This is a genomic window from Streptomyces sp. NPDC054783, from assembly GCF_053611725.1.
This window is the reverse complement of sequence record NZ_JBSHAY010000031.1, coordinates 53,993-108,213: the sequence shown is the minus strand read 5'-3', so window position 1 is coordinate 108,213 and position 54,221 is coordinate 53,993. Positions and strand designations below refer to the sequence as shown.

At 70.1% G+C, this 54,221-nt stretch carries 45 protein-coding genes and 11 pseudogenes; 25 read left to right on the top strand and 31 right to left on the bottom strand.

Annotated features, from left to right (window positions below; all coding sequences use genetic code 11):
- Window positions 1-18 precede the first annotated feature (18 nt).
- From ACWGJ5_RS37130 to ACWGJ5_RS37105, 6 genes and pseudogenes are all read right to left on the bottom strand, one after another.
- Complete coding sequence (locus ACWGJ5_RS37130) at window positions 19-384, bottom strand: hypothetical protein (protein ID WP_453314028.1); 366 nt, start codon at window positions 382-384, stop codon at window positions 19-21.
- Window positions 375-575, bottom strand: a pseudogene (locus ACWGJ5_RS37125) (IS110 family transposase); the annotation flags it as partial. The gene ACWGJ5_RS37130 and the pseudogene ACWGJ5_RS37125, both read right to left, overlap by 10 nt.
- A gap of 251 nt (window positions 576-826) precedes the next feature.
- Window positions 827-1,420, bottom strand: coding sequence for a hypothetical protein (locus ACWGJ5_RS37120; RefSeq protein WP_453314027.1), 594 nt, complete (start codon window positions 1,418-1,420; stop codon window positions 827-829).
- 89 nt (window positions 1,421-1,509) lie between these two features.
- A pseudogene (locus tag ACWGJ5_RS37115) lies at window positions 1,510-2,621 on the bottom strand (transposase).
- Window positions 2,622-2,715: 94 nt separating this feature from the next.
- A pseudogene (locus ACWGJ5_RS37110) lies at window positions 2,716-3,103 on the bottom strand (IS110 family transposase); the annotation flags it as partial.
- A 151-nt stretch (window positions 3,104-3,254) separates the two neighbouring features.
- On the bottom strand, window positions 3,255-3,560 hold the full coding sequence (locus tag ACWGJ5_RS37105) for a hypothetical protein (RefSeq protein WP_453314026.1): 306 nt from the start codon (window positions 3,558-3,560) through the stop codon (window positions 3,255-3,257).
- A gap of 512 nt (window positions 3,561-4,072) precedes the next feature.
- Here ACWGJ5_RS37105 and ACWGJ5_RS37100 point away from each other — a divergent pair.
- Complete coding sequence (locus tag ACWGJ5_RS37100) at window positions 4,073-4,195, top strand: hypothetical protein (RefSeq protein WP_453314025.1); 123 nt, start codon at window positions 4,073-4,075, stop codon at window positions 4,193-4,195.
- Between the two features lie 528 nt (window positions 4,196-4,723).
- Window positions 4,724-5,119 (top strand): hypothetical protein, encoded by a 396-nt coding sequence (locus ACWGJ5_RS37095; RefSeq protein WP_453314024.1) that lies wholly within the window; start codon window positions 4,724-4,726, stop codon window positions 5,117-5,119.
- Between the two features lie 225 nt (window positions 5,120-5,344).
- Here the strand turns inward: ACWGJ5_RS37095 and ACWGJ5_RS37090 are convergent, their stop codons facing one another.
- The gene (locus tag ACWGJ5_RS37090; protein WP_453314023.1) at window positions 5,345-6,427 is read right to left on the bottom strand and encodes a PP2C family protein-serine/threonine phosphatase; all 1,083 of its coding nucleotides are present in this window, start codon (window positions 6,425-6,427) and stop codon (window positions 5,345-5,347) included.
- Window positions 6,428-7,760: 1,333 nt separating this feature from the next.
- On the opposite strand from ACWGJ5_RS37090, the gene ACWGJ5_RS37085 reads away from it, so the two are divergent.
- The 5 genes and pseudogenes from ACWGJ5_RS37085 to ACWGJ5_RS37065 all read left to right on the top strand — a co-directional run.
- A complete protein-coding gene (locus tag ACWGJ5_RS37085; protein WP_453314022.1) occupies window positions 7,761-8,558 on the top strand; it encodes a GNAT family N-acetyltransferase in 798 nt (265 codons plus the stop codon).
- Window positions 8,559-8,649: 91 nt separating this feature from the next.
- Window positions 8,650-8,847 (top strand): translation initiation factor IF-1, encoded by a 198-nt coding sequence (gene infA / locus ACWGJ5_RS37080; protein WP_453314033.1) that lies wholly within the window; start codon window positions 8,650-8,652, stop codon window positions 8,845-8,847.
- A 325-nt stretch (window positions 8,848-9,172) separates the two neighbouring features.
- A complete protein-coding gene (locus tag ACWGJ5_RS37075) occupies window positions 9,173-9,352 on the top strand; it encodes a hypothetical protein (RefSeq protein ID WP_453314021.1) in 180 nt (59 codons plus the stop codon).
- A gap of 194 nt (window positions 9,353-9,546) precedes the next feature.
- Window positions 9,547-9,975, top strand: a complete 429-nt coding sequence (locus ACWGJ5_RS37070) for a hypothetical protein (protein ID WP_453314020.1) — start codon at window positions 9,547-9,549, stop codon at window positions 9,973-9,975.
- 365 nt (window positions 9,976-10,340) lie between these two features.
- A pseudogene (locus ACWGJ5_RS37065) lies at window positions 10,341-10,595 on the top strand (NUDIX domain-containing protein); the annotation flags it as partial.
- Between the two features lie 65 nt (window positions 10,596-10,660).
- Here ACWGJ5_RS37065 and ACWGJ5_RS37060 read toward each other — a convergent pair.
- Complete coding sequence (locus ACWGJ5_RS37060; protein ID WP_453314019.1) at window positions 10,661-11,926, bottom strand: SpoIIE family protein phosphatase; 1,266 nt, start codon at window positions 11,924-11,926, stop codon at window positions 10,661-10,663.
- Window positions 11,927-12,326: 400 nt separating this feature from the next.
- Between ACWGJ5_RS37060 and ACWGJ5_RS37055 the strand changes: the two are divergent.
- A pseudogene (locus ACWGJ5_RS37055) lies at window positions 12,327-12,814 on the top strand (carbonic anhydrase).
- A gap of 101 nt (window positions 12,815-12,915) precedes the next feature.
- On the opposite strand, the gene ACWGJ5_RS37050 reads toward ACWGJ5_RS37055, so the two are convergent.
- Together ACWGJ5_RS37050 and ACWGJ5_RS37045 are read right to left on the bottom strand one after the other, a co-directional pair.
- Window positions 12,916-13,056 (bottom strand): hypothetical protein, encoded by a 141-nt coding sequence (locus tag ACWGJ5_RS37050; RefSeq protein WP_453314018.1) that lies wholly within the window; start codon window positions 13,054-13,056, stop codon window positions 12,916-12,918.
- 77 nt (window positions 13,057-13,133) lie between these two features.
- Window positions 13,134-14,180 (bottom strand): GlxA family transcriptional regulator, encoded by a 1,047-nt coding sequence (locus ACWGJ5_RS37045; protein WP_453314017.1) that lies wholly within the window; start codon window positions 14,178-14,180, stop codon window positions 13,134-13,136.
- A 139-nt stretch (window positions 14,181-14,319) separates the two neighbouring features.
- Here ACWGJ5_RS37045 and ACWGJ5_RS37040 point away from each other — a divergent pair, with 139 nt between their 5' ends.
- Entirely contained in the window at window positions 14,320-15,153 is an 834-nt protein-coding gene (locus tag ACWGJ5_RS37040) for a dienelactone hydrolase family protein (RefSeq protein ID WP_453314016.1), read from the top strand.
- Between the two features lie 14 nt (window positions 15,154-15,167).
- On the opposite strand, the pseudogene ACWGJ5_RS37035 reads toward ACWGJ5_RS37040, so the two are convergent.
- The 3 genes and pseudogenes from ACWGJ5_RS37035 to ACWGJ5_RS37025 all read right to left on the bottom strand — a co-directional run.
- Window positions 15,168-15,394, bottom strand: a pseudogene (locus ACWGJ5_RS37035) (TipAS antibiotic-recognition domain-containing protein); the annotation flags it as partial.
- Complete coding sequence (locus ACWGJ5_RS37030) at window positions 15,381-15,719, bottom strand: hypothetical protein (protein ID WP_453314015.1); 339 nt, start codon at window positions 15,717-15,719, stop codon at window positions 15,381-15,383. The gene ACWGJ5_RS37030 and the pseudogene ACWGJ5_RS37035, both read right to left, overlap by 14 nt.
- Before the next feature lie 389 nt (window positions 15,720-16,108).
- Window positions 16,109-16,468: a hypothetical protein gene (locus ACWGJ5_RS37025; RefSeq protein WP_453314014.1), complete on the bottom strand. Its 360-nt coding sequence runs from the start codon at window positions 16,466-16,468 to the stop codon at window positions 16,109-16,111.
- A 670-nt stretch (window positions 16,469-17,138) separates the two neighbouring features.
- On the opposite strand from ACWGJ5_RS37025, the gene ACWGJ5_RS37020 reads away from it, so the two are divergent.
- Window positions 17,139-17,717, top strand: coding sequence for a Type-2Aa cytolytic delta-endotoxin (locus ACWGJ5_RS37020; RefSeq protein ID WP_453314013.1), 579 nt, complete (start codon window positions 17,139-17,141; stop codon window positions 17,715-17,717).
- A gap of 710 nt (window positions 17,718-18,427) precedes the next feature.
- Here ACWGJ5_RS37020 and ACWGJ5_RS37015 read toward each other — a convergent pair.
- A complete protein-coding gene (locus ACWGJ5_RS37015; protein ID WP_453314012.1) occupies window positions 18,428-19,084 on the bottom strand; it encodes a TetR/AcrR family transcriptional regulator in 657 nt (218 codons plus the stop codon).
- A gap of 140 nt (window positions 19,085-19,224) precedes the next feature.
- Here ACWGJ5_RS37015 and ACWGJ5_RS37010 point away from each other — a divergent pair, with 140 nt between their 5' ends.
- From ACWGJ5_RS37010 to ACWGJ5_RS37000, 3 genes and pseudogenes are all read left to right on the top strand, one after another.
- The gene (locus ACWGJ5_RS37010) at window positions 19,225-20,064 is read left to right on the top strand and encodes a patatin-like phospholipase family protein (RefSeq protein ID WP_453314011.1); all 840 of its coding nucleotides are present in this window, start codon (window positions 19,225-19,227) and stop codon (window positions 20,062-20,064) included.
- Window positions 20,065-20,214: 150 nt separating this feature from the next.
- Window positions 20,215-20,665, top strand: a pseudogene (locus tag ACWGJ5_RS37005) (transposase family protein); the annotation flags it as partial.
- A gap of 194 nt (window positions 20,666-20,859) precedes the next feature.
- Window positions 20,860-21,786, top strand: coding sequence for an MBL fold metallo-hydrolase (locus ACWGJ5_RS37000; protein ID WP_453314010.1), 927 nt, complete (start codon window positions 20,860-20,862; stop codon window positions 21,784-21,786).
- Window positions 21,787-22,213: 427 nt separating this feature from the next.
- Here the strand turns inward: ACWGJ5_RS37000 and ACWGJ5_RS36995 are convergent, their stop codons facing one another.
- Window positions 22,214-22,852: a TetR/AcrR family transcriptional regulator gene (locus tag ACWGJ5_RS36995; protein ID WP_453314009.1), complete on the bottom strand. Its 639-nt coding sequence runs from the start codon at window positions 22,850-22,852 to the stop codon at window positions 22,214-22,216.
- Between the two features lie 67 nt (window positions 22,853-22,919).
- Here ACWGJ5_RS36995 and ACWGJ5_RS36990 point away from each other — a divergent pair, with 67 nt between their 5' ends.
- Complete coding sequence (locus ACWGJ5_RS36990) at window positions 22,920-24,524, top strand: FAD-binding oxidoreductase (protein WP_453314008.1); 1,605 nt, start codon at window positions 22,920-22,922, stop codon at window positions 24,522-24,524.
- 112 nt (window positions 24,525-24,636) lie between these two features.
- On the opposite strand, the gene ACWGJ5_RS36985 is transcribed toward ACWGJ5_RS36990, so the two are convergent.
- The 3 genes and pseudogenes from ACWGJ5_RS36985 to ACWGJ5_RS36975 all read right to left on the bottom strand — a co-directional run.
- Window positions 24,637-24,915 (bottom strand): DUF6233 domain-containing protein, encoded by a 279-nt coding sequence (locus ACWGJ5_RS36985; protein ID WP_453314007.1) that lies wholly within the window; start codon window positions 24,913-24,915, stop codon window positions 24,637-24,639.
- A gap of 189 nt (window positions 24,916-25,104) precedes the next feature.
- Entirely contained in the window at window positions 25,105-25,248 is a 144-nt protein-coding gene (locus ACWGJ5_RS36980; RefSeq protein WP_453314006.1) for a hypothetical protein, read from the bottom strand.
- 127 nt (window positions 25,249-25,375) lie between these two features.
- Window positions 25,376-26,032, bottom strand: a pseudogene (locus ACWGJ5_RS36975) (transposase family protein); the annotation flags it as partial.
- Between the two features lie 90 nt (window positions 26,033-26,122).
- Here ACWGJ5_RS36975 and ACWGJ5_RS36970 point away from each other — a divergent pair.
- Together ACWGJ5_RS36970 and ACWGJ5_RS36965 are read left to right on the top strand one after the other, a co-directional pair.
- Window positions 26,123-27,085: a LysR family transcriptional regulator gene (locus ACWGJ5_RS36970; RefSeq protein ID WP_453314005.1), complete on the top strand. Its 963-nt coding sequence runs from the start codon at window positions 26,123-26,125 to the stop codon at window positions 27,083-27,085.
- Between the two features lie 308 nt (window positions 27,086-27,393).
- Window positions 27,394-28,491 carry a MerR family transcriptional regulator gene (locus tag ACWGJ5_RS36965; protein WP_453314032.1) on the top strand — a complete coding sequence of 366 codons (1,098 nt, stop codon included), beginning with the start codon at window positions 27,394-27,396 and terminating at the stop codon, window positions 28,489-28,491.
- 60 nt (window positions 28,492-28,551) lie between these two features.
- Here the strand turns inward: ACWGJ5_RS36965 and istA are convergent, their stop codons facing one another.
- The 8 genes from istA to ACWGJ5_RS36925 form a co-directional block, all read right to left on the bottom strand.
- A complete protein-coding gene (istA, locus tag ACWGJ5_RS36960) occupies window positions 28,552-29,400 on the bottom strand; it encodes an IS21 family transposase (protein WP_453314004.1) in 849 nt (282 codons plus the stop codon).
- Between the two features lie 128 nt (window positions 29,401-29,528).
- Window positions 29,529-30,749 (bottom strand): M6 family metalloprotease domain-containing protein, encoded by a 1,221-nt coding sequence (locus ACWGJ5_RS36955; protein ID WP_453314003.1) that lies wholly within the window; start codon window positions 30,747-30,749, stop codon window positions 29,529-29,531.
- A gap of 36 nt (window positions 30,750-30,785) precedes the next feature.
- A complete protein-coding gene (locus tag ACWGJ5_RS36950; RefSeq protein ID WP_453314002.1) occupies window positions 30,786-32,066 on the bottom strand; it encodes an alpha/beta fold hydrolase in 1,281 nt (426 codons plus the stop codon).
- Window positions 32,063-33,103: an ABC transporter ATP-binding protein gene (locus ACWGJ5_RS36945; RefSeq protein ID WP_453314001.1), complete on the bottom strand. Its 1,041-nt coding sequence runs from the start codon at window positions 33,101-33,103 to the stop codon at window positions 32,063-32,065. Before ACWGJ5_RS36945 ends, ACWGJ5_RS36950 begins: the two co-directional genes overlap by 4 nt.
- The gene (locus tag ACWGJ5_RS36940; protein ID WP_453314000.1) at window positions 33,100-33,921 is read right to left on the bottom strand and encodes an ABC transporter ATP-binding protein; all 822 of its coding nucleotides are present in this window, start codon (window positions 33,919-33,921) and stop codon (window positions 33,100-33,102) included. Before ACWGJ5_RS36940 ends, ACWGJ5_RS36945 begins: the two co-directional genes overlap by 4 nt.
- The gene (locus ACWGJ5_RS36935) at window positions 33,918-34,910 is read right to left on the bottom strand and encodes an ABC transporter permease (RefSeq protein WP_453313999.1); all 993 of its coding nucleotides are present in this window, start codon (window positions 34,908-34,910) and stop codon (window positions 33,918-33,920) included. The genes ACWGJ5_RS36940 and ACWGJ5_RS36935 overlap by 4 nt, the downstream gene beginning before the upstream one ends.
- On the bottom strand, window positions 34,907-35,851 hold the full coding sequence (locus tag ACWGJ5_RS36930; protein WP_453313998.1) for an ABC transporter permease: 945 nt from the start codon (window positions 35,849-35,851) through the stop codon (window positions 34,907-34,909). Before ACWGJ5_RS36930 ends, ACWGJ5_RS36935 begins: the two co-directional genes overlap by 4 nt.
- Window positions 35,848-37,530: an ABC transporter substrate-binding protein gene (locus tag ACWGJ5_RS36925; RefSeq protein ID WP_453313997.1), complete on the bottom strand. Its 1,683-nt coding sequence runs from the start codon at window positions 37,528-37,530 to the stop codon at window positions 35,848-35,850. Before ACWGJ5_RS36925 ends, ACWGJ5_RS36930 begins: the two co-directional genes overlap by 4 nt.
- Before the next feature lie 726 nt (window positions 37,531-38,256).
- On the opposite strand from ACWGJ5_RS36925, the gene ACWGJ5_RS36920 reads away from it, so the two are divergent.
- On the top strand, window positions 38,257-39,636 hold the full coding sequence (locus ACWGJ5_RS36920) for a family 2B encapsulin nanocompartment shell protein (protein WP_453313996.1): 1,380 nt from the start codon (window positions 38,257-38,259) through the stop codon (window positions 39,634-39,636).
- Entirely contained in the window at window positions 39,623-41,014 is a 1,392-nt protein-coding gene (locus ACWGJ5_RS36915; RefSeq protein ID WP_453313995.1) for a SufS family cysteine desulfurase, read from the top strand. Before ACWGJ5_RS36920 ends, ACWGJ5_RS36915 begins: the two co-directional genes overlap by 14 nt.
- 253 nt (window positions 41,015-41,267) lie before the next feature.
- Here the strand turns inward: ACWGJ5_RS36915 and ACWGJ5_RS36910 are convergent, their stop codons facing one another.
- Window positions 41,268-42,446 (bottom strand): amidase domain-containing protein, encoded by a 1,179-nt coding sequence (locus tag ACWGJ5_RS36910; RefSeq protein WP_453313994.1) that lies wholly within the window; start codon window positions 42,444-42,446, stop codon window positions 41,268-41,270.
- A gap of 848 nt (window positions 42,447-43,294) precedes the next feature.
- On the opposite strand from ACWGJ5_RS36910, the pseudogene ACWGJ5_RS36905 reads away from it, so the two are divergent.
- Window positions 43,295-43,447: pseudogene (locus ACWGJ5_RS36905) on the top strand (DNA-binding response regulator); the annotation flags it as partial.
- 55 nt (window positions 43,448-43,502) lie between these two features.
- Here ACWGJ5_RS36905 and ACWGJ5_RS36900 read toward each other — a convergent pair.
- Complete coding sequence (locus ACWGJ5_RS36900) at window positions 43,503-46,388, bottom strand: helix-turn-helix transcriptional regulator (protein ID WP_453313993.1); 2,886 nt, start codon at window positions 46,386-46,388, stop codon at window positions 43,503-43,505.
- 122 nt (window positions 46,389-46,510) lie between these two features.
- Here ACWGJ5_RS36900 and ACWGJ5_RS36895 point away from each other — a divergent pair, with 122 nt between their 5' ends.
- Window positions 46,511-47,710 carry an epoxide hydrolase family protein gene (locus ACWGJ5_RS36895; RefSeq protein ID WP_453313992.1) on the top strand — a complete coding sequence of 400 codons (1,200 nt, stop codon included), beginning with the start codon at window positions 46,511-46,513 and terminating at the stop codon, window positions 47,708-47,710.
- Window positions 47,711-47,876: 166 nt separating this feature from the next.
- On the opposite strand, the gene ACWGJ5_RS36890 is transcribed toward ACWGJ5_RS36895, so the two are convergent.
- From ACWGJ5_RS36890 to ACWGJ5_RS36880, 3 genes are read right to left on the bottom strand one after another with little or no spacing between them, the layout of a single operon-like run.
- Window positions 47,877-48,359: a hypothetical protein gene (locus ACWGJ5_RS36890; RefSeq protein WP_453313991.1), complete on the bottom strand. Its 483-nt coding sequence runs from the start codon at window positions 48,357-48,359 to the stop codon at window positions 47,877-47,879.
- Window positions 48,356-50,188, bottom strand: a complete 1,833-nt coding sequence (locus ACWGJ5_RS36885) for a glycoside hydrolase family 15 protein (RefSeq protein ID WP_453313990.1) — start codon at window positions 50,186-50,188, stop codon at window positions 48,356-48,358. Before ACWGJ5_RS36885 ends, ACWGJ5_RS36890 begins: the two co-directional genes overlap by 4 nt.
- A 29-nt stretch (window positions 50,189-50,217) precedes the next feature.
- The gene (locus ACWGJ5_RS36880) at window positions 50,218-51,096 is read right to left on the bottom strand and encodes a patatin-like phospholipase family protein (protein WP_453313989.1); all 879 of its coding nucleotides are present in this window, start codon (window positions 51,094-51,096) and stop codon (window positions 50,218-50,220) included.
- A 900-nt stretch (window positions 51,097-51,996) separates the two neighbouring features.
- On the opposite strand from ACWGJ5_RS36880, the gene ACWGJ5_RS36875 reads away from it, so the two are divergent.
- From ACWGJ5_RS36875 to ACWGJ5_RS36855, 5 genes and pseudogenes are all read left to right on the top strand, one after another.
- The gene (locus ACWGJ5_RS36875) at window positions 51,997-52,218 is read left to right on the top strand and encodes a hypothetical protein (protein WP_453313988.1); all 222 of its coding nucleotides are present in this window, start codon (window positions 51,997-51,999) and stop codon (window positions 52,216-52,218) included.
- Window positions 52,164-52,493 (top strand): annotated as a pseudogene (locus tag ACWGJ5_RS36870) (alpha/beta hydrolase); the annotation flags it as partial. The gene ACWGJ5_RS36875 and the pseudogene ACWGJ5_RS36870, both read left to right, overlap by 55 nt.
- 7 nt (window positions 52,494-52,500) lie before the next feature.
- Window positions 52,501-52,821 (top strand): annotated as a pseudogene (locus tag ACWGJ5_RS36865) (PP2C family protein-serine/threonine phosphatase); the annotation flags it as partial.
- Between the two features lie 212 nt (window positions 52,822-53,033).
- Window positions 53,034-53,621: a dihydrofolate reductase family protein gene (locus ACWGJ5_RS36860; protein ID WP_453313987.1), complete on the top strand. Its 588-nt coding sequence runs from the start codon at window positions 53,034-53,036 to the stop codon at window positions 53,619-53,621.
- 75 nt (window positions 53,622-53,696) lie between these two features.
- Window positions 53,697-54,044 carry an antibiotic biosynthesis monooxygenase family protein gene (locus ACWGJ5_RS36855; RefSeq protein ID WP_453313986.1) on the top strand — a complete coding sequence of 116 codons (348 nt, stop codon included), beginning with the start codon at window positions 53,697-53,699 and terminating at the stop codon, window positions 54,042-54,044.
- Window positions 54,045-54,221 lie beyond the last annotated feature (177 nt).

The window sequence follows — 54,221 nt, the reverse complement described above, 5'->3', positions numbered from 1 at the left end:
TGAATGTCTTGTGGGCTCTCATCCGTGACGGACAGTGCTACCAAGCCAACCTCCCCGTCGCCGCGATGGCTTGACAACATCATTAGGAGGTGAGTGGCTGCGAAACCGGGTCTCGATCGCCTTGTCGAGCCCGGCGACCTGCTGGTTGAGGCCCATCACCTCCTTCGCCGGCGTGCGCACCAGCTCGGAGGCCAGATCCTCCCCAGGCAGGCTGGTGTGTTGTCGCTCGGCGGCCTGTACGGCGGTCTCCGCAAGCCGGTCCGGGCGGACGACGTGCCGGTTGCACAGCCATGTCTCGAGCCGCTGGGTGGGGATCCGGCGGATGGCCGCCGGGGTCCGGTAGCCGACCAGCAGAGTGAGCGGAAGGATGTTGGTCAGGTCCACCGCCCTTTCCAGGCCGGGAAGATGCCGGTGAGCTGGGCTCGCAGGCGGTGGACCCCGCGGGGGCGATCGGCGACCAGGTCCATGGGCCGCCCCGTGAGGAGCTTGAGGTTGGTGATCGTGCCGTCGTCGACGCGCAAGGGGCGCAGGTCGCGCCGGACGCGGACCTGGTCGGCGATGACGGCGATGTCCTTGGTGTCGGTCTTGCCTCGCCGCGGTGGCTCTCGGAGGCGCGGTGGATGGCCCGGCCGGAGATGTAGTGCTCCGGCTGGGCCTGGTTGAGGAGGATCGCGATGGCCAGGACGGCTCCGCCGCCAGCCAGGTCGAGCCCCAGGTCAAGTGGTCGCTCAGAGAAGGACTTCGGCAAGGAGTGCGAGCAGTTCGGGCTCGTGTCGGCGACGCGACGCGACAGCAGCCGGCGTTTGACTGGCGGGGGCGGCTGGGGTCAGTGGCCGCCTGCCGGTGGCTCGCAGCCGGTGCCATCGGGGTAGCCGCCGAAGGCATCCGCCTTGGTGGCGTCACTGCGCATCGTGCCCTCGACACACCAGGGAGAGGCGCCGATGTCGATGAGGAAGCCGACCCCGGTGGGGCCGTCGGGGTACGCCTGCACCTTCCCTGCGGAATAGCCGAGGTTGACGAGCGCGCTGCGGACGCTGTCCGGGGCGAAATCGCCGCGCCGGCGTAGCGGTTCGAGTGCGTTCTTGACACGTCGGACCGCCGCGAGTCCGTCGCAGCGGCTCTGGCCGTGGAGCGGCAAGGGCACTCTGAAGCCGTGGTTTTCGGCGTAGTGGTCGGTGGGCGGCACGGTTGAGCTGGGGGTGGTGGCGGCCGTGGGCGCCGCCGCTTTGGGGCTCTCGCCGGGGCAGGGGAAGTCTGCTGGTGTACTCGGCGTCGATATGCCGGTCGGCGTTGGATGGGAACGCCGGTACGCGTCGGCCGTATCCCCTGCCCGCTGCGTTCCGCACCCCGCCGCCAGCAGGACCATCACCGCCAACGGCAGCATCCCGAGCCGGGTCCTCGTCTTCCTCAGCGTCGTCATCCCTTGATCCTCCCCCGCACCTCGGTGGGTGTCATGAGTACTTTTACTCATCGGGACACACCCCCCGGTCGGCCTTCGGCGGCAAACCATCAAGCTTCGGTCGCACAGGTCAGCCGGCACGAGCACACCGCTGAACCGGTTGTGTGATTCGTGGCTTGTCTGCGGCAGTGGCCGGCTTGGGGCTCGGGCCTGGTGGCGGCGTCGCTGGTCGGACCAGCGGAGCCGGTACGCCACATCGTGAGTGGGCGGGACGACCAGCGTCGTGAATATTCGCTGGGTCTCGTTGCAGGTGAGTGGGATCAGCCCGTCCGGGGCGGGATGGCGGGCGTGTTCGCCGGCGCGGACGAAGGCGTGGGCGTGGGCGAGCCTGCCCGGGTGACCCAGCGGACCCAGGAAGTGGAGCGGCGGACGTGGTGTTCGTCCAGTCCCTTTCCGGTTTGAAAGGTCTCCTCCACCCGCCATCTGGACCCGGCGACGCGGACCAGCGTGGCCAGGGGCACCGGGGCAGGCGACCAACAGCGACAGTAGGCGAGTTCACCAGTGGTGCGGGCTACGGCGGGTCAGCAGTTGGTGTGCGCCGGGCCGGGGTTCGGCCAGGCTGATGATGGCCCGGCCGTAGAACCGGTGGCCCCAGGCGCCGGCCCCTGCCGACAGCTTCTGCCAGGCCCGCTTCGGCGCCTTCGCGGTCGGGCCGTCCGCGCGGAACTTCCCCGCGGCGGTGGTGACTTCAGCTTGGTTGCGAAGGCGGTGCTTTCGCCCAGGCCCGCTGCCCGGCAGCGGTCCGGGGCGCACGTCGACGAACGCGGCACGTACAACTCGCGGTCCACCGCCGTGTGTCCGCGTGGACGAGGTAGACGGCGACCTGCGCGTTTTCGATCTGCCCGGCGGTGTCGGTGCAGTGGCACTGGACCCCGATCCTAGAGGTTCCCTTCTTCAGGTCGCCGGCCTCGTCGACCACCAGGACCGCCTCGTCGTTGTGGAGGTTTTCCACGACGTAATCGCGAACGCCGTCCCGGACGGCGCAGGCGTCCCAGGAGGCACGGCGCAGCATGTGCTGCATGCCGTACGGGCCGGCCCCTCCGGCCCACTCGGCGATCGTCCAGCAGTTCTTGTGCGGCAGATCTGACAGGAGTCCGAGCACCAGCCGTGCCGCCGGTCGACGCGGTTCGACTCGTGCGAACCGGTCCGCCAAGTGCCCCATCAGACCGTCGAAACGGGGAGGCAGCCACCGTCAAGGTCCGTCACCAACCAGCGTCGGAATCAGGGTTCGCGCGCCTGCCGATGAGAAGGGAGTTACGGCTCGATCTCCAGCTGACGGCGGGATGGTCCAGGCGGGGTCTGAGGACGCCTGCCAGGCTGGGGTGGAACTGGGTGAGTAGGTGCGTGTCCGGTTGGAGGTGCGGGTGGCTTCGAGGGCGAGGTCCTGGTCGAAGCCACCCACGCGGTCACTTCTGGGCTGATCTCGCCGGTCAGCTCGAGCGAGCGTAGGGTGTGCGGCATTGTCCGGGCGGCGTGCGCGATCACTGCGGTGTCCTTCGCGTCTGTCCTTGCCTCGCCCGGATAGAGGCCAGCGATCCGCCGCATGCACTGGCCGGGCAGGTGGGCGACCTTGCACCCGGCATCGCGGGCGACGGTCAGAGGGAGGACGCCGATGGAGGCGGGCCGCAACTTGGGCTCGCCGTTGCAGGCCACCCCCATCCGGTCCCTCCGTCGTCGCGGACACCGGCACATCAGGTACATCAGGCGCTTCGTCATATGGATCCGGGTGCCCGATGGGATCGAGCACCCGGATCCACCCTTTGTTGTCAGGGGTTGCGATCAGTTCTGCTGACACTCAGCCGCCCCAGCCCCAGCCGTGGCCGTGTCCTCCACCCCAGCCCCAGCCGTGGTGGTCGCCCCAGCCCCAGCCCCAGCCGTGGTGGTGTCCTCCGCCCCAGCCCCAGCCGTGGTGGTCGCCCCAGCCCCAGCCGTGGTGGTGTCCTCCGCCCCAGCCCCAGCCGTCGTCCTGGTGGAACGCGACGACGTGCTCGGGCGCGGCGGTGGCGGCTGCATGGGCGGCGCCAGCTCCGGCGGCGATGGCCAGGATCGGTGCCGCCGCAACCGCGACAGCCACTCTCTTGATACGTGTGCGCGCCCGCATAGTCAGCCTCCTTTCCGAAGGCGTGCTTGATTTTCTGGCGGCCTCGAGGGGCCGTCCCCTGCGCTTCAGAGCCTGCGGGTGGCTCTGTGCGTTGCTCGCCGCCCGCGAAGCGCGTCAGGCGGCGGACCATCATCTCCGACATCGACCATGAAGGTTTCCGAAACTTCTCGGTTCATGTTGTCGTGGAGATGGTTTTGCTTCCTGTGAATTCATACGGAAATGACGTTCGTCGGGATTGCTCCGCCGTCGAACTCACCATGCGACGGTTTCTGATTACGCCGAGCAGCCCGCGGGGCGGAGGGGGCGAGCGGGGTCGTGGGCCCGAAGGGGACTCATTCCTACCGCCAGCGGTGGGGCATCCGCATGGACGACCAGGTGCTCGGGCAGGTCCGCCGGGCTCCGGGGCGCACTCGACGCGGTGGTCGTGGCCCTGGACGTGGCAGGCGGTGACGCGGGCCTGGGCGGAGTGTCGGCCTGGTGCGTCGGTCATCCGAAGCTGGTGGGGACGGAGCATGTCGACACCGGCTTGCTCGGTGCCGGTGGTGAGGGCGCTGCACCCCTCCAGCACCAGCGCCGACAGCGACACCTCGTCGCCCGCACGGGCGGACCGGCGCGCGGACCGCAGGACGACATGAGGCACGGGACCTCCGAAGTGGCACACACACGGGCCGCCGATGCCGCCCCCACAGCACGCGTCCGCCTGCTCCTCCGCCTTGATGGGGATTCTCGGAAACGGCTCTGTCCGCAGTTCCGTGAACCACGGCTCCTGGTGCGCGAGCAGAGACAGAGGCGCCGATCGCCCGTCTCCGGACCGTAGGGCATGCTGTTGCGGTGAGTGATCCTCGACCAGCATGGCAGGGATGGCTGAACAGCCTGGACGTGTCTCCCAGGTCCGCATGATCCACGAGGTGATCTTGCGAGGGCTCGGAATGTCGGCCCGGACCGGTTCGACGGCGCCCGCGCGGAGGGCGGCGAGGTGTTTGCGCACGACCTGGTGGCTGCCGCGGTAGCCGCGGGCCTGGATCTCCAGGAACAGTCGGGTGCTGCTGACCTGGCCTTGGGCCTCGGTGAAGCGGGCGTTGACGTATGCCTCGAACGGTTCCAGGACGCGACCACGAAGTAGCCGCAGAACGCCGATCTGGATGCGGCCATAGGGTGGCCCGATGTTCGATCGGCTGGAGATCACGGTGCTGCGACCGGGACCGCGTTCCCCCACCCAGCTGCGCTTCTGGGTCAACGGCGAGGACGTGGTGGAGCAGGCCGTGGGCCCTGGGGGCCGCGGGCCACGGGCAGCGGAAGCGTTGCCCGTAGGGCTGCCCAGCCCGCTGCGGGCGACGGCTGAGCCGCGCCGTGTGCAGTTGGGCGAGCCGGAGTGCACCGGGGGGTGCTGCGGCTTCCTCTCCGCGGTCGTGCAGCGCATGGGGAATGTCGTGCAGTGGTCGGGCTGGCAGCTTCCCCGTCTGGGGGGCCGACTGCTGGAATTCGATTTCGACGCGGGCGAGTACGACGCAGAGGTGGCCCGCGCCGAGGCAGATTCCGGGTGGCGGTTCTTGGCATGACTTGGTCGGCCGACCCCCGGAAGTCGCGGCGCGAGTGTTCCCCTGCCGACGATCGGAGCGTCGGTCTGCTCACGGTTCGGTACGGCTGCAACGCCGAGCTCGTCTGCCCGGCCTGCCGCGCCAAGGAGCAGTCGGCCACCTGGCCGAGCCGGACGTTCCCACGCCGCGGGTGGTCAGTGTCGATGAGTGGGCCACCCGCAAAGGGCTGCCACTACGGCACCGTCCTCAGAGGGTGCGAGGGCCGTGCAGCCTGCTCTCGCCTCCTTCGTTGAGCCGTTCGACGAGGAGCAGCGCCGCATCGTCGGCCAGGTAGCCGTGGGTGTGCCGGATCAATTCCTGGTGCAGCTGCTCCAGGAACTCTGACGGGCTACAGGGGTGCACCGATTCTGTGGTCTTGGGCAGGGGAAAGAAATCGCCGTCGGGGCTGCGGGCCTCGATCACGCCGTCGGTGTGCAGCAGGAGACGGTCACCGGGGGTGAAGGGGTAGGTCTCCACTGTGGCAGGCGGAACGGTGATGAAGTCTTCCAGGCCCAGGGGCGGCAGTGGGCAGGCGGGGAGGAGGGCCTTGACCTTGCCCTGGCGGAGCACCAGCGGGGGCGGATGCCCGCGATTGACGACCTGGACCTCGAAGGCGTCTGACACCTGAGCCACGAGCGCGGTGACGAAATCCTCGGTCAGATCGTCTTCCTCGGCCTGATCAACCGCGCTGAGCGCCGCCCGCTCGCGTACCAGCGCTGCCGAGCAGTGATTCACCACCTCCACCAGATCCTCGTCATAGTGCGCGGCCTCCCGGAACGCACCCAGCACGGCTGCGGCCAGGCGCACGGCGGGCAGCCCCTTGCCGCGGACGTCTCCCACGATCATCCGGACGCCGTACCGGGTGTGCACGGCCTCGTACAGATCGCCGCCGATCTGCGCGCCCGTCTCTGCCGCGAGGTACTTGCTGGCCATCTGGACGGGACCGAGCCGGGGCGGCACAGGCCGCAGCAGAACCCGTTGTGCTGCCTCGGCGACCCGGCGAACCTGGTTGAGCTCGCGCTGTCTGCGCGTGCGCACTGCACTACTCATGGTGACGCTGGCTGCCGACACTACGAGGAGGGAGATGAGGTTGCTGTAGACCTGGCCTCCCCAGCTGCCGTGGAGGGTGGCCGTGATCACGGTGACGGCGAAGGCTCCGGCCGCTGCTGAAAGAGTGCCTTTGGGGCCCATCGTCAGCGAGGCCAACGCCGGCATGGCGGCGAGGAGAGGACCGGTGATCAGCGCGTGTGCAGGGGAAAGCTCGATCCCCAGCGCGAGCAGTATGATCATGAATGGCACACACTGCGCGAGTCTGAAGAGGACCCGGCTGTGGCCGCCCGCGGCTGATGGACTGGACGGGCGGATGAGCGACCGCATGACTACAGCCTGCCTCCCCGATGTGGGGTGTTCCACCCGGCGCCGTTGTGAGCGCTCGGGAACGCCGTGCGGCCGCTGATGCCGGCCATGTCGTCGGCTCGAGTCCTTTTCCCGTGCAAGCGATCTGCGGTGTGATGCCGCGGCCGTCCGGATGGCCGTCGCACGGAGCCTGGCGCCGCAGTACCACGCTCCGTTCTGCCCAGCCCACCCTGGCCTGCCGGCCCACGGCTGGGTGGGCCGGCGATGGACGCCGACGGGGATCGGGACGCGATTCGTCCGCTCTTCCGTGTCTCCTGCGCCGTCAAGGGCACCTGTCGGCTGCTGTAGCGGCACGGCTGGGGCCGGCAGCAACCCGTCCGGCGGGCCACCGGGCGCAACGACAACGCGGTCGGGGTGCCCACTGGGGCGCGCGGGCTTCGGCCGGGCGGCTGGTCGAGGAGCGAGCGGGGCGTACCGCAGGATCCCGCTGTGAAGTCCACGGGGGCCTGCCGGTCCGGAAGCGGGCATGGCAGAGCTGTCCACGCCGGTGCGGGTGTACGTGGCGGCCGGGCGATGTGCCGAGCCGGAACCCGACCTGCCGGAGCTGGCCGCGCGTCGATGTCGGCATCGCGAGGCGCGGCGTACGGCGCCTCGGCGACCGGTGTGCTGCGCCTCGGGCCGGAGCCGACCGGCACTTCGCGGACAGTTGATTCCCCAGTGGGCCCGACCGCTGCCTGGACAGTGGGCTGCACCGTTGCACCGAGAGGTGCAGCACCCGTCTGCGCGCTTCCGGCGGCTTGCCCATGGGGGGTGAGCCTGGAGCTGTGACCCTTTGCGGTCACGGAGGCCCGAGCCCGTGCCGCCATCGTGGTTCACCGTCGCGGCGCTGCCGCCGAGCTGTCGGCGGTCGATCCCGTCCCATCCGCTGGGCTTCCGCCGACGCGGCACCAACGGCCCGGCGTCCTTCCTGTAGCGCTGACGCAGCTTGCGAGGGACGGAGCGGGACGCTGGGGGCCGTAGCCGGTTCGCTGCCTGCTTGACTGCGTCAGGGGGAAGCTTCTCGGAGTCCGGCGTTGAGCCGGAAAATGGGTTGGGCGGGATGCCGCCCGCTTGGTAGCGTGCGGCACACCGTGACAGGCCGCTAGGAGGTGAGACCCGTGAACGCTGTTCTCAAGTGGGTGCTCCCCCTTTCCCGCACGGTGCGCGAGTGACATAGGTGTCCTCGGGAGTGCCTCGACCGACAAGGCACTCTTGAAAGGCCATCACCATGAACACATCGCATTTCTCTTCGGGCGCCGGGGAGCGCCCGGTGACGATCACACGGGTGGCGCACACGCACTGGCTCGCCGTCGAAGACGACCGGGAGGTCGGGCGCGGCGACGCTGTGTGCAGGCCCGACGGGCGGATGTTCGTCAGCATCGATGCGTGGCAGGGCGCGGTCTTCGACCGGCTCGCCGCTGCGATGGTGTCGGACCTGCCGGCGCCGCTGTACGTGGTGGTCGACGAGACCGACCGCGACGCCAGGGCCGGTTGGGAGCGGGCCGGTTTCACGACAGGACGCCGTGAGCGGGAGTACGCCGTGCCCACCGACCTGCGGGTCACCGGGCTCGACGCGGTGCGACCGCCGACGGCTGTGACGATCGTGCCCGCCGGCGAGGCGCAGGGGGACCTGTTGCGCGTGCTGGACCGGGCGATTCGCGACGAGGTCGAGGCCACAGTCGGCTGGCAGACGATGCCGGCCGAGGTGTTGCCCCGCCCTGCTGGGGTCACGATCGTGGACCCGTCGAAGTACGCGGTCGCGGAACTGCCCGGCCGGTACGTGGGGCTGATCCGGGTGACGCCGGTCACCCGAAGGCCGCGGATCGGGCTGATCGCGGTCCTGGCCGATGTGCAGCGCCGGGGCATCGCGCGGGTGCTGCTGGCCCACGCGCTGGGTTCGCTGCACCGCTCCGGGGCCGAATCGGCATGGGCCGAGGTGGACGAAGCCAATGCCGCGGCCGTAGCGCTCTTCGAGGGCGTCGGTGCCAGGTGCACGGGCGGAAATCTGGAGTTGGTGCGCCTTTGAGGCGCCGCCACTTCTCAGCACGTCCCCGCGTTTTTCACATTCATCGACTCAAGGAATGAGTGATTTGCCGAAAACATCGGGCGGTCTCGAAATGGAGGGAACCGTCGTCGAATGCCTGCGCAACGCCACCTTCACGGTGGAGCTGCAGAACGGGCACAAGGTGCTCGCGCACATCAGCGGGAAGATCCGGAAGAACTACATCAGGATCCTCCCGTACGACCGGGTGCTCGTGGAGCTGAGCCCCTACGACCTCACCCGAGGTCGGATCCTCTACCGGTACCGGACCTGAGCGCGATCAGCCCGGGTGGGGTCGCGAACGGTGATGATCGCGTAGGCGAGGTCGAACAAGGCGTTCGGGGCGGCTCAGTGCGAGTGTGTTCTCGCCGGCCATGTTCGGCGAATTCCAAGCGAGTTGGGCATGTGGAAGCCGCCGGCTCGGCGGAACGGCGGGAGTGTGTCGGCCGGCCGGTGGCTTTCTGGAGGTACCTCGCGACGTGTTGGAAAAGGGAAGGGCCTGTCAACGACGTGGTCGAGCACGGCGCCGCGCTCGGGATCAATCTGGAGGTCGTCGAGCGGAACCCGCAAAGCAAGGAGTTCGTGTCCCAGCCGAAGCGGTGGCGGAGCAGACGTACGGGACCTCGATGCTGCGCCGGCGGCTCGTGTGCGACTACGAACACCGGGCCGCCTCCGCCGAATCCCGCGTGTACTGGGTGATGGCCCACGTCATGGCCCGTCGGCTCACCGGCGCGGCCGCACTCACCTGGCGCGACGCGACGCCGGCCGTGAACGCGTGATGCTCCAGCCCCTCCTCGATGTGGGATCCGACGGCCCGGGGCCTCGCCGACCTCAGGTTGTACGGCCGCTGGCCAGAGTCACCCGAAAAGGGCTCGGGGCGCCCCGAAAGATCGCGTAAGGTCCATCCTGACCAAAACGAACAACTGTTGCAGTCACCGTAGACGTGACTGCCCAGGGGGAAGGAAAGAACTGCATGAAGGCATCCCGGGTCCGGCGTGGCGTGGCCGTCGCCGCCACCGTCGCCGCGCTGGCCGTCGCCGGCACTCTGGCCACCGCGCCCACGGCCGCGGCCAAGGCCGACCTGCTGGACATCACCAAGGTCTCGCTCGACAAGCCGGGCCTGCAGCTGGACATCAAGTACTCCTGCGACACGGGCGTGGACCTGCAGATAGCCGGCTACGCCTCCAAGGTCACCGAGTCGGCTGCCGAAAAGCGGAACGCGACGGGAACCATCGAGGCCTCCAAGGTCACCTGCGACTTCGTCAGCCGCACCGTGCAGATGAGGCTTCGCCCGGCCGGCAACGGCTTCGTCGCGGGCGACAAGGTGAAGGTCACCGTCTTCTACTGGGACGAGAACGGGGCCTTCCGCACTCAGGAGGAGACGGCCACCGCGGTCCTCTGAGACACCATGCCCGTCACGTAGGCCCTCGACTCAACCACCGGTGCAACTGGGCACGGCACCACCGAGTTGAGGGCCTTCAGGACGTCTCTACGGTGACGGCGTGCTCGGCGACCTGGTCGAGCAGCGCGATGCCGACGATGTTCTCGTGTGCGCTCGCCGCGCGCAGGGGATGTCTGTGACAGTCTGCGGCGGTGACCCGGACCAGCCCTTACCGCACCCATACGTTGACGTCCTCGACGCCCACGAGCTCCGGCCCGTCGAAGCTCCATCGCCGCAGCTGCCCCTGAACATCGGCTGGCAAGGGACCGTGCGTGGCGCAAGGAGGTCCAGGCCAACCCCTGTCTCTTCGACGGTCCGGTCGGCGCATGCGTCGGCCTGGACCGGACGGGGCCGCACGAACCACCCCTCCGCTGGACCCGGGTGACCTACCGGAGTTACGCCCTCCGCCGGGTCCCCGGTGCCACCGCCGCCCCGGCCGTTGGCGGCTACCCGGCGGATCCGTCGAACCACCCGACGACGGGGCACTCCTCGACGCCGCGGCAGTGCGCCACAACGCGGTGCGCGAGCTTGCCGAGGAGATCGGAATCGGCACAGAGCCAGACGGCGTGACGCCGTGGGCCCTCACCCGTGGCAACAACGGAAACAATGGTCGGCCGCACGCTCACCGACGACGACATTGGCCCGATCAGAACGGTCGGGTCGTTCGGTCCAAGCGGACGACGACGATGGCGATGTCGTCGGCGGCGCCGCCGGCGAGGTTGAGGCGGGCGAGGAGGGCGTCGGCGAGGTGTTCCGCGCCGAACCCGGTGCAGGTGGCGAGCGTCGTGGTCAGGCGGGTCAGGCCGGCGTCGATGTCCTCACCGCGGCGTTCGATCAGGCCGTCGGTGTAGAGGATGAGGGTGTCGCCGGGAGTGTAGGTCGTGTTGGCCTGGGGGCGGGGGACGTGTTCGGGGCGGGCGCCCAGCGGTGGGTCGGTGGCCTGGTCGAGCAGATCGTGGGATCCGTCCCGGTGCAGGAGGACGGGTGGGGGGTGGCCGGCGCTGCTGTAGATGAGCAGTTGGCTGTGGCAGTCGACGAGGACCTGGACGGCGGTGGCGGCCAGTGCTCCCTCGACCGAGCGGGCGTACAGGCCCAGGACCTCCAGTGCTTGGGCGGGGCCGTGGACGGTGCGGGTGGCGGCGCTCAGCGCGCTGCGGAGCCTGCCCATGACGGTGGCTGCCATCAGCCCGTGGCCGACCACGTCGCCGACCGCGACGGTGAAGCGGCCCGCAGGCAGGTCGACCGCGTCGTACCAGTCGCCGCACACGTTCAGTGATCCGGTCGCGGGCAGGTAGCGCACGGCGATATTCGGGTGCCCGGCCAGGTCAGGGGAGTGGAGCATGGCTTCTTGGAGGGCGACGGCGATGCGCCGTTCACGGGCGTGGGCCTGCCGCAGTTCCTCGTTCAGCTGCTGCAGTTGCCGCGCCCGGGCGTACAGCTCGGCCTCCATGGCCGCTTCCCGGCCGGGGCTGACCGAGGGCAGGTCGGCCGCGCGACGGGAGCGGACGACGTCGGTCATGTCCTCGGACCGGTGGATGATCCAGGCGACATTTCCGTCCGGGCCGAGGACGGGCACGTTGATTGCCGTCCACCACCGCTCCTTGAACGCCTCGGGGTTGCCGGCGATCGGGATGTCGTACTTCTGCAAAGCCATGTGATCCGTCTGGTGGGAGGACAGGACACGGTGCAGTGAGGCTTTCAGCGTCTCCACCCCGTCGGCCTCCGCGTCGGCGGGGTTGTCCGGGAAGGCGTCGAAGAGGTACTGCCCGAGCAGCTCGGCCTGGCTCCGTCCGGTCACCTCGCAGAAGGCCGGGTTGGCGTCAGCGATCACCAGGTCCGTGCTGAGCACCAGGCACGGGCTCGGAAGGGCTGCGAACACCCCTGTGTAGTCGATCTCCGGCGTCACGCGCATTCCCTGCCAGTCACTCGCTCTTCAATCTACGAGAGATCCGGCTTCCGCGCCCGCCAAGCTCGCTCGTGGGCAGCGGGTGGCCGCGGCGTACGCTCATCGGGCGTACGCCGCGATCGAGACCAGCCTGGTTGTGTGGTGTCCTCACCCGGCCCGGCCGGTTTCGGCGCCGCGTGGACGCACCGGTCGCCCGGCAGATCCACTGCTGTGGCGGTACACCCCTGCCCCGCGGCGGTGTCGTCGGGCCGTGTTGTGACGGCGTAGTGGGGCGAGGATTACTCATGAAGCCTTCGAGCCTCTACTGGCGGGTAACCAACGGTTCGTCGCGGGTGCCCCGGCGCACCCGAACCAGGACACCACCCGCCCCGCCGAGGCCGCTCCCTCTCAACGCCCATTCGCGGTGCTGTTCGGGTGCTCCGACTCCCGCCTGGCCGCCGAGATCATCTTCGATCGCGGTCTGGGCGATCTCTTCGTGGTCCGCACTGCGGCCACGTCATGGGCCAGGAAGCGACCGGCAGCATCGAGTACGGCGTCGGCGTGCTGGACCGCCTCCTGGTCGTGGTCCTGGGGCACGACTCGTGCGGGGCGGTCGGCGCGGCGCGCGCGGCGCCGGAGGACGGCCCAGCGCCGGCCGACTACGTCCGCGAGGTCGTCGAGCGAGAGTCCCAGCGTGCTGGCGGCGACGGCCGCCGGACGCGTGAGTGCCGAAGAGATCCTCGCGGAGAACGTAGGGCACACCGTCGACCTGCTGCTGGACCGCTCCCGCCTCCTGGCCGAGCGGGTCGCCGTCGGGCAGGCCGCAGTGGTAGGCCCGTGCCACACCTGGCCGACGGGACCGCACGCCTCGTCGCGGCCCGTGGCCTGGACATGCCCGTTGCCTCGACACAGTAGGGATCAGAGGCAGGGTCCTGCGGATCGGACGGGAGGTCGCCCACCGGGGCGGTGTATCCGGTCGGTGCCCCGGCAGGCACACCGAGCGGTGTCGGTGCCGGTCACGCGGAGGTCCGGGGCCCCGTCGCGCGGCCGCGCCGGTTGGCGATCGCGATTCCCAGACCCTCCTCCGCCGACAGGGACGCGACGCCGGTCATCGAGCCGCGGCCGTATCGGCGCAGGCTGGGCAGCAACGGACGCATGAGTCCTTACTGGCCATCGGGCAGTTCATGGCGACGTATCACGACTCCGTAGTCCACAACGCTTGGGTGGCAGCCCCTTAGATGGCGCCGTCCGGGGCGGACGCACGGTCGGTGCGGCGGAAGGCGGCCCGGTAGGCGCTCGGGCGGCGGCCGGTGTGGCGGATGAAGAGGGCGGCGAAGGTGCCTGGGTCCTGGTAGCCGACGGCCGTGGCGACGGCGGCGATGGTCCGGTCGGTGGTCTCCAGAAGGTGGCGGGCGCGGCGGATCCGGGAGGCCTGCAGATGGGCCAGGGGGCTGTGGCCGGTCTCTTCGGCGAAGCGGCGCAGCAGCGTGCGGGTGCTGACCTGGAAGGCGTCCGCGAGCGCGGTGAGGTCGTACCGCTCGGCGAGGTTCTGGTCGAGCTGCCGCATGACCTGCTGGGAGAACTCCCGGCCGGGCTGGGGGAGGAGCCGCGGGTCGACGTACGGCGTCTGGGAGGTCCGCGCGTCGTCGACCAGCGCCAACCGTGCGGTGATGCGGGCCACCCGGGCGCCGTTGTGCCGGCGGATCAGGCCCAGCGCGAAGTCGTACATGGCACTGAAGGCGGCCGTGGTCGTCACCCCCTTGTCGGTGACGACCAGGTGCTCGGGCCGCACGTCGGCGTCCGGGCAGCGGCTGGCCAGTTGGCCGGCGTGCAGCCAGGAGGTGGTGGCCCGGCGCCGGTCGAGGAGCCCGGCCTCGGCGAGCAGGAACGCGCCGACGCAGAGGGAGACGACGGCGGTGCCGGCGGCGGCCTGCGCGCGGATCGCCGCGATCTCGGGGGCGAGCCGGCCGAGCCGCGCGTCGAGGTCCGTGTCCGGGCGCAGTTCGAACCCGGGAACCACGAGGACGTCGACCTCGCGCAAAGGACGCACGTCCAGGCTCGCGCCGCCCGAGGCGGTGACCCGGCGGCGGGGCGAGACGACCGACACCCGGTAGCCGGGCGCGTCCGGTCCGGCGACATGCGCGGCCATCGTCAACAGGTCTGGGACGCCGAACACTTCGGACGCGAAGCAGTCCGGATACGCCAGGACCCCGACCCGCAGCGCACCCGGCCCGGCGACGGGACCAACACCGTCCTCCGCCTGCCGCTCGGCGTTTGTCATCGCTCCCGTACCCCCTGGTGTCCCCGGCCCCAGGTCGCCGACCGCGTACCGCTCGCCTCCCTCGCCTGTGGCGAGATTACCCCTGACCTTGGCGATCCCGCCCCTGACCCGGCGGTCGGTCCCGGACCAGGCTGTCCCCATGAGCGACGACGACGATCCGATCACCGACTTCACCCGCCGGAGCGTGGCCGTGGAGGGGGTGGAGAAGACGGTGTACGTGGCCGGGGCCGGGCCTGCGGTCGTGGTGCTGCCCGAGATGCCGGGCATCAGCCCCGACGTCCTGCGGCTCGCGCGCTGGGTGCGGGACGCGGGCTTCACCGTCCATGTGCCCTCCCTGTTCGGGACCGACGGCGCCTTCCCGACGGTGGAGGGCGGCCGTGAGGTCTTGCGCCGCGCCTGTGTCAGCGCGGAGTTCCGCGCCTTCGCGCAGGGCGGCACCAGCCCGGTGACGGTCTGGCTGCGAGGCCTGGCGCGCCAGGCCCACACCGCGTGCGGTGGGCCTGGGGTGGGCGCGATCGGCCTGTGCTTCACCGGCAACTTCGCCCTCACCATGGCCCTGGAGCCGGCAGTGATCGCCCCGGTGGTCAACCACCCGTCGCTGCCGCTCGACGACCCCGGCGGACTCGAACTCGACGCGGCGGACGCGCGCGCGGTGCGCGACCGGATCGACCGCGACGGACTCACCGTCCTCTCCTACCGCTTCGAGGGCGACCGCTGGTGCACGGGGCAGCGCTTCGCCGCCTACCGCGCGTTGCTCGGGGACGCATTCGACGGGCGCGTCCTCCCGGACAGCGCCGCCAACCCGGCCCCGCCGCCCTTCTTCGCCGAGCTGGTCGGCACCCCGCACAGCGTCGTCACCGCCCATCTCGTCGACGAGGTCGGCCACCCCACGGTCCGGGCCCGCGACGAGATCCTCGCCTTCCTCACCGACCGCCTGCACCCGCACGGGAACCGACCGCTGCCCGCCAACTGACCGGACCCCGGACGAGTGAACCAGTGCGCGACGTGCAGGCGGCGCTCCGCGGTGAGGTCCATGGCCCGCTCGCCGTCGTCCGGCTCACCCTCGTCGAACGCCGCAAGCAGCTCCGCCCGCCAGGCGGCCGCCTCGCCCATGAGCTGCTGCCAATCCTCCTTGCCATGGGCGGCAGCACGTGCCACCGCCTCGCGCTGCCCTCTGCGTGCGCCCACTTCAGCTCCGCGCTAACTGCCGGAGACCGTCGTGCACATCGCGCTTCCGTTGACGACCACGGAAGTGTCGTCGGACGCGCTCCCCTCCACCTTGAACGACGAGCCTCCGACGATCGTCGCGGTGAGCCTGCCCATCGTGCCCGCCTTGGCGGTGGCCTCGACCGCGTCGGCGTGCTCCTGCGTCAGCCGCAGACGCACCTCCTGGTCGGCGCTGCTCTGCTTGTCTCCCGCGGCGAACTTGAGGGTGATGGTGCTGCACGTGGTGGAGGACATGCCCATCACGATCTTCCAGTCCGGGCTGTGATCGTTCGGGTTCGTCTCTCCGACGTAGTCGAAGGTGTGGTTTCCCACGCTGACTGTTCTCGGTGAGTAGGCGCCGCAGTCGAACCCGTCGTTGACTGATTGGCAGAGGGTGTAGAGGGACACACTTTGCGGACGGCTCGGCCGGGTGGGGTCGTCGCCGGCCGGCTGGTTGCCGTCCGACGGGCTGCCCTGTGCGTCCGATCCCGAGCCGGGGCTGTCGGTCGGGGCCTCGGTGGAGGGCGTTTCGCTGTCGGTCGGCGTGCTCGCTTCCGACGGATCTCCGGCGTCCCCGGAAGCCGGAGCGGCCGAGTCAAGTGCGTTGCCGTTGTTGTCAGATCCGCAAATGGCCTGGTCGTGGCAGTTGTTGTCCGTGCAGCCGGTGGCGCTCAGGCCGATCAGACAGGCCGCCACGATCATTGCAGCAGCTATCCGGCGGTTCATTTCTTCCCGTTGCTGTTGCCGTTGCCGATTGTGTTCCCGTCGTTGTTCATGCCGCAGACTGCCGGCCCGCGGCAGCTGTTGTTGTGGCTGCCGGGGTCCTGGTGTGCGGTCGCCCACACCCCGAAGCCGGCCGTGACCACTGCGGCGAACACGCCAAGTGCCCTGATCCAGACGGATTTTCGCTGCGCGCCGTTCATCTGCTGCGGCATGTGTGGCTCCAGGACGGAAGAGGTGCGGGAGATCACCGTGGTGAACGCGTGTGTGGTCGCGTGCTGCCACTTGTACCAGCCGTTACGCATCGCTTTCGCATGCTTTCGCGCCTGAGCATGCTGAACGCCGTAAATGATCAGCCACACCGCCCAATGCCGTTCATCAGGTGAACGGGCCCCATCTACGACAGCCGCCTAGGCGGGATCATGCCGGTGCCCGACCTCGTCCGTGCCCGCTCGGCCTCCTCGGCAGCCGGCAGGCCGCCCCGCGCGATCTGGTACAGGTCGGTCGGTACCGGGCGGGGCGTGACGGCCGCGTAGGCGCCGTGATGTGCCGCAGTGTCACGAACAGAGCCTGGTTCGCGGCGTGATCAGGCTCCCGCCGCATCAGTATCCGGCGACCCGGCTCGAAGATGGGCCGGACCGCTGCGGCCCGGACCTTACACACCGGCCGGCAGTGCCGTTGCAGGATTCCCGAGGGCTGATGGATCCACCTCGCCGCTGACAGCCGCTGTCGTCCCCCGGGTTTCGTCGTCGCTCCCTGCCGGGCCGGCGACGCCGCGTTCGGGAAGGTCACGGCCGGGATCCGGGTTCCCGCCGGGTCGGACGGCCATGGAGTTTCGGTCAGTCGTACATGGCCGGCGCTCGCTCCCGATACGTCCAAGCTGGTCCACAGCGCTTGGAGGGGCCGAGTTCCGGCGACGCCCGGCGTCGGCCCGTGTCCGTCGGCTCCGGCCAACTTCCTGTGATGCCGGCTGGCGCACCGTGCGGCATACTGCTGCCTCGTCAGTGCAACAAAATGTTGAAGGAGGGAAAGTTGGCAGCCTGTTTCAGGACAGTCATCGAGGTGGGGGAGGCCCATCTTGCCCAAGCGGAGGCCCTGGCGCGTGCCTTTCAGGAGGCGATCGCGCCCGCCACCGTCAACTACGACTTCGGTCACATTCGCGATGCCGCCGCCGTGCTTCCTGACAGTGACATCGTCAAGATGGTCCGTGGTTGGGGGCTCCAGGAGGAGGGGCCGATCCTGGTGATGGCGCTCTCCCTCAAGGAGGCGGTCCGCCAGGCGCTCCCGCCCGAGGCGGCTCGGGCATCGTTCTGGGACACCGTCGAGCGCGACCTCGTGGATGCCTTCACCGGTCTTGCGGCGCAGGAGGGCGAACCGGGACTGGCCTACTACGAGGAGGGGCCGGACCATACGAGCTACTACCGCGATTTGTTCTTCGCCCTGCACGACGAGGAAACCGACGCGTACCTGTACGCCGTTGCCTTCTGCGCCGACGTCACCGTCGGCCTTGGCAAGTCCCGCGTGGGGACCCTGGGCGTCACCGACACCGCACCGTTCGCGGTCCGGCTCAACGCGATCGTCGTGCGCCAGAAGCTCGCGAACGTAGCCTGATCCTCCGGGCATCGCCCGCCGCTTCCTTTCAGGGCCCGTCCCCGCGTATGTCCTGCGGCCGGTCCCCCCCCACAGGTCCCCACGACCAGTCACGGCCTGCCGTCCCGGGCCGTGAAACGCCCACTGCCTGCGGTGGTGACGGCCGCCTTGCGCGTGACAGCCGTCGCGGCGGCATGGAGGCACATCGGCCGCCATGCCGGGCTCGAGAACGCGAGCGGGAAGGCTGCTCCCGCGACAGGTCGCCCACCGGCATGTCGAGTTCGCCGTACGCTCCCCGCGCCCACCTGACGTCCTCCTTTCCGGGCTGCTGCGCTCAGTCATCTCCTGGCCACCGGCACCAGCAGGGCGAGGCTGTTCACCGGTCCCTACGAGCCCGGCGGACCGACCTACCTGACCGGCGTCGCCGAGCAACTGAACTCCGCCGGCTTGACGCGAAGACGTGCTCGACGCGGGCGTGGGCCTCGTGGTGCGAAGCTCAATGATGAAGTCGAGCCGCCTGCGTGATCGGCGGGGCCGTGGTGAAAGCCGAAGCCTCGGCAGGAGCCCTTTTGGGGCCACACCCGGACCCTGGGCCTGCCGATCCTACGAATGACCGGGAACGATCCCGCCGACACGGTAGGCAGCCTTTTCCAACCTGATGGCGATGCCGAGGCGGAGAGGTTCCTGGTGAAGGACTGGTCCACCAGGGCAACCGTGTGAATCATGGAGTCTCAACGCCGCCTGTGCGGGCCTAGGTTGAGCAGTACCTCGCCGAGCTGGTCGCAAGTGAGGGCCGGTGCGGGCAGTGGGGGCGCGGACGGGCTGGTGCGAAGGCCGTCGAGGAGCAGGGCGAGCGGGCGGAGCCAGGCCTCCGGGGCGACCGTCGTGAGCGCGGGAACAGCCCTGCCCAGTGCTGCAAGGGTGAAGAGCACGTCCTCGGTGGTCAGGTCCGGGCGCACAGTTCCCTGCTCCTGACCGCGCCGGAGCAGCTCGTCGATGGTGTCACGGTTGTGGGCGTGGATCGCCTGCAGGGAAGTCACGCCTTCCAGGTTCGTGGTCATGAGGTCATTGGTGCCGCGGTCCGCGGCCAGGCCCGCGAACACCGTGCTCAGGTACTGCATCAGTCCCGTCCACGCGTCCTCGGCGGTTCGTGCCCGCTCGCCCGCCGCTGTGGTCTCCGTGAGCGCATCTCGGAAGACCTCGTCGACGAGCGCGGCACGGGTCGGGAAGTGGCGGTAGAGGGTGGCGTTGCCCACGCCCGCCCGCCGGGCGATTTCATCGAGCGGGGCGTCCAGGCCCTGTTCGGCGAAGACTTCGCGGGCTTTGTCCGTCAGCAGCTTCCGGTTGCGCAGCGCATCGCGGCGCCCTACCGGCGGACGGTCGTCCATTGTGTCTCCCTCTTCTCGCCCCGTACCGGGGGGCATTCCCCGGTACGGATGCTATCGTCGGCCGAGTAAGCGGGGACCACTCCCCGTTTTGCTTTCCTGCGGGCGGGGCGTCCGCGGTCGTGCACAGGGGAGGGGGACGCATGTCCGGCACTGCACTTGTGCTCGGCGGCGGCGGGCCGGTGGGCGGGGCCTGGTTGACCGGGGTGCTCGCCGGGCTCGCCGAGGCCGGGATCGATCTCGGCAGCGCGGACGTCGTGATCGGCACGTCCGCCGGTGCCGTCTTCGGGTCCCGGCTCCGCTGCGGCGTCCCCGCCTCGGAGTTGTACGAGCGTCAGCTCTCCGGAGCAGACGCGGTCCGTCTGCCGGTGACCGCGCGCCAGACGGCGCGCTTCCTCTGGGCGGCGCTCGGTTCCCGCGATCCCCAGCGGTCCGTCGAACGCCTCGCCCGGGCGGCGCTGCGCGCCGGGACCGGGCCGGAGTCGGACGTCTTCGACACGGTCGGCGCGCTCCTGGGCGACGTACGCGACTGGCCCGGGCGGGGGCTGCGGATCACCGGGGTCGACGTGCGGACCGGACGACTGGAGGTGTTCGACTCACGCTCCGGAGTGACACTGCTCGAAGCGGTCGCGGCGAGCTGCGCCGTGCCCGTCGTGTGGCCGCCGGTCACCGTGGCGGGCCGGCGCTGGATGGACGGCGGCAGCCGTTCGACCGCCAACCTCCAGCTCGCACGCGGGTACCGCCGGGTGCTGGCGGTCGTGCCGGTCCCCCGGGCGGTCGGGCCGCATCCGAGCGCCTCGCAGCAGGCCGCGGAACTGTCCGACGGCGGGGCGCGTGTCATCCTGCTGTGCCCGGACCGTGCCGCGCGGCGTGCGATGGGCCACAACATGGCGGACGACACACGCCGGGCGGCTGCCGCCCGCGCGGGCTACGGCCAGGCCTGTGCACTGGCCCCATCGGTGGCCGACGTCTGGCAGGGGTGACCTGCGTCAATGCGCACGTTGCCAAACTCTCCTTGACCGCGGGAAGTTGAAGTCGTCCGCCGCACGAGACGATGAAATTCCTGGTAGGTGGGTTTTCGACCAGAGAACCGATTCTGCCGGGGACTGTGCGTGTGCGTATATCCTTCGGGCGGGATGCTGCTGCCGATCGACCGGATCGTCGCCGACCGGCCCCTCTACTGCTACAAGCACAAGATGCCCGGCATGAAAGTGCAGGTCATCGCCGACCCGAAGGGCCGTCTCCTGTGGGCATCACCTGCCCTGCCCGGAGCCGTCCACTACGTCCGGGCAGCCCGCGAGCACGGCATCGTCGACGCTCATGCCGCAGCTGGCATCACTTGCTGGGCGGACAAGGACTACCAGGGTGCGGCGGCGCAATCCGCACTCGTCACCGCGGCCGTTGGGACAGCCCTTCCACGGCTCGGCAGGCCGTCAACCGGTCCATGCGAAGATCCGGGCACTCGCCGAGCAGGCCCTCGCCACCCTGAAGACCTGGCGGCTCCGTCACAAGGTCCGTTGCTCGACCACCCGCATCACGAACCTCGTCCAGGCCGTCCTCAGCCTGCATCTGGCCAGCTCAGACGGAGAATGGAAAACGTTCACCGAGGTATCCGGCCAACCCGCGGCACCGGCCGGTGAGGAAGCGTGCTGGCAACGCAGACACCGACACCCTCACCTCCGGCCGCGAGGCCTTCCGGTACCGCCGACGATTCGCGCGTATCCCTCCACGCGTGGTAAGTGATCGGCTGGAGCCGCTGAACAGGTGAGGATGCAGGCATGAGAATGCGAACGCCTGTCGGTCATCCGAGCCTGCGCCCCTATCTGCCGTACCAACAGCCCCCGATGACGAGCGACCATGGGGTGGTCGCCCATTTCCTTGGCACCAGTTCCGTTCTGCTGTCGGACGGGGAGACCTCCGTACTCAGCGACGGGTTCGTCACCCGGCCGGGGATGCTTCGCGTCGCCCTGGGCAGGATCGCGCCCGACCGCTCTCTTGTGCGCGCCACGATCGACCGACTGCGGGTGAAGAATCTGGCCGCGGTGGTCTGCGCTCACTCCCATTACGATCACGCCCTCGATGCGCCGGTGTGGGCACTGGAGACCGGCGCGGAGCTGGTCGGATCGCCCTCCACCGCAAACATCGGCCGCGGCCTGAGGGTGCCGGAGTCGTCCTTGCGCGTGGTCGCGGGCGGGGAGACCGTCTCCTACGGCCGCTTCGACCTCACCTTCCTGGACTCCGTGCACAGCCCCGGTGACCACTATCCCGGAACCGTCGACGAGCCTCTTGTGCCACCGGCCCGGGCCGGTGAATGGAAGACGGGCACCGCCTACAGCGTGCTCGTCGCCCATCCGACGGGCCGCATCCTGCTGCACGCCAGTGCCAACTTCCGTCCCGGCGCGCTGCGAGGCCGGCGCGCCGACGTCATCTATCTCGGCATCGGCAATCTGGGCAGGCAGTCGACCGAGTTCCTGCGTACGTACTGGGAGGAGGTCGTGGCCGCGACGGGGGCCCGCCGGGTCGTCCTGGTGCACTGGGACGACTTCTTCGTCGGTCTGCACCGGCCCCTGCGGCCCATGCCCTATTTCCTGGACGACATCGACGCCACGATGAGCCGGCTGTTGCCCCTGGCCCGCCGCGACGGTGTCGACGTCGTCCTCCCCGTCACCTGGCAACCGAGCGCCCCTCTCGCCGACCTGACGTGAAGGCACGCGTCGGCGGAGCCGCGCGCGACGCCGGACAGTCCAGGCTTGCGGCCCGCGCTCACGAAGTGACCTTGTGCGCCCACATGGCGCAGCCGCAGACCGCCGGGCCCCGTGCCCCCGGCCGGGCACCTGCCCCGGAAGCTGCGGCGCTCATTGATCACGACCCGGTACGAGCTCTAGATGCTCGTCCCACTGTTGGTTTGCCTGGTCGCTGAACGCGCAGCTCCAGTGCCGAGGTTGCCGTTGGAGTCTTTCTCCTCCATGTGCTGGGTCCCGTTCCAGGGCGCCTCCAGCCAGTGCCCCGCCGGGCGGATGGATGTCGTAGATGTTCCGTCACTGAAAGCTCGTCAAATGCAGGGACGGGGAGTCGGGCGGCCACCGGCCATCCAGCGACTGCGGCCGTCGCGTCGTCGGGCGGCGGTCCGGCTCAGGTGCCCTCGTCGCCGGCGGCGAGGATGGTGCGACTGGCCGCGAAGAGCCGTGCGCAGCGTTGTGCCATGGCTTGGGGTGACTGGTCGGGATGGTTGACCCACCAGCGGACCAAGGCGGTGCACAGACCGCGCCAGGCGTATTTGAGGGCGTCGGCGTCAAGCGGGTCGCTGGATCCGGCCGCGTGCAGGAGGTCGGCGGTGCCGATCGCGGCGAGGTCGTCGATGGAGCTGCGGTAGTACGCCGCGCGTTGGGCGGCATCGCTGTCGGGTGGCAGCGTGGCGTCGTAGAGGACGAACCACGCCTCGCGCTGCCCGTCCAGAGCGGTGAACAGGGCGTGCAGCACGCGCAGGGGCGTGGGCGGCGCGCCGGTGTCATGGTGGGTCATGGCGGCGCGGAGGGCGCCCAGCAGTCGGTCGCCGACCGGGTTCAGGCAGGCGAGGTAGAGGTCCTGCTTGCTGCCGAAGTACTGGTGCAGAAGTGGTTTGGTGACGCCGACGCGCGTGGCGATGGCGGCCACGGTGGTGGCCTCGTAGCCGTGGCGGCCGAACTCCTCGGTGGCCGCGGCCAGGACCTGTCGTTCGCGCGCGGCCCTCGGTACGCCCTTGGTGCCGGCCCTGGTGGAGAGCGTTGTCATGGATCCAATCTTACCCTAGGGTAATTTACCAACGGGTAAATTACTTGGACCTCGCTGGAGCGCACCCATGCCTGCCACCGTGACCGACCCCGGCACCTCCCGCCTCCGCTCCTGGTGGGGTTGGGGCTACGCCGACGCCCACCCCGACGACGCCGAATGCGCCGCAATGGGGGCCCTGCTGCCGGGCACCCTGGCCCGTCCGCTGCCGATACCCCGCATCGCCGACCTGCCCATCGGCCGCCCCGCCGCGACGCCCCCGCCCTCCCTGGCACACCTGGTCACCGCAAATCCCGAAGCACGCGCAGCCCACGCCATGGGCAAGGCCTACCGCGACGTCATCCGGGCCCTGCGCGGCCGGCCCGGCCGGATCCCCGACCTGGTCGCCCGACCGACCGACGACCAGGACGTGGCCGACCTGCTGGACTGGGCCGGCGGGCACGGTGTGGCCGTCATCCCCTTCGGTGGCGGCTCCTCGGTGGTCGGTGGGGTGGAATACCGCGGCGATGCCCATCGCGCCGTACTGTCGCTCGACCTGACCTCGATGAACCAGGTCCTGGATATCGACACCGCCAGCCGCTCGGCCCGCATCCAGGCCGGCGCGCTCGGTCCCGTAATGGAAGAGCAGTTGCGGCCCCACGGTCTCACCCTGCGCCACTTCCCGCAGAGCTTCGAGTTCTCCACCCTCGGCGGCTGGCTGGCCACCCGGGCCGGGGGCCACTATGCCACCGTCCGCACTCACATCGACGACTTCGTGCAGTCCCTGCACGTAGTCACGCCCGCAGGCCCCAGCACGTCCTGGCGGCTGCCCGCATCCGGCGCCGGGCCGTCACCGGACCGCCTGTTCCTCGGCTCCGAGGGCGCGCTCGGCGTCATCACCGAGGCGTGGATGCGTCTGCAGGAGCGCCCGCGACACAAGGCCTCGACGTCCGTGGCCTTCGCCGACTTCCACCAGGCGCTGGACGCGGTGCGTGCCATCGCCCAGTCCGACCTCGGCCCGGCCAACTGCCGCCTGCTCGACCCCGGCGAGGCCGCACTGTCCGGCGCCTCCAACGACGGCTCCGCCGTCCTGGTCCTGGGCTTCGAGTCCGCCACCACCCCCGTCGACGACCGCCTCGCGAGCGCCGTGGACCTGGCCCGGGCCCACGGCGGCCGCAGCGGGGCGCTGACGGCGGACCGCGATGCCCCGGCCGACGCGGCCGTGAACGCCTGGCGCTCGGTGTTCCTGCGCATGCCCTACCTGCGCGACGGCCTGGCCCGCATGGGCGCCGTGATCGAGACCTTCGAGACCGCCGCCACCTGGGACACGATTCCCGCCCTGATCGACGCCGTCCGCACCGAGGTCGGCACCGTCGCCGCGAAGGCCACCGGACATCCGGCCACCATCAACTGCCGCCTCACCCACGTCTATCCCGACGGCGCGGCCCCCTACTTCACCGTGGCCGTCGCCGGCCGACCCGGAGACGAGGTCGAGGTCTGGGACGACATCAAGGCCGCCGCGAGTGACGTCCTGCACCGCCACCGCGCAACCATCACCCACCACCACGCCGTCGGCCGCGACCACCGCCCCGGCTACGACCTCCAGCGCCCGGAGCCCTTCGCCCTGGCCCTGCGCGCCGCCAAGCACGCCCTGGACCCCCACCGCATCCTCAACCCAGGCGTACTGATCGACTAACAGCTCATTCGGTTCGGTGTGATCTTGCGGCATGCCGTTCGCGTGTCGAGCGAGGTGGTCGAGCGGAACTCGCCCGCGTTGCTGTGTCACCTGCACTCGAGTGCCAAGGTCGTCATGGCGAGGCCCTGAGGGTCGCTCTGGGCTGCCGAGCCCGGTGTCCGGCCGGCAGTGCGCGCACTGGCGGCACCTGCCGTCGGAGCGCGTCCGTGGCCTGCTCGCGGGTCGCCGGGCGGCACCGGCCGCTCGCCTTCGCCGCCCAGCAGCCACCGACGTGGACCGCATCGATGCCGGCGCGGTTCAGGCCGTACTCGATCAGCCACTCCGGTGCCGGCGGCCGCCGCTTCCCGCCCTGGCGGAGCTCCCGCTCGTGTCTCTCCTCGCCTGCGACCACAGGGCGATCAGGGTCGGCTGCGGGCGGAGTGCTCGGCGACGACGCGGCGGGCGGAACGCAGTGCGTCGAGACACGGGAGCTCTTGCTCCGCGCTCACCTGCCTCCGCCTCCCTCCCCGAGAGGGACTGGGCACGCTGATCGGCCGAACCGGGCATGACGGCTGAGCGCTCCACGACGTCGAAATCGGCGTTACAGCAGGCCGATGTTGGTGAGCGGGACGTTCCAGTCGTCGCTGCCGATGCCGCCGTGGCGGTCCCCAGCTGCGGCCGCTACGGCGGACAGCATCAATCCGGCGAGGGCGACGGCCAAGGCGGCGAAGACGCGACGCTTCACGATTCCTCCTCAATGGCGACAGCACCGGCCACCTTCCTCCGAGCGGTTCGCCCCGCCTGCCCAGACACGCCAGTCAGCCGGCGGATTCAGTCGTCTGGTGGCGGCACCTCTCAAATGACCACCTTGCCGAGTTTTCGGCTTGCTGTTGAGATGTGAGGGGTCTGTCTTTGCGCGGCCAGTGCGGGATGAGGGCAGGTGTACCGCGATAGCCGCCGTCGCCGAGGACAGGTGCGTTCTGCACCGCGCGGTCGACGCCGGACTCCCGGTGGGCACGGGCGTCGTGGCGGTTGCCGGGAAGTGGCCGTCCGGCGGCTATGGCCAGGCGGATGTTGGCGTCGATGACCACCTGGTGGTTGGTCGAACAGCGGTAGTTCTTGCTGGAGGCGGCCACGCTCCTGTCGCGGTTCGGGACCAGAGTGCCGTCCACGATCAGGACTGTGTCGGCCGGGTGCCGGCCCCGCACGGGGGCCAGTGCCAGAAGCGGAGCGATGTGGTCGATCCCCCGGTCCGCAGCCGACTTGGCGATCCCGAACAGGGGACCGAGCTGCCGCATCGGGAGGTTCGTCCGCCAGGACGCGGCCACCAGCAGTATGCGGTCCTCCAGAGACAGCGCCCAGGGTCGGCCACCGGTCGGTGCACCCCCGCCCCGACGCCGTACGCTGCCGATCCGCCCCGGTGACCTGGCCGTCCGGCCCGGTGGGGAGATGTACGGCCTCCTCGCCGATGCGGATCCACATACGTGAGGGACACAGCAGGGGGGCTGTGGCTGATCTCCGCAGGCCATAACTCTTGCATGGCATGTGACATTTCATATGAGGCCGCGCTGGGTCCGCCCCCTGCCGAAAGCCCCCCGCCGCTCCTTACCATCCGCGCCATGAATCTAGAGGTACGGCACTTGCGAGTGATCTGCGCGATCGCGGAGGCCGGAAGTCTGACCCGTGCCGCCGCGTCGCTGCGCATGACCCAACCGGGGCTCAGCGCCCAACTGCGGCGCATCGAAGCCATGCTGGGCGGACCGATCTTCGACCGGGGGCAGGCCGGCGCCGTACCCACCGCCCTGGGCGAGCTGGTACTGCCCCGGGCGCGGGCGATCCTGCCGGGCATCGACGGTCTGCTCTCCGACACCGCCCGCGCCGCCCGCTGCGGAACCACCCCGGGCCGGGTACGCCTCGGATCGGTGGGTGCGCCCCTGCTTGCCGATCTCGTCGTGGCCACAAGGGAGTTGATCCCCGGCGCGGAGGTGACGACCAGATGCCAGTACTCCCCGACGCCCTTACTGGACGACCTTGCGGCAGGCCGCCTGGAGGTCGCGGTCCTCGGCGACAACCCCGGCCATGAACTCCCGCCGCGCGAGGGAGTGCTCCAGCGCCCGGTCGTCACCGAGCCCGTCTTCGCCCTGCTGCCGTCCGCCCATCGGTTGGCTGCACGCGAAGAGGTGAGCCTGGAGGAACTCATCGGCGAGGACTGGGCCCTGCCCCATCCCGACAGCGATCGCACCCGGGAGTACTGGGCGTCCGTCTTCTCCCGGACGGGCCGTCAGCCGCACGCCCCCTACGAGGCCGAAGGCAGGCAGCTGATCGACGTGGTACGGGCGGGTCTGGCCGTCAGCCTCTGCCAGGCGACGTTCATCGAGGTGCCCGGCGTCGCGGTGCGCCCTCTCTCCGGCAATCCGCTCTGGTACCGCCATGTACTCGGCTGGCGCTGCGACGGGCCGTTGGCCGCACACGGCGACGCGCTCGTCGGCAGAGTGGCCGAGGGATACCTCGCCACCTGCGCCGCCGCACCGGCGTTCGCGCGATGGCTGCGGCGCCATCCGGAGTCCCTGCGGTTGTCGTAGTGAGCCGGTGGTCTCACTGCTTGGTGAGCGAGTGGCTGTGCCAGTTTTCGAGGGAGTCATTTCGGAGCGACTTCGGGAGTCATTCTGGGGCGGGTATCGCGATCAATGTCGTTGACTTTTGATGTCACTCGGCCGCTGCGGAGCCGCTCTGTCCGCTTCCAGGCCTCTCTGAACCAGACCATCGCCCTGGCTTGCAGGAGTCGCCTCGGACCACTGCTTCGCGTTCGGCTCTTGCTGCCATGAGTGAGGCTCTTGACCCTCACGTGACGTCAGGCTGCAAAGTCGGTGCCGTGGAGGATCACTGGACCGTGGGACGCGTGGCCGAGCTGGCCGGCGTGAGCGTCCGCACGCTGCATCACTACGACGAGATCAGGCTCGTGCGTCCTTCGGCGCGGACCGCGGCCGGGTACCGGGCCTATTCGGCGGGCGACGTGGAGCGGCTGCGGGAGGTGCTGGCCTACCGGCGGTTGGGCTTCGGGCTGCGAGAGATTGCGGAACTGGTCGGCGACTCGTCGACCGACGCGGTTGCGCACCTGCGCCGACTGCGCGGCTTGCTGCTGGAGCGGCGTGATCGCGCTGATGCCATGGTGGCGGCCATCGACAGAGAACTTGAGGCACGGGCGAGGGGACTGATGGTGACACCGGAGGAGCAACTGGAGATGCTCGGTGCACGGCTGTACGACGCGATCGGCGGCGCTTACCCCGCGACACGGCGTACTGAGCCGCGGATCGCCGCGCAGATCTGGGACGCGCTCGGGGACGCGCAGACGGTGCTGAACGTCGGGGCAGGCACCGGCTCCTATGAGCCTGCTGATCGCGACGTGACCGCGGTGGAACCATCGGCGGTCATGCGGGGGCAGCGGCCTGCCGGCTCGGCGCCGTGCGTGGCCGCCGCCGCGGAGAGCCTGCCGTTCGAGGACGACTCCTTCGACGTCGCGATGGCCGTCTCCACCGTTCACCACTGGGGGGACCCGATAGCGGGGCTGCGCGAGATGCGGCGCGTGGCCCGTCGCGTGGTGGTGCTCACGTTCGACACGGACGAGCCCGGATGGCAGGACCGGTTCTGGCTTACCCGCGACTACCTGCCTGAGTTCGCCGCCGTCCTCGCAGAGTTTCCCTCGCTTGCGGGGATGGCCGACGCGATCGGCGCCCGCGCTGAGCCGGTGCTCATCCCGTGGGACTGCGCTGACGGCCTGTTCGAGGCGTACTGGCGCCGCCCGGGAGCGTATCTGGAGGATCACGTGCGCCGTGCGATGTCAGTGTGGACGAGGGTCGGTCCGGAGGCCGAGCAGCGGGCGGTGCGAAGCCTCGGTGACGACCTCGACTCCGGCCGGTGGGTCGAGCGCAACAGCGACCTCGCCGACCTCGACGCGGCAGATCTCGGCCTCCGCCTGCTCGTAGCTTGACCCGCGTCGCAGGTTCAGCGTCATGGAGGCTCCTGGACAGCCCGCTGGTTCGGCTGCTTGTCAGGCGGCTCCTCCCGTGTGGCGCCCCGTCAGCTGACCTGGGCTTGTTCGGCTTGGGCCTTGGCGGTAGTAGCCGATCTGGCCCTCGACACCGCCCTTCTCGTGGGCGCCCTCGATGCCGGGACGGCAGTAGAAGGCATCGATGCCCCAGTGCGAACGAAAAGCCGTCCAGCGGTCGTTCTCCACCCGGGCCCGGCCCAGGTCCAGCACCCGTTCGACCGCGGCCCGCAGATTGTCGTAACGGATCCGACCGCGAGGGACGCCGCCCAGCACACGGAAGGCGTGATGTCCTTCGAAGAACGCCTCCTGACCGCAGGAGGCGAACACCCGGTGCACCGCCTTGCCGGAGTAGGACAGCCGCAACGAGAACAGGAAGACCTTGGTCATCCTGCCCGCGAGCATCACGTGCACGTCGCCGAAGTCGAGCTCAGCCTCAGCTCCGGGCAGGTGTGTCTGCGGCACGAACATCGCCTCCGGGCCCACTCCGGCCTGTCGGCGGATCTCCTCGCGGCGGTCGTTCACATGGACGCGGACCATGGAGTACGAGATGTCATCGGCCTCATGGCCTTCGACCAGCCGGTCGTAGATCCGCTGGGCGGTGTGCCGCTGCTTGGGCGGAGCGTCCAGATCAGCCGGCAGCATCCCGTCGATCAGCGGCTTGTAGGGGTCGAGCCGGGACTCCTTGCGCCGCTGCTTCTTCCGTGGCTCGGGCCACTGGCCGTCCAGAGCTCGCCGGACCGTCCTCCAGGTCACGTTGTGCGTGCGCTGAAGCGCCCGCAACGACATGCCCAACCGGTGATCCCGGCGGATCGCCGCATACAACGCGACCTTGGACTGCGAGTTCCCCATGAGGCCCCCAGCGGGAGGCGTACACCTCACGGTCCCACCGCAAGCCCCCACGTGACGTCAAAACAAACTGACGTCGCAAACTCGGTCGGATGGTGACTCCCACAGTCACCTCGAAACGACTCCCGCAGTCACGCACGTAACCAGAGCGAGACCGTGTCATGGAGAGGGGTGCTGTCGTCGACGTGGATCCGGACACCCGTGGCAGGGTCGGAGAAGGACTGGCCGGAGTGGAACGCCGCCATGTCCAGTGCCCGGCAGCCCGTCGGCGGGATGGCGCCGGGGTTGCCGTTCACGATCCGGACCGGGCCGTAGCCGGTCTGGGCGGAGGTGTCTACCTGGTAGATGAGCACGCCGGTGGAGCAGGCATGGTCGTCCTCGCCGATGGCCCTGCGGGACTCGGCGACGTAGGCGGTGGTCTCGCCGGTACGGATCACCGCGATCTTCGTACTGCCGGGACTTTCCACAGCCGTCAGGCGGACCGTGCGGCTTCCACTCTCCGCCAGACAGGCGACCTGGCGGTCGTCGATCCAGCCGAACTTCCACCGCTCCCAGCCGATGTGCTGCGGGGCGGCGCCGGCGATGTCGCCCATCAAGTCCCAGCCGCCGACGAAGCGGTGGTAGTCGGCGTCGGTGAACGCGTAGAGGTCGGGTAGGCCGAAGGTGTGGCTGGTCTCGTGGTCGGCGACCTTGAAGCCCCAGTGCCACATGTCCTGCCCGAACGTCACGGCCCACTTGATGCGCGTGCCGTCGGCGGTGATGCCCGCCGTGGTGGGGTCGTACAGGTACGTCGGCGAGAAGCTGATCGCGGCGGCGGACTTGGCCGGGACGATGTAGATCATGTCGTAGCGGGAGAAGTCGGCGTACAAGTCGGCGGCCGCCACCGCCTGCCGGACGTACGCCTCGTGCTGCTCGAAGGTGATCCCGCGCTGGAAGCCGTAGCTGGTGGAGTCCTGCGGCATCCGTATCCACCGGTTGAGCGGGGTGATGTCCAGCGTGCTCCGCCCGTAGGAGTCGCGCTTCATCCAGTCGGCGGCGGGGGCGAGTTGCCGGTAGTAGTCGGAGGTCGGGCCCGCGGCCTGGGCGTCGGGGAAGTCGACGAACAGCATGAGCACGTGCCTGGTGCCGAGGGGGCGCTGGAACTGGGTGGTGTAGTCGGTGGTGTGGCCCTCGTCCGTCCAGCCGGTCCGGCCGGGCAGGGCGCAGTCGGTGGCCGGAGCCGCGCTGCGCGCCGGAGCGGCGGTTGCGGCCTGGGCGGCGGTCGGGGTCGGAGCGGCGGCGCCGAGCGACAAGAACGCCGTCGCGGCGGCACCCGCGGCAAAAGCCCTGAGCCTGTGGGGGGATCCGGACATGTCTCCTCGTCTCTCCTTCGGGTCGGTGCGGGGACGTCAGGCGCGTCCGGTGACCATGGCCATCAGGCGGGACAGCACGACTTCGCCGGACGCGCTCACCCCGTCGTGCTCCCACTCGTTGGTGACCCAGGCGCGTAGCGCGCCGACCGAGTGCGCGGTCGGGAGGGACAGCTCGGTGGGCACGTACATGTCGTCGTGGTAGATGGCGGCGGCCACCGGCACCTGGTTGGCCGCCAGGCGCGACGGGGAGTACAGCTCGGGCCAGTCGGCCCTCCGGGCCAGCAGCTGGACCGCGTCGCGGAACGGCCGCAGCCCGGCGATCTCCTCGAACATCCAGGGATAGAACATCTCGCCGGTCAGCAGCAGCGGGTCGGTGTCCTCCGCGAACTCCGGGCGTCCGGCGATCGCTCGGGCGGCGGCCCAGTCGGTGGGCTTGCCATCCTGCGCGAAGCAGGCTTCCTGGAGCACGGCGAAGAGCGGGTTCTCGATGAGCCCGGTCAGGTTCATCACCTGCTGCAGGAAGGTCGCCGAGGGTTCGCCGTCGGCGCCGAGGGCTTCGTCCAGCAGCCAGTGCAGGCGCGCTGCTCCGTCGCCCATGCCCAGCATCAGGCCGAGGGTGCGCAGCCGCCGGACGGTGAGCCGGTCCCCGTCGGGCAGCAGCACAGTCCGGCGATCGAGCAGGCCGGCGATGCGCCGGACCAGATCGAGGTCACCGGGGTAACGGGCGTAGAACGCGGTCACCTTCTCCCTGACCCGCGGATACGTGGCGGCGTAGACGTCGTCGGCGGTGGCGTCCAGGCCGGAGAGGCCGCCGGTGATGTAGCAGGCACGGAGTCCTTCGGGTGCCTGGGACAGGTAGGTCAGGGTGATGAAGCCGCCGTAGCTCTGGCCGAGCGTCTCCCATGGCTCGTCGCCGCACAGCTGATGCCGGATCAGCTCCGCGTCGGCGACGATCGAGTCCGCGCGGAAGAGGGCGAGATGGCCGGCCAGTTCCCCGGCATCGGAGAACCGCCCGGCCGACCGGGCCGTGACCGGGGTGCTGCGGCCGGTGCCGCGTTGGTCCAGCAGCAGCACCCGGTGGGTCCTGAGGGCACGGGCGAGCCACCCGGCGGTGGCGTTCAGCGGCCGGGGCGACTTGCCTCCGGGCCCGCCCTGCAGGAACAGCAGCCAGGGCAGCCGCTCGCCGGCGCGGGCCGGGTCGGACAGTTCCCGGGCGAACACCTGGATCGAGGGTCCCGTGGGGGCGGTGTGGTCGAGCGGCACGGTGAAGGAGTGGTCGGTCACGGCGAGACCGGGCAGGCGGTAGCTACGGCTCATGAGGTCCTTTCCTCGGTGCACGACACGTCGGTGCACGACTTCTCGGTGAACGACACGGACGGTGGCTGGGCCAGCGGCTCGGGGTAGTGGCAGGCGACCTCGTGGCCCGAGGCGATCGCGCGCAGCACGGGCCGCTCGGCGGCGCAGCGGTCGGCCGCCCGGGGACAACGGGTGCGGAACGGGCAGCCGCTGGGCGGATCGAGGGGACTGGGCAGGTCGCCGCGGAGAACGATCCGCTCGCGGGCCCGCTCGGCATCAGGGTCGGGCAGCGGTACGGCGGAGAGCAGGGCGTGGGTGTACGGATGCGCGGCGCGGCCGTAGAGCGTGTCCCGGTCGGCCGTCTCCACGACCGTACCCAGGTACATCACGGCGACGCGCGTGCTGATCTGGCGGACCGCGCCGAGGTCGTGCGCGATGAACACGTAGGCGAGGCCGTACTCCTGCTGCAGGTCCTTGAGCAGGTTGAGGATCTGTGCCTGGACCGACACGTCGAGCGCCGAGACGGGCTCGTCGCACACCACCAGTTTCGGCCGTAGCGCCAGCGCCCGGGCGATCCCGATGCGCTGCGCCTGGCCGCCGGAGAACTCGTGGGGGTAGCGGGCGGCGTGCTCCGGCCTGAGGCCCACCCGCTCCAGCAACTGTTCCACCGGTTCGTCGGCGGTCAGTCCCTGGTAGCGGTACGGGGCGGTCAGGATCTGCCGGACGGTCTGGCGGGGGTTGAGCGAGGAGAACGGATCCTGGAAGATCATCTGCAGGTCGCGGCGTACGGGCCGTGTCAACTGCTCGCCCGGCGTGGTCAGTTCCCGTCCGGACACCGAGACCGTGCCCGACGTCGGCTCGATCAGCCGGGTCAGCAGCCGGGCGACCGTGGACTTGCCGCAGCCGGACTCGCCGACCAGCCCCAGTGTTTCGCCCGCGTCCACCCGCAGTGACACACCGTCGACCGCCCTGACGTGTCCGGCGAGCCGCCGGGTCAGGCCGTGCCGTACGGGGAACCGCTTGACCAGGTCGCGCGCCTGAAGCAAGGGGGCGTTCACGCTGTCACCTCCGGTGCCGACAACGTGGGCAACCGGTCGGGCAGCGGCCCATCGACCCGGGGAACACAGGCGAGCAGGCCCTTGGTGTAGACGTCGCGCGGCCGGTAGAACACCTCGCGGACCGTGCCCCGCTCGACCGCTCGGCCGCCGTACATCACGACGACCTCGTCGGCCAGTCCGGCGACCACGCCCATGTCATGGGTGATGAGCATGACGGCGGTGCCGGACCGCTCCCGCAACTCCCGCAGCAATTCCAGGATCTGGGCCTGCACGGTCACGTCGAGCGCGGTCGTCGGTTCGTCGGCGATGAGCAGGTCGGGCTCCAGACACAGGGCCATCGCGATCATCACGCGCTGGCGCATGCCGCCGGAGAACTCGTGGGGATACGCGCGGGCGCGCCGCTCGGGCTCGGGGATGCCGACCCGGTCCAGCATCCGCACCGCGACGCGGTGCCCCTCGCGACGTCCGGCCCGGCGGTGCGCACGGAAGGCCTCGGCGATCTGGAAGCCCACCGGGTAGTAGGGGTTCAGGCAGGACAGCGGATCCTGGAAGATCATCGCGATCCGGTCGCCGCGCAGCCGGCGCAGCGCCCGCCGGTCCAGGCCGGTCAACCGCTGCCCGTCGAACCGGACTTCACCCGTGACCCGGGCATCGGGCAGCAGTCCCATGACGGCCAGGCTGGACACGGACTTGCCGCTGCCGGACTCGCCCACCACGCCGAGCACCGCTCCCGCGGCCAGGTCCAGATCGAGTCCGTCGACGGCGCGCACGCCGCCCGCGAAGTCCACGGTCAGATCACGTACGGTCAGCAGGGTCATCCCACGGCCCTCACTCTCGGGTCCAGGAGCGCGTAGACCAGGTCCACCGCGACGTTGGCGAGCACGACGAACGCCGCGGCGAAGAGCGTCACCCCGAGGATCACCGGCTGATCGGCGCTGTTGATCGCGTCGGCCGCGAGCTTGCCCACGCCGGGCAGTCCGAAGACCGACTCGGTGATGAGGGCGCCGCCGAGCAGCGCACCGAGGTCCATCCCGAAGATCGTCACGATGGGCATCAGCGCCGGCCGCAGCGCATGCCGGCGCAGCACGGTCGGCTCGGGCAGGCCCTTGGCCCGGGCGGTGCGGACGTAGTTCTGGCCGAGACTGTCGAGCATCTCGCCGCGGGTGATCCGGGCATAGATGCCGGCGTAGAGCATCGCCAGCGTGATCCACGGCATGACCATGGACTCCACCCAGCCGACCGGGTCCGCGGTGAGCGGTATCGCCTGCGGATAGGGCAGCAGACCGAGCTTGACGACGAGCAGGTACTGCAGCACCAGGGCGGTGAAGTACACCGGCAGCGAGACACCGCCCAGCGCCGCCGTCATCGCCGCCCGGTCCCACAGGCTGCCTCGGCGCAGAGCCGAGATCACACCCGCTGTGACACCGACGACCAGCCACAACGCCGCCGCGCCCATGGCGATCGAGATGCTGACCGGCAGCCGGTCCGTGAGCATCCGCCACACCGGCTGATCGGTCTGGAAGCTGAACCCCAGGCACGGGGCGGGACAGTTCACGGCATGCGCACCCGTGCCGTATCCGCGGCCGGCCACGATACCGACGAGATAGTCGCGGAACTGCACGAGCACCGGGTGGTTCAGGCCGAGCGTGGTACGGATCTCGGCGATCCGCTCCGGGCTGCACGCCTTGCCGCAGGCGCCCTGCGCCGGGTCGGCGGGCATCAGATAGAAGATCGCGAAGGTGGCCGCGCAGATCACCAGCAGGATCGCCGCCGTCGCGGCCAGTCTGCGCAGGACATAGAGGATCATCGGCGGCGCCTCCGCGGGTCGAGTGCGTCCCGTACCGCGTCGCCCAGCACGTTGAAGGCGAGCACGGTGACGAACAGGAAGACGCCCGGGACGAGGAAGTAGACGGGGTCGGCGGCGTACCACGGCACAGCGGAGGCGATCATCTGGCCCCAGGAGGGGGTCGGCGGGCGCACTCCGATGCCGAGGAAGGACAGGCCCGCCTCGGTGGCGACGTAGCCGGGGATCGACATGGTCGCCACCACGAGGATCGGCCCGCTCAGGTTGGGCAGCACCTCCCGCACCAGCAGGGCGCGCCGGGAGGCACCGAGCACCCGGGCCGCGGCCACGAACTCGCCGCGGGCCAGCACCATCGCCTGCCCGCGCACGATCCGCCCGACGTACGGCCACCCGAAGAAGCCGAGCACGACGACCAGCAGCAACTGCCGGTTCACACCTGGCGCCGCGGAGATCAGCGCGATCATGAAGATGAGCGCGGGAAAGGACATGAGCAGGTCCATCAGCCTGCCGACGACGGCGTCGGTCCAGCCACCGAAGAACCCGGCGGCCAGCCCCAGCGCCGTACCGAGAGCCACCGACACAGCGGTGGCGAGCAGGGCGATCAGCAGCGAGACCCGGGCGCCGTAGACGACACGGGCGAGGATGTCCCGGCCGCTGCCGGGCTCGACGCCCAGCCAGTGTGCGGCGCTGATCCCGCCTCCGGTGCCGCGCGGCAGTCCGCCGAGCGCCGGGTCCACCGCTTCGGAATGGAAGTCGGTCGGGGACGTGCCGGCCGACCAGGCGATCAGCGGGGCCGCGAGGGCGATCAGCACCAGGAGCACGACCACCGTCAGCGCGACCGTGGCGGACCGCTGGGCCAGCAGCCGGCGCAACAGGGAGGTCTCGTGGGGTACGACGCGATGCGCCGCGTCGGACGGTACCGGGGCGGGGAGCGTGGCGGTCACTTGCTCAGTCCCAGGGAGACCAGATCCAGCTCGCCGACGTAGGCGATGTGCCCATAGGCGCCGGTGACATGAGGCCCGGTTAGGACGGCCGCCTTGTCCCACAGGAACGGTACGACCGGAGCGTCGTGCATGATCTGCCGGGCCAGTTCGCCGTACGCCGTCGCGGCGGCCGCTGGATCCTTCATCCTGGCGATCGCGTCGATGCGGGCGTTGACGGCGGGGGAGTTGTACTGGGCGTGGTTGTTGTTGCCCTCGGGGGTGATCAGCCGGCCGTCGAAGACGAGGGGCAGGTAGGTGGAGGCACCGGGCCAGTCGGGCGTCCAGCCGTCGATCACCAGGTCGTGTTCCTGGGAGGTGTTCCCGACCGTGCTGTAGAACGCCGACGAACTGATCGCGTTGATGTTCACCTTGATCCCGGCCTTGGCCAGGGACGCCTGCACGGCCTCGCCCTGCGCCTGGCCGCCCGCGGTGGCCGGTGTGTCGAGCGTGAGGGTCAGGCCCGAGGCGTGGCCCGCCTGGGCCAGCAGCGCCTTGGCCCTGGCCGGATCGCCCTTGCCGCCCGGGCTCGGGAACGGATCGTCGGGGACGGCGCCCGGCAGCGACGGCGGTAGCAGAGTGGTCGCCAGCTTGCCGGCGATCGGGCCGCCCCGGGCCGTGCGCAGCGCGTCCTTGTCCAGCGCGTAGGCGATCGCCTGCCGCACCCGGACGTCGTCGAGCGGCTTGTGGCGGGTGTTGATGCTCAGATAGCGCGTATTGATCGACTCGCCGGTGACCAGCCGTTTGCGCGCCGCGGGGTTGGCCATCACCGGTCCGACGGAGGCCGGTCCGACCGGCGCGAAGGCGACGGCGTCCGCGTCCTGTCCCTGAGCGGCGATGAGCCGCTGGTCGACGACGGCCGGGTCGAGGTCGAGATCGATCACGATCTCGTCGGGCAGACCTTTGCGCACTGTGTCGGTGGCCGGGCTCCAGTGGGTGTTGCGGACCAGCGTGAGCCGCTTCTTGGGTTCGAAGGTCCCGATCTTGTACGGACCGGAGGAGAAGGGCCTGCTGTCGTAACGGACTCCGGTGTCCTTGTCCTGCGGAACCGGGGCGAAGGCCGGCAGCGACACCGCCGAACCGAAGTCGGCCACCGGCCGGTTGAGCTTGAAGACGATCGTCCTGTCGTCCGGGGTCTCGATCGAGGCGAGCCCGTGCTTGTCCTCGTAGGGGCCCTTGTAACTCCGGCCCCCGGCAAGCCACATCCGCGCGTACGGCGGCCCTTCGGGGAGTTCCGCGGCGAACGTCCGCTCGACCCCGTACTTGATGTCCCGGCTGGTGATGGCCCGCCCGTCCTCGAACTTCACCCCCGCCTTGAGCGTGAAGGTCCAGGTGCGGCCATCGGCGCTCGGGCGTCCGGTGTCCGTCGCCAGGTCCGGCACGATCCTTCCGCCGGCCGGGCCGGGCGCCGCGGCGTACGTCGTCAGCGTCCGGTAGATGAGCCGGCCGACGTCCTCGGAGGAGGTGACGTAGTTGCGGGCCGGATCGAGGTGCTCCAGGTCGGTGCTGGAGAGCACGTGAAGTGTGCCCCCCTTGCTCGCGGGCCCGCCCTGGCCGTCGCCCCCGCCGGCTCCCCCGCAGCCGGCGACGGCGACGAGTCCGAGGGCGGCGACCATGACCATCCCGGATCGTCGTGCTCTCACGATTGAGCTCCTATGTGATGTGACATTGCACAGCAGGCCTGGGCCAAGGGTGGAGGCGGACGGCCCCGACGGACAGCTCTCGGATGCCCAGAACATCGGGTTATGGACGCAGGGGGGCGCCGTGCGGTGCGGTCCCGGTTCCCTGAACGCGGACGGTTCCCGGCGCCGCGGCGGTCGGGTGGCCAGGGAAGAGCGCCCGCACGGCACAAGGCGGCCCCGGCCGGTTACCCCACCTGCACCACCTCACCGGCCCCTGCGCAAGGCCGCCACCGCGGTCTCTGACAGCCACCTGATCCACCGGGTCGGCCACCGCCAGGGGTGGCCGCCCTTGGGGATTCATCGAACGGCTGCCGGGATCCGGGCAGCCCCCGTTCTGTCGGCTGCAACGCCTCGACCGTCCTGGGTGTCGGCCCTTGATGCACGACTTCGATCGGCCGAGGTCGATAATCGCTTCTTTGGGATTCGCAAAGCATTCATATGAGGTGAAATTTGGCCCTCTATGGATGATTCGGATGTGTGGCCGTCTCCGTGCCGGTAGAAAATCCCTGCGACCCTCACATGTCGCGACCTGCGGAGACAGGGGTCGCTCGGGCGTGGGTGCGGCCCTCGAATCTGTGCACGGAGCACAATTCCTGCCATCAGCAGATAAATGCTCTCTTGTGGTGAACCGGTCGACGGGCAGACGATCCCTCCTCGTTGCAACGCCCTACCTGCGAGGAGTTCTCCATGAGCGAGCGGTTGAGCCTCGGCCCGGATGCCGCACGGCAACTCGCCAACACGACCAAGACGACACCGCAGATGCGCGGCATCACACCGCGCTATCTGCTGCGTGCACTGCCCTGGGTGGACGTCGAGTCCGGTGTCTACCGGGTCAACCGGCGCCGTACGTACGTCCTCGGCGACGACCGCATCAGCACCACCGGCGACGACACGCCGCACGTCATCGCAGGTGACCTCCGCGAACTGCCGTACCTGCGTGAGGCGGACGAGACGCTGCTGGAGGAACTGGCCGGCGCGTTCACGCAGGTGTCCTTCGAGCCGGGCGAGGTGCTGGCCCAGGAAAGCGCCCCGGCCGACCGGTTATGGGTGATCGTCCACGGGCGCGCCGAGAAGCGCGCGACCGGGCAGTACGGCGCGGACGCGCTCCTCGACGTCATCGGTGACGGCCAGTTCTTCGACCTCGGTGCGTGGACCCGTGCCGAGGCCATGCCGTACCGGGTGCAGGCGCTGACCGCCGGCGTCGCCCTCTGCCTGGAGCGCGCGGAGCTCGCACGGCTCGGCGAGCGGGACGAGACCTTACGCGGCGCGGTGGACGCGTACGTCGCCGGCGCCGACGTCATGGCCGGCGCCGAGGTCCCCGTCGACCTCACCGCGGGGCACGTCGGCGAGCCGGACCTGCCGGGGACGTTCGTCGACTACGAGGACGCGCCCCGCGAGTACCACATGACACTCGCGCAGACCGTGCTGCGCGTGCACACACGTGTCTCCGACCTCTACAACGGGCCGATCGACCAGACGCGTGCCCAAGCGAACCTCACCGTTCACGCACTGCGCGAGCGGCAGGAAGCCTCGATGCTGTACCACCCGGAGTTCGGGCTCTTCAACAACGTCGCCACCGGGCAGCGCGTACAGACGCGCACCGGCGCGCCCACCCCCGACGACCTGGACGAGTTGCTGACGCGGGTGTGGAAACAGCCCGCGTACTTCCTCGCCCATCCGAAGGCGATCGCGGCGTTCGGACGTGAATGTACGCGCCGGGGCGTGCCCCCGGTGATCGAGAACCGCTTCGGCAGTCCGCTGCTGACCTGGCGCGGGGTGCCCATGCTGCCGTCGGACAAGGTGCGGTTCTCCGGGGGCGCGGGCGTGGGTACGACCGAGATCCTGCTGATGCGGCTCGGCGAGGCGGAACAGGGAGTGGTGGGCCTGCGGCCGTCGAAGGTGGCCGACGAGGTCGAGCCGGGCCTGGCCATGAAGGACATGGGCGTGGACCAGAAGGGCATCACCTCGTACCTGATGACGGCGTACTTCAACGCGGCGGTACTGGTGGAGGACGCGCTCGCGGTGCTCCAGAACGTCGAGGTGTCCAAGTACCATGACTACTCCTGACGTTGCCGGGCTCACCGGTCTGACGGCGCCGACCTCTCCGGGCCTGACCGCGGTTCCCGGGCTCACCACCGCCACTGGCCCCGAAGCCGCCGCAGTCCCCGGGTTGCCCGGGTCTCCGGGGCTCACGGGCCAGGCCATGGCTCCCCACCCGTTCGGCGCCTCCCAGGGTTTCTCGCCCGAAGCCGCCCGCCGGGACGTACCGATCCTGCACCGGACGGTCAATGGCCGCCCGCTGATCTGGCTGGACAACGGTGCCACCACGCAGAAGCCCCGGCAGGTGATCGAGACGCTGGCGGCGTTCTACGCCGTCGCCAACTCCAACATCCACCGGGGCGCACACACCATGGCGCGCGAGGCGACAGAGATGTACGAGACGGGCCGGGCCGCGGTCGCGCAGTTCCTGGGCGTGCCCTCGCCGGAGAGCATCGTCTTCACCCGGGGAACGACCGAGGCGATCAACCTGGCCGCACAGAGCTGGGGGCGCGCCAACCTCGGCCCCGGAGACGACATCCTGGTGCCGGTGCTCGAACACCACGCGAACATCGTGCCCTGGCAGCTGGTCGCCAAGGAGACACGAGCGCGCGTCGTGCCCGTACCCCTGCGGCCGGACGGCAGCATCGACCAGGAGGCGTACGCCGATCTGCTCTCCATGCGGACCCGGCTCGTGGTCATCAGCCACGCCTCGAACGTCCTCGGTACTGTGCCACCGGTGGGGGAGATGACGGCGCTGGCACACCGCTATCAGGCGAAGGTGCTGGTGGACGGGGCACAGGCGGTGGCGCACTTTCCCGTGGACGTACAGGACCTGGACGCCGACTTCTACACCTTCTCCGGCCACAAGATCTACGCCCCCACGGGCATCGGTGCCCTGTACGCAAAACCGGAGATCCTCCAGACCATGGCGCCGTGGCAGTCGGGCGGCAACATGATCGAATCGGTGAGCTTCGACCGCACCACCTACGCCCCGGTACCCCACCGCTTCGAGGCCGGCACCGGCCACATCTCCGGCGTGGCCGGACTGCTGTCCGCCCTCAACTGGCTGACAGCCTTCGACCGCACGGCGGTGGCGGACTACGAGACGCAGCTGATGGCCTACGCGCAGGAGGCCCTGACCAGGGTCCCGGGCCTCGAACTGCTGGGCCCGGCGGCCGAGCGGATCGGCGTACTGACCTTCACCCTGCCCGGCCACACTCCGAACGAGATCGCCGACTGGCTGGACCACGAAGGCATCGCCATCCGGGCCGGCCACCACTGCGCCCAGCCGGCCCTGGCCCACTACGGCCTCGACTCGGCGGCCCGCGCGTCGCTGGCGCTGTACAACACGAGGGAGGAGGTGGACCGGCTAGTGGGGTCGCTGCTGGAGCTGCAGGCCACCTGAGTCCGGACGCGCGGTGGCTCCGGACGGGCCCGCCGGCCCTGCCCGCCTGACCTCGGACAGGGGCGTAGGGGGCATGGTTCCGTGAGATTGCGGTAGGGAGCGCCGTGGCCAACTGACCCGAGCGAAATGGCACCTCTCCTCGAGCACACACACCGTCGGCCAGCGGCCTTTCCCAACCGTCGCTGGCCGGCTCGCTGAGGGGACACAGCCACCCTGAGACTGAGCACGTAACGGTGTGCCTGTGTGATGGCCCTCAGGTCTGTAGGGGGTAGAGCCACGCACTGCCGTTGGCGGGATCGGACAGGATCTCGGAGAGGGGGCGGTCGGCGTAGTCGTCGGTGTGCTGGGTCATGAGTGGTGATTCGTTCCAGCCGGTGCAGATCTGGGTGTGCTGGATGTCGTTGGGGGCGTGGGAGAAGTTGTACTGCAGGATGTCCGACGGGGTCAGGTCATAGGCGTTGTCGAGCACGGTGGTGCGCTTGGAGTTCTGGGTGGCGTACACGAAGAAGTTCTCGGCGCCGGCCCAGGTGTAGGAAGTGTTGTAGAAGAACCCGTAGCAGTACCAGCAGGAGTTGTCGTCGCGGGAATTGTCCGGCCAGGAGCCTTCGGTCAGCCAGCCGCCGGTGACGAGGCACTGCGATATGAAGTTGGTGCAGTCGTCGTCGTAGACCGGGTACGCGAGGAAGTTGCGGTCGTTCCACCACTGCTCGGCGTAGGAGATCATGGCGCTGTAGTCGTAGCCGCCGTCCGCGGGCTTGGCAGCGGACTGCCGGCCGGACGGATCGGCCTTGGCCGGGCGCCGTCCCGCCTGCGGGACTGCGTTCGGTACCACCCGGAGGCGCATCGGCTCCGGAATCGACTCGGGGAACTGGGTCAGCGGGCGCGAGTATGCATTGGTGGGCAGGTAGCGGCAACCCGCCAGCGCCCAGGCGCCGTTGATCTGGTGGAAGACCACGTGGTGCGCGCTGCGGTAGCGGGTGCTTGCCGGGGAGCCGGGCGCGGTGCGGGCGAAGTACAGCGCGGTGTGTTCCACCGCTCGGGCAGTGACGGTGCCACCGTGCACGCGGACATCGGTGAGCTCGGCAGTGGTGCGGGCGCGGGTGTAGCCGCTGTGCAACGCGGCGGTCCGGTCGCGGACGCCGTCGAGGCGGTCGGCGTCACTGCGGTAGTCGCGGACCAGATCGGAGGTGAGGGGGAGGGCCGCGGCCTGGTTCGGCGCCGGCCGGGCCGCGGTCACCCGGGCCGCCCGGTCGGCAAGGTACTGCTGTACCAGCAGGGTCAGTTGGCGGTGTTGCGCGGCGGGAAGGCCGCCGTTGCGGTCGCGGCTCTGCTCTGTCCGGTCGGTGGTCGGCGCCGGCGCGGCCCCGGTGAGGGCAGTGGCGGCGGCCGTGGTGGCACCCAGTCCCGAGAGAAGCAGGGATCGGCGGTGCATGACAAGTCACTCCTCACTGATGGGGCATCAACTCCTCTGCCAGGCTAGGGGCGCACCACCCCGGAACTGAGGGATGCACTTGCCAGGATCCTGAAACCCATGTGACGACCCGGTGCCTGCTCGACCACCGTGGTCACATCTGCGGTGGGCGGAGCGAGATTGCCTCGCACACGGCGGCGTAGCGCGCGCCGGGCCGGATGCACGCCGGTCAGGCGTCTCGGTGCGGTCGTATCCCGCACCGTGTGAGGCCCCTGTTCCAGTTCTCCCCCCGTGAGGGGGCTGGTCCGTGTTTGGTCAGTGAGCGAGGTGTGTATCCCTGCGCCAGCTGTCCGAGCTGACGGCGGCCGAGACGCACCGCCTGGACCGCGCGATCGTCGCGATCAGCGTCAAACCGGAGCTGGGCACCCCCGTGCCGGACACCCTGCTGCGCGACTACACCGACGACGTTGACGGGCCCGGGTGATCTACTACGTCACTGCTCTCCAGTCCATCACGATCGCCGCGTACGTGGAGGCGTAGCAGTCCTGCCGAGCACGTGCGCTGGTGCAGCGGGCCGGGCTGCATGAGCCGGGTCGGAACCTGCCGCAGCCTCACTGATTCCTCACGCCTTGCAGGCTCGCTTCGCCGGCACGGTGTGGACGACCTGCACGTCCTGGTACCGCACCGCCGACGGCCGCACTGTGGCCAAGCGGCCCGGATACATCGCGGAGTACGCGGCCGGAACGCGACGGGCGCGGACTGGACGGCCTGCGCGAGCGTCTGGCCGCCCACGGCGGCACCCTGCAGACCGGCGAGCGCCCCATCGGCGGCTTCCAGGTCCGCGCCGTCATCCCCGTCGAGCAGCCCGCGTGACGAGAGCCCCGCGCGTAGTGATCGCCGGCGACCAGGCGCTGGTCCGCACCGGCTTCGGCATGATCCTCACGGCCGACGGGATCGACGCGGTCGGCCGTACCCGCCCCGACCTGGTCCTGCTGGACATCCGGATGCCGGGCACCGACGGCGCCCCGATCCACAGGTTCTGAGCATGGCTCGCGCGCAATCACTCCGAAGCGACGGTCAGGCCAGCGGCTTCCCCGCTCTCGGAGGAGACAGCGCTGCGCGAAGGTGCCTGCGGGAGCTCACGCCGAGCTTGGCGAATACGTTGCCGAGGTGCCACTCCACCGTGCGAGGGCTGATGAACAACTGCGCAGCGATCTCGGAGTTGGTGTGGTCTCCGGCCAGCCTGGCGATTTGGGCTTCTTGACTGGTGAGTTCGGCGACGGCGCCGGCCGTTCGCTTGCGTACGGTTTCTCCGGTCGCCAGGAGTTCCCTGCGGGCGCGTTCGGCGAAGCCGTCGGCTCCGAACCGGCTGAATGCCTCGTAGGCGGAGCGTAGTTGAGTACGGCTGTCCTGACGGCGGTTCCGGCGCCGCAGCCACTCGCCGTACAGCAGGTGGGCGCGGGCGAGCTGGACGGCGATGCGGCAGCGTCCAAGACGCTCGATCGCCTCCCGGTAGAGCGCGTCGGCGGCCTGGTCGTCGCTCAGCAGCGCGCGCGAGCAGGCCCCTGCGCCCAGGGCCCACTCGGTACCGGTCTCGTGTGTGCGCTCGGTGAGATCGTCCAGCGCCGCCTCGCCGGCCTCCGGCTGCCCGCTGCGGGCGGCCGCCTCGATCAGTTCGGCCAGTGCCCACCCGAAGAAGCCCAGATCCTCGTACTGGCATGCGCGCGTCGCGGCTGCCAGCGCGGCGTCGTAGCGGCCGAGTCCGTTGTACAGCAGAGCGGTCGCGTACTCGGCCAGGCCGAGGACGCGCCCTTCACCCCTGGGACGCACTTCTTCGATGGTGGTCTCGATGAGTTCCAGTGCCTTGGAGGCCTGTCCTCGCCAGGCAGCGAGCACCAGCGACGTGTACATCATGGGTACGCCGCCCATTGCCTCCGAGACCGCCGTGGCCTCGTCGATCAGAGCCGCTGCGGTGTCGAATGCGCCGGCGTGGACGTGGGAGCACGCCTGGTAGGTCAGCGCCATCGGGAGGACGGCGAGCGCCCCCGCCTCGCGGGCGCGGCCGACGGCGCCCAGCGCCAGCTCATGCCACGCGTCGTCGTCCCACAGCTCAGGTGCGAGAGGCTCGGGTGTCACACGGAACGCCAGCCACAGCCAGTGCCTGTCCGCATCCGTCGCGCCGGTCTCCTGCTTCTGCCGGACGACGTGCAGTGCATGCCTGAGGGCGGCAACGCCGGGGCCGTAGTCATCGAGGATCCGGCTGGCGATGCCGTCCAGAACAACGTCTACCGTCCGCGGCGGCGTCTGCGGCGGCGGTCCGGCGCGGGCTGCCTCGGCCACCTCCCGCAGCCCGGGTCCGTCGCTCAGACGGCCGGCAAAGATCGCAGCGCCGACCGTCTCCAGCAGGGTGTCGCGGGCAAGGGCGGCGTCGAGAGGTGCCAGCCGGTTTGCGGCGTCGAGCAGGAGCCGCGGCGCTGAGCTGCCCCGCACCTGGGAGAACACCAGCCGGGCTCGCAGCCGCTCGAGTCGGGCGCGCTGCAGATCGTCGAGTGGGCCGGCCTCCGCGACGGCCAGCAGGGTGTGGGCCTGGTCAGCTCCGCCTGCGTCGATGTGGGCCTGAGCGGCGGCCAGCGCACGGCCGACGCGGCGTGCGGGATCAGGAGTCAGTTCCGTCGCCTGTCGCAGGAACGAGGCCGCCGCAGCGATTCCTCCCCTGCCTTGGGCCCGGCCGGCCGAGCGCTCCAGGTCGACGGCGATGCCCTCGTCGGGCCGGTTGGCGGCATGAGCACGGTGCCAGGCCCTGCGATCAGGATCAAGGTGGGGATCGGTGGCTTCTGCCAGCGCCCGGTGCGCCGCCCGGCGTCCCGGCGCGGACGTCCTCCGGTAGATGGCCGAGCGCACCAGGGGGTGGTGGAATCGCACCCTGGTATCGAACTCGACCAGTCCCGCGGCCTCGGCCGGTGCTGCGGCGTCCACCGGTATCCCCTGCAGACCGGCTGCGCGCCACAACAGATCCACATCTCCGGTCGGCTCGGCCGCGGCCGTCAGCAGAAGACGCCGGCTGTCCGCCGGAAGCGATCGGAACTGCTGGTGAAAGGCGCTTTCGATGTGACTTGCCAGGGGGCGCCTGCCGGGAAGCCAGAAGCCGCCCGCCAGCTCGGCGGGCGCCAGCGCGTGCGGCAGTTGGAGCAGGGCCATCGGGTTGCCGTGTGTTTCGGCGACGATCCGGTCCCTTACCAGCGGGTCGAGCGGCACGTGGACCGCCGAAGCCAGCAGGGCACGCGCGTCGCGCTCACTCAGGCCCTCGATGATCAGCTCCGGCAGACCGACCAGCTCACGACCGTCATCGGCATCCCGCACGGCGAAGATCAAGGCTACCGATTCGGCCACCAATCGCCTGGCCACGAATACCAGCACCCGCAGGGATTCCTCATCCAGCCACTGCGCATCGTCGACGAGGCAGGCCAGTGGTCGGTCCTCGGCGGCGCCGGCCAGCAGTCCGAGCACAGCCAGGCCCACCAGGAACCGATTCGGTGCCTCGCCCTCCTGCAGTCCGAACGCGACGGACAGTGCATCGCGCTGCGGACCGGGCAGCTGGTGGAACCGGCCCAGCAAGGGTGCGCAGAGCTGGTGAAGGCTCGCGAAGGGGAGCTCCATCTCCGGCTCTATGCCTGCGATGCCGAGGGCGCGGAACCCGATTGCCCGGCGCGCTGCGTAGTCCAGCAACGCGGTCTTGCCGATCCCGGCCTCGCCGCGCAGGACCAGGACCGCGCTGTTGCCCGCCCGCGCTGTGGCCAGGACCCGCTCCAGCGCGGCCAGCTCCTGGCCCCGGCCCTGTAGCGCGACCCCCGAATCGATGGCCTGTACATCCATGGGTTGATCTTCCTGGAGCGCCACTTTGATGCGCTGCCTCGACCGTATTCCCTTTTGGGCGCTTTCCGTAGTTGTACGGGAATCGTCCATCCCCGGGTTCCGGCCAAGGGGACACCCCGGGGTTTTCCCTGGGGCGACGCACGCAGACCTGAACGACTGTGGATGAGCCGGCGACGCAGGGTCGCCGACAATGCAAGGAGACCAACCCCCACATGTCTGACACTTCCGCATCGACGACCATCCGGCCGTTCACGTTCGAGTTCCCCGAGGCGGAGCTCCAGGACCTGCGTGCGCGCATCGAGGCGACGCGTTTCCCCGAGAAAGAGACCGTCGCCGATCAGTCCCAGGGCACCCAGCTGGCCACCATCAAGGAGCTGGCACGCTACTGGGCGACGGAGTACGACTGGCGCAAGGTCGAGGCGCGGCTGAATTCCTACCCGCAGTTCACCACCGAGATCGACGGGCTGGACATTCATTTCATCCACGTCCGCTCGAAGCACGAGAACGCCCTGCCGGTGATCGTCACGCACGGCTGGCCGGGCTCGATCATCGAGCAGCTGAAGATCATCGAGCCGCTCACGAACCCGACGGCCCACGGGGGCAACGCCTCGGACGCCTTCCACGTGGTGATCCCGTCGATGCCCGGCTACGGCTTCTCCGGCAAGCCGGCCTCCAAGGGCTGGGACCCCGAGCACATCGCCCGCGCCTGGGGCGAGCTGATGAAGCGCCTGGGCTACACCAAGTACGTCGCGCAGGGTGGCGACTGGGGCGCGGTCGTCACCGACCTCATGGGCGTGCAGGAGCCCGAGGGCCTGGTCGGCATCCACACCAACATGCCCAAGGTGATTCCGCCCGCCATCGAGCAGGCCGTCATCGCCGGCAACCCGCTGCCGTCCGACGTCGTTCTGGCCAATGACGAGGAGAAGCGTGCCGTCGAGCAGCTCGACTTCGTGTACCGGCACGTCTACTACGCCTACATGATGGGCTCACGCCCGCAGTCGCTGACCGCGCTCGCGGACTCGCCGGTCGGCCTGGCGGCCTTCCTGCTCGACCACGACAAGGCCAGCCTGGAGCTGATCACCCGGTCCTTCAACGGAGTGAGTGAGGGCCTGACGCGGGACGACGTCCTGGACAACATCACGCTCTTCTGGCTGACGAACACGGCGATCTCCGCGGCCCGCCTCTACGCGGAGAACAAGACTCCGTTCTTCGGTTCGAAGGGCGTCAAGCTCCCGGTCGCCGTGAGTGTCTTCCCCGACGAGCTCTACCAGGCCCCCAAGAGCTGGTCGGAGCAGGCATACCCGAACCTCGTCCACTACAACAAGCTGCCCAAGGGTGGTCACTTCGCTGCCTGGGAGCAGCCGGACCTCTTCGTCGGAGAGCTCCGCGCGGGCTTCCGGTCGCTTCGATAGATGACCGTGTACGCCCGCCTGCACCGGCGATAGTCGGCGCGGCGGCCGAGGGCGTCACGTGCCCGCTCGGGTTCACCGTCTTCGCCGGGCGTCCGGCCTGAGGCTGCCGCCCGGCGTGGACGTCGGCAGGCGCGGTGACGCCGCGGCCACGCCGAGCCCGGGCCGGCTATGCGCTCAGGGAGGTGAAGGCGCCGACGACGGCGCCGTAGGCGAGGTGCGCGACGAGGGTGACGATCGGGGTGGCCAGGCCGTAGTTGAGCATGAGGAAGCCGGGAGGTTCCAGCAGCGACACATCGGGGGCGCTGGTGAGGGGGGTGCCCATACGGGGGTGGACCAGGGGCAGCAGGATGTTGACCAGTACGGTGCCGGCGAACACGCCGTGGGCGAGTCCGAACAGCGTCCCCAGCCACCAGCTGCTGTGGCCCAGGGCAATGAACAGGGCGTAGTAGCCGAGGGCGAAGAGCTGTCCGATGGTGAAGTGCAGCAGGTAACCGAGGGCCTTGGCGCGGGTGCGGTTGGCGGTGAAGGCGCTGCCGAGCAGGAAGGGGAGGTCGATGCGGGTGAGCCTGAGTTCGCCCGCCGCCCGCAACATGGTGGTGAGGACCAGGGTCCCGAGGAACCCGCCCGCGAGCGCTGCTGTCACACTCATCGCTGGTCCCGTTCGGTGAGGGTGCAGGCGGCGCTGATCAGCGCCAGGTGGCTGAGGGCCTGCGGCAGGTTGCCCAGGAACGCGCCGTCGGCCGGGTCGATCTCCTCGCTGTACAGGCCGACGTCGTTGGCCAACGTGATCAGCTGGTCCATCAGGTCGGCGGCTTCCGTGACGCGTCCGCAGTCGGCCAGGGCCTCGGCGAGCCAGAAGGAACAGGCCAGGAACGCGCCCTCGCTGCCGGGCAGGCCGTCGGCGTCGCTGTAGCGGTGGACGAACGGGCCGTGGGCCAGCTCGCGGCGGATGGCCTCGACCGTGCCGCGCAGCCGCGGCCGGCCGGGGTCCGCGTAGCCGTACAGCAGGCCGAGCAGCAGGCTGGCGTCCACCTCCTCGCTGCCGGCCGTGCGGGTGTAACTGTGCTTGCGGTCGCTGAAGCACCGGGTCTCGATGAACTGCCTGATCGCCTGGCGTTCGTGCCGCCAGCGGTCGGCGTGTCGGGCGGAGACGAGCTGAAGGTCGGCCATGCGTGTGGCGCGGTCCAGGGCCACCCAGCACATCATCTTGGACTGGGTGAAGTGCAGCGGGCGGCTGCGGACCTCCCAGATCCCCGCGTCGGGCTCCCGCCACAGCCTGCACACCAGGTCGGCCATCTCTGCGACGCGGCGGGCGATGTCGGCGTCCAGCCGTCCTGCGGCTTGCGCGTACAGCCATGCGGTCTGGAGCAGCTCACCGTAGGTGTCCAGCTGCAGCTGGTCGGAGGCTGCGTTACCGATCCGGGCCGGCGAGGATCCCTGGTAGCCCTGGAGCGGCAGCGTGCGCTCAATCGCGCGGGCGCCGCCGTCCAGCTCGTAGAGCACGCGCAGGCGCGGATGGGTGAGCTGGGTGGCGTGCATCAGCCACCAGAAGTAGGCGTGCGCCTCGCGGGCGCAGCCCAGCCGCAGGAACGCTTCCAGGGTGAAGGCCGAGTCCCGGATCCAGGAGAACCGGTAGTCCCAGTTGCGGATCCCGCCGATCTGCTCGGGCAATGAGGACGTGGCGGCTGCCGCGATCGTGCCCGAGGGGGCGAAGACCAGCAGCTTCAGCGCCAGGGCGCTGCGCTCCACCGCCTGCTGCCACGGCCCGCCACAGGCACGCTCGCCCAGCCAGCGGCGCCAGGCCGCGCAGGTGTGTACCAGGCGCGCGTCGCACGCGTCACACGAGGGGAGGATCAGCGGCTCCTGGTGGGCGAAGGACAAGGCGATCAGTGCGCGGGACCCCGTCCGGGTTTCGAAGCGGCCGCTGATCGCAGACTCGGTGCACTGCGGCCGGCCGGCCTGCCAGGTGCAGACCGCGACCGCGTCCGCCCCGCAGGAGGCCACCGGGGCTCCTGCCCGCGTGCGGATGCGCGTCGGGCCGCTGCTGTAGCCGAAGCGGGGGGACACGCTCCAGTGCATCGGCACGCTTCCCGACAGCCCGTCGACCCTGCGCTGCAGCTCCCGCATGGGCGCCAGACGGGCGTCCGGCACCGTCATCGCGTCGGTGACACGGACCGCGCCCAGGGCGGTGGTGAAGGTGGTCTCCAGCACGTTGGTGCCAGGCAGGTAGCGGCGGGCCACTGTCCAGGGCACGGTCGGCCGCAGCGTGCAGCTGCCACCGTGTTGACTGTCGAGGACCGCGGCGAACACCGTCGGGGAGTCCAGATCGGGCACCGGCAGCCAGTCCACGGCACCGTCGCGGGCCACCAGCGCGACGGTGCGGCCGTCCCCGATGGCCGCGTACTCCCGCAGCGGCGCGTACCCGTCGTGGCGCTCCGGCCGCCCGTCGACGGCCGACCCCGAAGAGCCTTTTTCCATCCGGAACACCTCCGAGTTGCCGGACCTCCTCACCCTGACGTCGGCTGCCCGCGAAGGCCGCAACCGATCATTGATGCGCGTGCGTCTGCAGGTACGGCGGATCGCTGGGCGCTCCGTCGGCGAGCCAATTGCGGGTGCTCTCCTGGGCGCCTGTGACGAGTTCGCGGTTGTGGCGGAAAGCGGCCGGGGAGATGCCCAGCGGGCACAGCGGCGGTGCCACCTGCATCTGCAACCGGGGAACCGTACGCGGCGACGTCGACCAGCAGACACTGCTGCAGAATCAGCGTGAGCGCGTGCACGTCCATGCCCAGGGCCGACCCGGGTCCTGTGGCCGGCGCGCAGGCGTAGCCGGCGTGCAGCACGTACACCGTCTGCGCTCCGGCCTCCACGGCATCCGAGATCGGCGTGCGGTTCGCCGCTGCGCCGTCAATCAGGTCCCGTTGCGCGAACCGCACCGGAGGAAACACTCCGGGTGCCGCGGCGCCGGCCATCCCCGCGTCGACGACCGGGCCGCGGGAGAGCACCGCCTGCCTGCCGGTCGTGACCTCGGCGGCCGTCAAGCACAGTTGGCAGGCGGCGCCCTTCAGACGCCCGACGCCCGCAGGCTGCTCAAGCAGCCACCGGAAGGGATCGGCGGCGACGAGACGGCTGCCCCGGCCGGTCAGAGCGAGCAGCTCACGTATGGGCTGGACGGGGAAGATGTCGTCACGGCGCACGGCCCGCCACAGGTCGGCCGGCGCCTCTGCCCCCCGCCGCCCGGGATGCCCGGCGAGGCGGGCTCCGTTGACCGCCCCCACGGACGTACCCACCAGCAGGTCGACATCGTGGTCGGCCGCCGCCGGCAACATGCCCACCTGGATGGCACCCAGGCTCCCCCCGGCGGACAGCTCGACCGCGGTCCTGGCCATCGGAGTCTCCTCTCCACAGGCGGGGCACTGGGGCAGGGCCCCGGCGGAGTTTGCGCGCCGACCTCGCGGCCGCCCGTGGTGCTACGGCGTACGACGCCTACTCGGGGGCTCCAGCCATCACGCCCTTCCGACGTGGTTCCTGATGCTGCCGGCGAGGAGGCAGCACCGGGCTACGCCGGGTTGAGTCGGCCGTCGATGCGCACCGGTGTGGTAGCGGGCGACCCGTGTCCGCGGGCACACCGTCGTGGGGCGGACTGTCGAGGAAGTGCTCCCGGCGCAGGGACCCCGCCCAGAAATACCTGTCGCCCCAACCACCTTCGCGCGGGGTGCCTGAGTGGGCACCGTGCCGTTCCAGATCGGACGCAACATGCCGATCATCTCATCTTGCGTCCTGTGCTGCCATTCCCCGCGGTGTGGAAACCCGGTTCGGTATCTGCACATTTACCTGTCGCTCCACCAGTCGGGATGGATCTGAGCGACGCCGAGGACGCGGCCGGTGATGGCGTTGGCGACGAGCTCGACCAGCGGCGCGGCACACCGCCGTCAAGATCTGACGCGCAACACGGCATCCGTGTCCTCGTCGGTTTCACCACCTTCTCCACCTACGCGGTGGACATCCAGCGCCCGGTCGGCGACAGCCACGCCCCGACTGGCCCGGCGTGCCTGGCCGCCACTGCGCCGGCGTGCCTGGCCGCGGTGTGGATGTCGGCGAACCTGCCCCGCCCCGGGATACCTCTTCGGGCCTCCGCTCGACCTCGCGCCATCCGGCGCATCCGACCAGCGGATGCCCTCTGGCAAGCAAGAATGTCACCAGCCTCGCAGTAGATCTCCGCGCTCAGCCAGCCAGCCTGATCCCCAGCCACCGCACTTGGCGGACGACACAACCAGGTCCTGCGGATCATGCGCACCGCACCCAGTCCGGTCCGGCACGCCCGCGACCGTGCCGCAGCCCTCGGGATCACCACCCGCTACGACAGCTTCTGCGTCCAGCTCGGCCGCTGGACCCGCGAAGGACTCCTCAACGAGGTCGCTGACGCCACCTACCCGCTCTCCACCGCCTGGCTGCTGGCGGTAACCACCAGAACCGCCCGGCGCTGGCCGGCCGGGGGCGCCTCCTCGTGACCGGCAGCGGCTTCCACGTCGCCGTCATCGACGCGCCTGGTCACGGCGACCGGCCGCGCACGGAGCACGACGAGGAGGAGATCGCCGAGCTGTTCCGGGTGAGGGCGGCGGGCGAGCCGGCAGGCCCGGTCGTCGTCCGCTACAACGCCCACCTGGCGGGGCTCGTCGTGCCCGAGTACCTGGCGGCCCTGGACGCCCTCCAGAAGCTCGCGGAGATCGGCAGCGACGGGCCGTTCGGCTACTGGGGCATCAACATGGGCACCGCGATCGGCGTGCTCCCTCCTCGTAGTGCCGGCGGCCAGTGTCGCCATGAGTAGTGCAGTGCGCACGCGCAGACGGCGCGAGCTCAACCAGGTTCGCCGGGTCGCCGAGGCAGCACAACGGGTTCTGCTGCGGCCTGTGCCGCCCCGGCTCGGTCCCGTCCAGATGGCCAGCAAGTACCTCGCGGCAGAGACGGGCGCGCAGATCGGCGGCGATCTGTACGAGGCCGTGCACACCCGGTACGGCGTCCGGATGATCGTGGGAGACGTCCGCGGCAAGGGGCTGCCCGCCGTGCGCCTGGCCGCAGCCGTGCTGGGTGCGTTCCGGGAGGCCGCGCACTATGGCGAGGCTTCAGCACCGTTCCGCCTGTCGAAGCGGAGAGCTACCCATTCGTCCCCGGTGACCGTCTCCTGCTGCACACCGACGGCGTGGTCGAAGCCCGCAGCTCAATGAAGTCGTGAGGTGACTCGGCCCAGCAGGATCCCGCGAGCCGCGATGAGTTTTGTAGGGTCCGGCGGTCGTACTGTCGAACCCGTCACCGAGGAGGGCTTCTGATGCGCAGCGTGACCTATTCGATGAGCGTCTCACTTGACGGCCACATCGTCGGGCCGGACGGCAAATTCGACTGGACGACGCCCGACGAGGAGGTGTTTCGCTTCTGGATCGACGAGATCCGCGAGGTCGGCGTCCACCTGTTGGGACGACGGCTGTACGAGACGATGCTGTACTGGGAGACCGCCGATCAGGATCCGTCGCTCGACCACTCAATGCTCGAGTGGGCCGCGCTCTGGAAGCCGCTTCCGAAGGTGGTGTTCTCCACCACGCTGTCGGCGGTGCAGGGCAATGCCCACCTGGCTTCCGGCGGTCTGGCGGAAGAGATCGAGCGGCTGCGAGCCGAGCCGGGGGAGGGCGACATCGCGATCGGCGGCGCGACCCTCGCCGCCGAGGCGGCCGCATTGGGTCTGATCGACGAGTACCGGGCCATGGTCCACCCGGTGCTGGTCGGCGGTGGCATTCCGTTCTTCCCCCAGCGCGAGCGCCGGGTGGATCTCGAACTCGTCGAGACCCGCACCTTCAGCTCGAGAGTCGTCTACCTCCGCTACCGCGTGGCGCGCCAGGAGCGTGGGTCAGCAACCGGATAGCAGGGTTGTGAGTTCAGATGGGTGGGCGAGATCGTTTGAGGCGATACTGCTGGTGTCGTCTGTTGGAGGACCTTCGTGACCGAACCTGCGCCCGCGTCGCTGCCCGCCCCGCCCTACTACGCCGTGGTGTTCACCGCCGTGCGGACCGCTGGCGACAACTGCTATGGGGAGACAGACGAGCGGTTGCTGAAATTGGCTGCCGACCAGCCGGGATTCCTCGGTGTCGATTCCGCTCGCGGTGCGGATGGCCTGGGGATCACGGTGTCGTACTGGAGGGACGAGGACTCGATTGCCGCTTGGCGGGATCACGCGGAGCACGCCGTGGCCCGGGCCCACGGACGCGAGCACTGGTATGCCTCGTTCTCGCTCCACGTGGCCAAGGTCGAGCGCGCCTACGGGTTTACCCGCCCGGCAGATTTGTAGGTGCCACCTCTGCCCATCCTTGTGAGGTCCCACCCGCACCCCTCGGACGCATCCCCAAGGACGCGACGTTGAAGGAGCGCATCGCCCGCAAGCTGCGGATCAAGCAGGGCAAGGCCGCCTGCAGCCGCCGCAAAGCCATCGTCGAACCTGTCTTCGTCCCGCTCAAGACGCAGGAAA

Coding starts and splice junctions, on each gene's coding strand:
- ACWGJ5_RS36900 (WP_453313993.1), bottom strand. CDS start 46,388: ATGGACGATTCCCGTACAACTACGGAAAGCGCCCAAAAGGGAATACGG.
- ACWGJ5_RS36860 (WP_453313987.1), top strand. CDS start 53,034: ATGCGCAGCGTGACCTATTCGATGAGCGTCTCACTTGACGGCCACATC.
- ACWGJ5_RS37085 (WP_453314022.1), top strand. CDS start 7,761: ATGAACACATCGCATTTCTCTTCGGGCGCCGGGGAGCGCCCGGTGACG.
- ACWGJ5_RS36935 (WP_453313999.1), bottom strand. CDS start 34,910: ATGATCCTCTATGTCCTGCGCAGACTGGCCGCGACGGCGGCGATCCTG.
- ACWGJ5_RS36920 (WP_453313996.1), top strand. CDS start 38,257: ATGAGCGAGCGGTTGAGCCTCGGCCCGGATGCCGCACGGCAACTCGCC.
- ACWGJ5_RS37070 (WP_453314020.1), top strand. CDS start 9,547: ATGAAGGCATCCCGGGTCCGGCGTGGCGTGGCCGTCGCCGCCACCGTC.
- ACWGJ5_RS37040 (WP_453314016.1), top strand. CDS start 14,320: ATGAGCGACGACGACGATCCGATCACCGACTTCACCCGCCGGAGCGTG.
- ACWGJ5_RS37050 (WP_453314018.1), bottom strand. CDS start 13,056: ATGCGTCCGTTGCTGCCCAGCCTGCGCCGATACGGCCGCGGCTCGATG.
- ACWGJ5_RS37100 (WP_453314025.1), top strand. CDS start 4,073: ATGTCGACACCGGCTTGCTCGGTGCCGGTGGTGAGGGCGCTGCACCCC.
- ACWGJ5_RS36955 (WP_453314003.1), bottom strand. CDS start 30,749: ATGTCCGGATCCCCCCACAGGCTCAGGGCTTTTGCCGCGGGTGCCGCC.
- ACWGJ5_RS36970 (WP_453314005.1), top strand. CDS start 26,123: ATGAATCTAGAGGTACGGCACTTGCGAGTGATCTGCGCGATCGCGGAG.
- ACWGJ5_RS37000 (WP_453314010.1), top strand. CDS start 20,860: ATGAGAATGCGAACGCCTGTCGGTCATCCGAGCCTGCGCCCCTATCTG.
- ACWGJ5_RS36995 (WP_453314009.1), bottom strand. CDS start 22,852: ATGACAACGCTCTCCACCAGGGCCGGCACCAAGGGCGTACCGAGGGCC.
- ACWGJ5_RS36880 (WP_453313989.1), bottom strand. CDS start 51,096: ATGGCCAGGACCGCGGTCGAGCTGTCCGCCGGGGGGAGCCTGGGTGCC.
- ACWGJ5_RS37120 (WP_453314027.1), bottom strand. CDS start 1,420: ATGACGACGCTGAGGAAGACGAGGACCCGGCTCGGGATGCTGCCGTTG.
- ACWGJ5_RS37010 (WP_453314011.1), top strand. CDS start 19,225: ATGTCCGGCACTGCACTTGTGCTCGGCGGCGGCGGGCCGGTGGGCGGG.
- ACWGJ5_RS36875 (WP_453313988.1), top strand. CDS start 51,997: ATGCGCACCGCACCCAGTCCGGTCCGGCACGCCCGCGACCGTGCCGCA.
- infA (WP_453314033.1), top strand. CDS start 8,650: ATGGAGGGAACCGTCGTCGAATGCCTGCGCAACGCCACCTTCACGGTG.
- ACWGJ5_RS36885 (WP_453313990.1), bottom strand. CDS start 50,188: ATGGAAAAAGGCTCTTCGGGGTCGGCCGTCGACGGGCGGCCGGAGCGC.
- ACWGJ5_RS36940 (WP_453314000.1), bottom strand. CDS start 33,921: ATGACCCTGCTGACCGTACGTGATCTGACCGTGGACTTCGCGGGCGGC.
- ACWGJ5_RS37090 (WP_453314023.1), bottom strand. CDS start 6,427: ATGATCATACTGCTCGCGCTGGGGATCGAGCTTTCCCCTGCACACGCG.
- ACWGJ5_RS37095 (WP_453314024.1), top strand. CDS start 4,724: ATGTTCGATCGGCTGGAGATCACGGTGCTGCGACCGGGACCGCGTTCC.
- ACWGJ5_RS37015 (WP_453314012.1), bottom strand. CDS start 19,084: ATGGACGACCGTCCGCCGGTAGGGCGCCGCGATGCGCTGCGCAACCGG.
- ACWGJ5_RS36915 (WP_453313995.1), top strand. CDS start 39,623: ATGACTACTCCTGACGTTGCCGGGCTCACCGGTCTGACGGCGCCGACC.
- ACWGJ5_RS36910 (WP_453313994.1), bottom strand. CDS start 42,446: ATGCACCGCCGATCCCTGCTTCTCTCGGGACTGGGTGCCACCACGGCC.
- ACWGJ5_RS37060 (WP_453314019.1), bottom strand. CDS start 11,926: ATGCGCGTGACGCCGGAGATCGACTACACAGGGGTGTTCGCAGCCCTT.
- ACWGJ5_RS36950 (WP_453314002.1), bottom strand. CDS start 32,066: ATGAGCCGTAGCTACCGCCTGCCCGGTCTCGCCGTGACCGACCACTCC.
- ACWGJ5_RS37045 (WP_453314017.1), bottom strand. CDS start 14,180: ATGACAAACGCCGAGCGGCAGGCGGAGGACGGTGTTGGTCCCGTCGCC.
- ACWGJ5_RS36990 (WP_453314008.1), top strand. CDS start 22,920: ATGCCTGCCACCGTGACCGACCCCGGCACCTCCCGCCTCCGCTCCTGG.
- ACWGJ5_RS36890 (WP_453313991.1), bottom strand. CDS start 48,359: ATGAGTGTGACAGCAGCGCTCGCGGGCGGGTTCCTCGGGACCCTGGTC.
- istA (WP_453314004.1), bottom strand. CDS start 29,400: ATGGGGAACTCGCAGTCCAAGGTCGCGTTGTATGCGGCGATCCGCCGG.
- ACWGJ5_RS36895 (WP_453313992.1), top strand. CDS start 46,511: ATGTCTGACACTTCCGCATCGACGACCATCCGGCCGTTCACGTTCGAG.
- ACWGJ5_RS37105 (WP_453314026.1), bottom strand. CDS start 3,560: ATGCGGGCGCGCACACGTATCAAGAGAGTGGCTGTCGCGGTTGCGGCG.